Origin of the sequence: Staphylococcus agnetis (genome assembly GCF_002901865.1) — a bacterium.
In the GTDB taxonomy this organism is placed as follows: Bacteria; Bacillota; Bacilli; order Staphylococcales; family Staphylococcaceae; genus Staphylococcus; species Staphylococcus agnetis.
The window spans coordinates 1-57671 of record NZ_PPQF01000024.1 but is presented as its reverse complement, the minus strand read 5'-3'; the positions used below and the strand labels follow the sequence as shown (position 1 = coordinate 57671).

The following is a 57671-nucleotide window of genomic DNA, read 5'->3' as shown; positions in this document are numbered from 1 at the left end:
TCAACGCATCTATTCTTCCTTACCCGAAGAAGTACTGGATGATGCACTGAATGATCCTAATCGAAAGGCAAACGTTGTCTTGAACAACGATGGGGATGTTGTTGGTTTTTTTGTCCTACATCAACATTATCAACATGAAGGTTATGATACCCCTGAAGAAGTTGTTTATATTCGTTCGTTATCTATTAATGAACAGTTTCAAGGTCATGGCTATGGTACTAAAATCATGATGAATCTTCCAGAATATGTTCAAAGTGTTTTTCCTGATTTCGGACATTTATACCTTGTCGTTGATGCAGAAAACGAAGCAGCATGGAATGTCTATGAGCGTGCAGGTTTTATGCACACGGCAACAAAAGAGGAGGGACCGATTGGAAAAGAACGACTTTATTATTTAGATTTAAGTTCTAAATATGTATCCTCATTAAAATTAAGTCGCAGTGACCAATCTGATTTATGGCCAGTAGACATTATTGATTTAAATCTTAATCAAGAAAAAGTAGGCTTTTTAGCTATTGAACAATTTCAATCTCGATTGATTATTAGAGCTGTCCTCGTAGAAGATGAGCATCGTGAATCAGGTATTGCTCAAAACGCATTACGACAATTGTCTACGTATGTACGCCAAAAATATGACAATATTGATGTCATTGAAGTGATGTTATTTGGTGCAAGTAACAAACTCAAACCATTGTTTCAAAAAAGTAATTTTGTAGAAGCAATCGTCACTGAAAATTATACAATGTTTGAAAAATATATTAACTACTAAATAAATTGGTTGCATTTCAAAAAAAAACTATTGCTAAACATTGCGTTATATTCAAGACTCATTTATAATCAATGTTTGTTATAGTATGTTATATAAGAAGACGAGATGTCTTTAAAATGTAGGAGTAACGTGAATCTTTGAAAGGAAGATGTGCCAATGAAATTACAAGATTACACACAAGAAATGGTTGATGAAAAAGCGTTTATTGATATGGCATATACGCTTTTAACTGAAAAAAATGAAACAATGAATCTTTATGATATTATTGATGAATTTAAGCAAATTGGTCATTATGAAGACGATCAAATTGAAAATCGCGTCGTTCAATTTTATACAGACTTAAACACTGATGGTCGATTTTTAAGTGTCGGTGACAACGTTTGGGGATTACGCGATTGGTATTCCGTTGATGATATAGAAGAAAAAATTGCACCAACGATTCAAAAGTTTGAAATTCTTGATGAAGATGATGAAGAAGATAAGAACTTGAAATTGCTTGGTGAAGATGACAATGACGGTGATGACAATATCCCTAGTGTGACAGATGACCAAGAAGAACTTAACGACCCTGAAGATGAGCGTGTAGAAGATGAAATCGAAGAATCTGATTTAGTCGTTGAAGACGATGAAGAAGATTTAGATGATGCATACGATGATGAAGAAGATCTTTTAGAAGAAGAAGAGTAATTCATTTTAAAAATATGTTCGTTAATGAAACGGCCATTGTTCCACTTTATTCGTATCAATGGATAATGTAAATTTAACATAAAGTTTATTGACTTTTTATGACAACATGATAGAATTTTATTCGGGCTCCTTTAAATAGGACAATGAAAAAACGCATACGTCAATAGAGATAAATACGTACGTAATTACGTAATGATATAAATGACGTTCATTCGTTCCCCCCTTACATGAAATGATTGTGAGAGGGGACTTTTTTATTTTATAAATCAATGTAATAACATGTTTACTGTTTGAAATGGATTTACCCCTTAGTAAATGCATCTGATATGAAATGAGGAGGAAATACACATGACAAAATTTATTTTTGTGACTGGTGGCGTTGTATCATCATTAGGTAAAGGAATCACTGCCGCTTCACTTGGGCGTCTTTTGAAAGATCGTGGATTATCTGTAACGATTCAAAAATTTGATCCATATTTAAATGTAGATCCAGGGACAATGAGTCCGTATCAACATGGAGAAGTTTTTGTAACTGATGATGGTGCAGAAACGGATTTAGATCTAGGTCATTATGAGCGTTTTATCGATATTAATTTAAACAAGTATTCAAACGTGACAGCAGGAAAAGTGTATTCACATGTTTTAAAGAAAGAGCGTCGTGGAGATTATCTTGGTGGAACTGTTCAAGTCATTCCACACATTACAAATGAAATTAAATCTAGATTACTTCTAGCAGGCGAAAGTACGAATGCTGACGTTGTCATCACCGAAATTGGTGGAACTACGGGTGACATCGAATCTTTACCGTTTATTGAAGCAATCCGTCAAATTCGAAGTGATTTAGGTCGTGAAAATGTAATGTACGTACATTGTACGTTACTACCTTATATTAAAGCTGCTGGTGAAATGAAAACGAAACCAACACAACATAGTGTTAAAGAGCTACGTGGTTTAGGTATTCAACCAGATTTAATTGTCGTACGTAGTGAATATGAAATGAGTCAAGAATTAAAAGATAAAATTGCCTTATTCTGTGATATTGATAAGAAAAGTGTCATTGAATGCCGTGATGCGGAATCATTATATGAAATTCCTTTACAATTAAGCCGTCAAGATATGGATGACATTGTAATTAATCGTTTAGGATTAAAAGCGCAATACGAAACACAATTAGATGAATGGAATCATTTAATCAATGTTGTGAATAATTTAGAAGGTAAAGTCACGATTGCATTGGTTGGTAAATACGTGGCACTACAAGACGCTTATTTATCAGTTGCAGAAGCTTTAAAACATGCAGGATACCCATTTATGAAAGATATCGAGATTAGATGGATTGATTCAAGTGAAGTGACAGATGAAAATGCTGAAAGTTACTTCCACGATGTTGATGGTATTTTAGTGCCAGGTGGGTTTGGTTTCCGTGCGAGTGAAGGTAAAATTTCTGCAATTAAATACGCGCGTGAACATCACATCCCATTCTTTGGTATTTGTTTAGGCATGCAATTAGCAACTGTTGAATATGCACGTCACGTTGTAGGCTTAACGGATGCGCATTCAGCTGAATTAGATCCTAATACTCCATATCCTGTGATTGACTTATTACCTGAACAAAAAGATATAGAAGATTTAGGTGGAACGTTACGTTTAGGTTTATATCCATGTACAATTAAAGAGGGAACACTAGCTGAACGTATTTATGGAGAAAAGGAGATTCAAGAACGCCATCGTCATCGTTATGAATTTAATAATGAATACCGTGAAAAATTAGAAGCAGCGGGTATGATTTTCTCGGGAACAAGCCCAGATGGTCGCCTAGTAGAAATGGTTGAAATAGAGAACCACCCATTTTTCTTAGCGTGTCAATTCCACCCAGAATTTTTATCACGTCCAAATCGTCCGCAACCGATTTTTAAATCATTTATCGAAGCTGCGATTCAATATCAATCAAAATAATATGTCGACACAATACGTATGCTATTTTGACTAATACTTTGTGTAGAAAACGATAATAAAAACACTTTCGTTAAAATTCCTCTTAATGTGAATGGAACGAAAGTGTTTTATTCTTTTATCGCTAACTTATATGACTCATCTTGAGCTTCTTTAATAAAGTTACCTTTTGCTTATAGGGTGGTTATAAATTATAAATCTAAGTCACGTATCATCTCGATCATTTGAATGTAGATTTCATAATAGACAAAGTTAATCGCAATGTTGTGCGGCGTCACCACTTTATCATAATCTTCTGTCATAACAATGGCACGTGGCGTTGATAGATTAATAAAATGTATCAAATGTTCAGGTATGTCATATGACTTAGAAGGGTTTGTAACCAATACGACTTCATGTTGGTATTCCAGTAAGTGTTCTAAATCATTTATGAGTGCATCAGTGACATAAGGGCTAAATAAAAAAACTCGGTCGGTAGTGTCTAAGTCTGAAAACGATGGTACGTCATCTAACGCTATACTTGATGCTAACTTTTCTTCGCTTGATAATACATAATGCTCAAACCATTTGAGATCATCATAACCTTTAACGTACACATGACCTTCACCACCTATAGCTTGAATGAGACATTGCGCGGCCATTTGAATGTCTAACTCCTGTTCATTCAATCGATTAAAAATGCCTGTTAATTGTGTAGCTAACATTTTTGACATTTAAACGCCTCCATTTTCTTAAATCATTGGGTTTAATTTTAATTAAGAATTTAAAGAATATCAACAAAATATTTTAGGTTTTAAATGGTGGCGCTTTCATTGACGAAATGGTGAAATAATCCCATTTTATCACGATTATTTATGCATTTTGTGCACAATTTTGCTATAATATGAATATAAATTTATGTGCGTTACGCACTCAAGGAGGAACTTTCATGCCTTTAGTTTCAATGAAAGAAATGTTAATCGACGCAAAAGAAAATGGTTATGCGGTAGGTCAATACAACCTCAATAACTTAGAATTCACACAAGCAATCTTACAAGCTTCTCAAGAAGAGAATGCACCTGTAATTTTAGGTGTATCAGAAGGTGCCGCACGCTATATGGGTGGTTTTTATACTGTAGTTAAAATGGTAGAAGGGTTAATGCATGACTACAATATTACAATTCCTGTAGCGATTCACTTAGACCATGGTTCAAGTTTCGATAAATGTAAAGAGGCGATTGATGCTGGATTCACATCTGTAATGATCGATGCATCACACGAACCATACGAAGATAACGTTAAAGTGACTTCAAAAGTTGTTGAATACGCACATGCTCGTGGCGTATCAGTAGAAGCTGAATTAGGTACAGTTGGTGGTCAAGAAGATGACGTTGTAGCTGACGGCGTAATCTATGCTGACCCAATCGAATGTCAAAATTTAGTAAAAGATACAGGTATTGATACGTTGGCGCCTGCACTTGGTTCTGTTCATGGTCCTTACAAAGGTTTACCAAACTTAGGATTTAAAGAAATGGAAGAAATTGGTGCATCAACAGGCCTTCCACTTGTATTACATGGTGGAACTGGTATTCCTACAGATGATATCAAAAAAGCAATTTCATTCGGTACTGCAAAAATCAACGTTAATACTGAAAACCAAATTGCTTCAGCGAAACGTGTGCGTGAAGTTTTAGATGCGGATAAAGAAGTTTACGATCCACGTAAATATTTAGGACCAGCTCGTGAAGCAATCAAAGAAACTGTAATTGGTAAAATTAGAGAATTTGGTACTTCTAACAAAGCTGATAACATTAAAGGTTAATGATTAAATAGATATAAATTAAAAAAGCTGAGACGCATAAGGTGTCTCAGCTTTTTTATAGGGTATAAAGTTAAAAATGGTCTTTTTTATAATGTTGCTAAATCGTATGTATATCACTATTTTTTAAAGTTGCTACTTTTTCAATAAACGTATGTAATCATTTGTCATTCAGTGGTAAAATTAGAATTAATACCAATATTTTTAAGACGAATTAAAGTGTTTACAACGATGAGACCTATTTTGCATTTTGAAAAATTTTACATTATAATGCCTATATTATGATATTTTATGGAGAAATTGAGCAATGGAAAAGGAGTTCAATCACATGGCGCAAGAAGTTATTAAAATTAAAGGTGGCCAAACGCTTAAAGGGAAGGTAGAAATAAGCGGTGCTAAAAATAGCTCTGTGGCAATCATTCCTGCTACGATATTAGCTGAAGAACCTGTCACATTAGATGGTTTGCCTAAAATTTCAGATGTGGAAACATTAGTGAGTTTACTTGAGGATCTTAACATTAAAGCAGAGTTGGATGATACTACGTTACATGTAGATCCTACTGAAATACAAAACGCTGCTCTACCTAATAATAAAGTAGAGTCTTTACGTGCATCATATTATATGATGGGTGCATTACTTGGCCGCTTCAAAAAATGTGTTATTGGGCTTCCTGGGGGATGTCCATTAGGGCCTAGACCGATTGATCAACATATTAAAGGCTTTAAAGCTCTAGGTGCTAAAATTGATGAATCAAGTGCGACCTCAATGAAAATCGAAGCAGATCGTCTTGTTGGTGCTAATATTTATTTAGACATTGTCAGTGTAGGTGCGACGATAAATATCATGCTTGCAGCCTCTCGTGCTGAAGGTCAAACAATCATTGAAAATGCTGCCAAAGAACCAGAAGTTGTTGATGTTGCAAACTTTTTAAATAGTATGGGAGCAAGAGTCACAGGGGCAGGGACGAGTTCAATTAAAATTGTAGGTGTACCGCATTTACATGGAAGTCGTCATAGCATAATCCCTGACCGCATTGAAGCTGGAACATATATGTGTATTGCTGCAGCGAGTGGTGAACAGGTTGTCATTGATAACATTATTCCAAAACACGTGGAACCACTCACAGTAAAGTTAAAAGAACTAGGGGTTAACATTGATGTCGGCGATGACTTCATGGTAGTACAACGTGCGCACCCATATCATAGTGTTGATATTAAAACATTAGTTTACCCAGGGTTTGCCACAGATTTACAACAGCCCATTACGCCATTACTTTTCTTAGCTGAAGGGCCAAGCTTCGTAAAAGAAACCATTTATCCTGAACGCTTTAAACACGTGCCAGAATTGCAAAAAATGAATGGAGCGATTGACGCTGACCTTGGTACAGCAACTATTAAACCGTCACACCTTACAGGGGCAGAAGTCTATGCCAGTGATTTACGTGCAGGCGCTTGTTTAATTGTCGCAGGATTAATTGCTGAAGGCGAAACGACAATTTATAATGTCAAACATATTTATAGAGGGTATACAGATATCGTCAATACATTAAAAAAACTTGGTGCTGATATTTGGACAGAATCCGTTGATGCTTAATCTATAAAATATTGGACTTGCAAGTAATGTTAAGAGGTGAGAGCCATGGAAGTTTGTCCATATTTACAAGAAACATTTAAAATTTTAGGGCGCAGTTGGAATGGACTTATTTTACATTATTTATCCACTTGTCCGGAACATAAAGCACACTTTTCTCAATTGAAAAAAGATTTACAACCCATCACGAATCGTGCGTTATCGATAAAACTTACAGAACTAGCAGATCGTGGATTGATTACAAAGCATGTTATTTCAGAAACCCCTCCATCAGTGTGTTATCATTTGACGCAAAAAGGGATTGATTTAGCGCAAGCATTAAAACCTTTAGAAGACTGGGCGCATCATCATGTGACATTAGAAGATCAAGGTTAAGCTTACTTGTTTCATTTATAAATGTTTAACAGCCAAATAGGACGAGCACTTGCTTGTCTATTTGGCTTTTTATGTTTAAGCAAAATTCATGCAAGAGAAGTACGCAAGGCGTATAGTTTAACTAAGTCCTTTTTTGGAAATACTTGATATAGGACGAAACGTTCGGAAAAGGAGTGTCATAGTATGAGAAACCAAACGAAACAATATATAAACGGTGAATGGGTAGACAGTCACAGTGGTGAGACGATTGATGTGATAAATCCTGCAACTGAAGAAGTTTTTGGCCGTATTGCCAAAGGGGATGAAACAGATGTCAAACAAGCGGTACAAGCAGCATATGATGTATATATAAAGTTTAGACAGACCCCAGTAAAAGAACGTCAAGCATTATTAGGGCGTATTGTAGATGAATATAAAAAACGTAAAGACGATTTAATTGAAGCAATGACACTTGAATTAGGTGCACCGGTGACAAAATCTGAAAAGGTACATTACCAAATGGGATTGAATCATTTTCAAGCTGCATATGATGCTTTAGATGATTTTCAATTTGAAGAACAACGTGGCGATCATTTAGTGGTTAAAGAAGCGATTGGTGTTGCTGGTTTAATTACACCATGGAATTTCCCGACAAACCAAACGTCATTAAAATTAGCAGCCGCCTTTGCTGCTGGTGCACCAGTTGTTTTAAAACCTTCTGAAGAAACACCTTTTGCTGCTATTATTTTAGCTGAAATTTTCGAAGCTGCAGGTGTACCTAAAGGTGTCTTCAATCTCGTCAATGGAGATGGTGAAGGTGTAGGTAATCCGTTGAGCGAACACCCTGATGTGCGCATGATGTCCTTTACAGGTTCTGGCGGCACAGGCTCAAAAATTATGGAAAAGGCTAGTAAAGACTTCAAAAAAGTGTCATTAGAATTAGGTGGTAAATCACCATATATCATTTTAGATGATGCTGATGTTGATGGTGCTGCACAGGCCGCTGTTAATAAAGTGGTTAATAATACAGGACAAGTGTGTACGGCTGGTACACGAACGCTTATCCCTGAATCCATGAAAGCAGATTTCTTAGAAAAAGCTAAAATGCACATGGCGAATGTTAAGGTTGGAGATCCCCAAAATAAAGACACGGATATGGGACCAATTATTAACAAAAAACAATATGATCAAGTTCAAGATTATATCCAAAAAGGTATAGATGAAGGGGCACAACTTTACTTCGGCGGCACAGGTCATCCTGATGGCTTAGACCAAGGTTATTTTGCGAAACCCACAATTTTCTCTGACGTAGATAATAAGATGACCATTGCTCAGGAAGAAATTTTTGGACCAGTTATGTCGGTCATCACGTACACAGATATTGATGATGCTATTCGCATTGCCAATGATACAAAGTATGGCTTGGCAGGTTACGTATACGGTCAAGATAAAGATACATTGAAAAAAGTAGCGCGCGCGATTGAAGCGGGTACAGTTGAGATTAATGAAGCTGGTCGCACACCAGACTTACCATTTGGAGGTTACAAACAATCTGGTATTGGACGTGAATGGGGCGACTATGGTATTGAAGAATTTTTAGAAGTAAAATCCATTGCAGGTTATTTTAAATAATTGAACACAACCACGTGTTAAATAACGCTTATTGTTAAAAAAGCGATATTTAATCACGTGGTTCATTTATGTTTCAATTTATATCATGTTTTGTATTTACCTTTAAAATTTGCTATAGTATTGATGTTATCGTATCAAAAATGCGATTAAAGAATTTATTATGAAATGAGTGTTAAATATGGCGACTAGGGAAAGAACCTCACCTCAATATGAGTCTTTTCATGAATTGTACAAAAACTACACGACTAAAGCTTTGACCGAAAAAGCCAAATCTTTAAAACTATCGAACTATAGTAAGTTAAACAAAAAAGAACTTGTTCTTGCCATAATGGAAGCACAAATGGAAAAAGACGGTAACTATTATATGGAAGGCATTCTAGACGATATTCAACCAGATGGTTACGGTTTTCTACGTACAGTTAATTATTCTAAAGGTGAAAAAGATATATATATTTCTGCATCACAAATCAGACGATTTGAAATCAAATTAGGTGATAAAGTTACTGGTAAAGTCAGACAACCTAAAGAAAACGAGAAGTATTACGGCTTGCTACAAGTTGATTTTGTAAATGACCATAATGCAGAAGAAGTCAAAAAACGACCACATTTCCAAGCGTTAACACCTCTTTATCCTGAAGAACGTATCAAATTAGAAACAGACCCCGACAAATACTCCACACGTGTTATGGATTTAGTAACACCAATCGGATTAGGACAACGTGGTTTAATCGTTGCACCACCTAAAGCAGGTAAAACCTCTTTATTAAAAGAAATCGCAAATGCTATTGTAAAAAACAAACCTAATGCTAAATTATTTATTTTACTTGTGGGTGAAAGACCTGAGGAAGTTACTGATATTGAGCGTTCAGTTGAAGAAGCTGAAGTTGTACATTCCACATTTGATGAACATCCGAAACATCATGTTAAAGTTGCAGAGTTATTACTTGAAAGAGCAAAACGTCTCGTTGAAATCGGTGAAGATGTAATTGTGCTTATGGATTCAATCACGCGATTAGCACGTGCGTATAATTTAGTGGTACCCCCAAGCGGTCGTACATTATCAGGCGGTTTAGACCCTGCTTCATTACATGGACCTAAAACGTTTTTCGGTGCTGCACGTAATATTGAAGCTGGTGGGAGCCTTACAATATTAGCTACAGCACTCGTTGATACTGGCTCTCGTATGGATGATATGATTTATGAGGAGTTCAAAGGGACAGGGAATATGGAATTACATTTAGATCGTCGTTTGTCTGAACGTAGAATCTTCCCAGCTATTGATATTTCTAGAAGTTCAACGCGTAAAGAAGAACTACTGATTCCTAAAAATGAACTTGAAAGTTTATGGCAATTACGCAACATGTTCTCCAATTCGCCAGACTTTGCAGAACGTTTTATCCGACGATTAAAGAAAACTAAAACTAATGCAGACTTTTTTGAAGAGTTGAAAAAAAGTGCAGTTGAAAGTACTAAAACAGGGAAACCTATTATTTAATTTAAAGAAATGTTTTCGTGGGGTTGCTTTTTAAAAAGGCAACCTTTATAATGTACAAGTATTGGGTAAAACTCACAAATAACTCTGTTCCAGATGGTTCAGGGCAAAGGAGCTGAAAATAATGAAACAAGGCATTCATCCAGAATACCGTAAAGTAATCTTCTTAGATACAACTACTAACTTTAAGTTTTTAAGTGGTTCTACGAAGTATTCAAGCGAAACAATGGAATGGGAAGATGGTAACGAGTATCCAGTTATCCGTTTAGATATTTCTTCTGACTCTCACCCATTCTACACAGGACGTCAAAAATTTGCTGCTGCAGATGGTCGTGTGGAACGTTTCAACAAGAAATTCGGTCTCAAATCAAACAACTAATCTTCGTTATAACGAGTTATTGGAAAACAGTAAAGAAAACAATCTTTATATGCTTTCTTTCTATTTTAAGCATCCTCATTTAAGAGGATGCTTTTTTTAATGAAATCATCAAAAACGTTATTAAAATATGATATAATGAAGCGATTATGTTTTGGAAAAGGTGGCATAAAAAATGTACGAAGCGTATCATTCAGGATGGATTGAATGCATCACAGGAAGTATGTTTAGCGGTAAATCTGAAGAACTTATTCGCCGTTTACGACGTGGTGTTTATGCGAAACAAAAGGTAATAGTTTTCAAACCAACGATTGATGACCGTTATCATAAAGAAAAAATCGTTTCACATAATGGTAATGCGATAGAAGCGATTAACATCACTGAAGCAAGCGAGATTTGGCAACATGATTTAACAGGGGTTGATATCATAGGTATTGATGAAATTCAATTTTTTGATCGCACTGTTGTAGATATTGCTCAAACACTTGCACAAAGAGGATATCGTGTCATTACAGCAGGTCTAGACATGGATTTTAAAGGAGAGCCATTTCATCCCGTTCCAGAGATGTTAGCCGTAAGTGAACATATTACAAAACTTCAAGCTGTATGTGCAGTTTGTGGCGCTTCTTCAAGTCGTACACAAAGACTCATCAATGGAAAACCAGCGAAAGTTGATGATCCAATCATATTAGTGGGTGCTAATGAAAGTTATGAACCACGTTGTCGTGCGCATCATGTAATTCTACCGAGCGAGTCAAAAGAGGAGGAAAATGAGTAATGTTTGATCAATTAGATATTGTTGAAGAAAGATATGAACAACTAAATGAGTTGCTAAGTGATCCAGAGGTTGTAAGTGATTCTGATAAATTAAGAAAATATTCTAAAGAGCAATCTGAACTTCAAAAAACCGTAGAAGTCTACCGTAATTATAAGCAAGTTAAAGAAGAATTAAATGATATTGAAATCATGTTAAATGAAACGTCAGATGCGGATGAAATAGAAATGTTAAAAGAAGAAGCGACAACGCTTAAACCACAAATTCCGCAGTTTGAAGATGAACTGAAATTATTACTAATTCCGAAAGACCCTAATGATGACAAAGATGTTATTGTAGAGGTTAGAGCTGCAGCAGGTGGTGACGAAGCAGCAATTTTTGCTGGAGACCTGTTTAGAATGTATACAAAATATGCGGAAGCCAATCGCTTTAAAACTGAAATAGTCGAAGCAACTGAAAGTGACCACGGTGGATATAAAGAAATTAGTTTTTCTGTTTCGGGTGAAGGTGCATACAGTAAATTAAAATTTGAAAATGGTGCACATCGTGTGCAACGTGTTCCTGAAACTGAATCTGGTGGACGTATTCATACATCAACGGCAACAGTAGCAGTATTGCCTGAGGTTGAAGATGTTGAGATTGAAATTCGTAATGAAGACTTGAAGATAGATACGTACCGTTCAAGTGGTGCAGGGGGTCAGCACGTGAATACAACAGATTCAGCTGTTCGTATTACTCACTTGCCAACAGGTGTGATTGCTACATCATCAGAAAAATCTCAAATTCAAAACCGTGAAAAAGCGATGAAAGTGTTAAAAGCACGTTTGTATGATATGAAAGTTCAAGAAGAACAGCAAAAATATGCTGCACAACGTAAGTCAGCTGTAGGTACAGGTGACCGTTCGGAACGCATTAGAACGTATAATTATCCTCAAAGTCGTGTTACCGATCATCGAATTGGCTTAACGTTACAAAAGTTAGACCAAATTATGGAAGGTAAACTCGATGAAGTCATTGATGCTTTAACAACGCATGAACAAACTGAAAAATTAAAAGAGCTTAATAACGGTGAAATTTAATACATGGGTTCGAGATGCGCGCAACCAATTAGTGGCACATGAATATGAAGCTGCACAAGTAGATTGGCTCGTTATGGATATGATGGATTGGTCGCGTACAGATTATGTGATGCATCAACATGACGATATGACTGACCAAGTGCATCAGATATTAAAGCAAGGTTTGTTGCGACTTTTAAAAGGAGAACCGGTTCAATATATTGTTGAGAAAGCATCCTTTTTTAATCGAGATTTCAAAGTAACACAAGATGTGCTCATACCGCGACCTGAAACTGAAGAGGTTGTCATGAAGCTAATGGAAATGATGTCAAGTGGGCAAGTTGCAGACATCGGTACGGGTAGTGGTATCATTGCAATCACATTAAAAAAAGAAATGCCTCAGTTGAATGTTTGGGCCACGGATATTTCTGAAAATGCATTAGATATAGCGAAGTATAATGCAGAAAAAAATCAAGCTGACATTCAATTTGTTTTAGGTGATACATTGGTACCTTTAATTGAAAAAGGACTATTATTAGATGGATTAATCTCTAATCCACCTTATATATGTCGATCAGAACAAGATGTCATGAGTGAAAGTACACTGAACTTTGAACCCCATATCGCACTATTTGCAGAAGATAATGGTTTAGGTATATACCGCATGATTTTAAAACAACTCCCATGCGTAATGAAAGATGGCGCACCAATTGTATTTGAAATAGGGTACCAACAAGGACCAGCAATTAAAAAATTAGTAACATCGATGTACCCACATCTTAAAGTCGATGTCATTGCTGATATAAACGGTCATGATCGTATAATCAGTTTTAGATGGCGTGTTTCAAAATAAATGTATAAAAAGTTATGTATTTGATAAGAGTGCATAACTTTTTATTATGGAGTAAAATAAAAGTAAGAAAGAGGTGTTTTTACGTGTTAGACACTAAAATATGGGACGTTCGAGAGTATACGTATAATCTTAATGCGTATCCACAATTCGATGAGATTATTCGTATGTATCGTGAAGGGCAACGGATAGTTTTACCGACAGAAACCGTTTATGGTCTTGGAGGTAATGCCTTAAATGAAGAAACGGTGAAGGGTATTTATGAAGCGAAAGGCCGTCCCTCAGACAACCCACTCATTATTCATATTTACGATACTGAACAATTAGATGATTTCGTGACATCGATATCCGAAACAACATTAAAATTAATGGAAGCATTTTGGCCTGGACCGATAACATTTATATTACCACTCAAAAAAGGATTTTTATGTGAACGTGTTACAGGTGGTTTGAATTCTGTAGCGGTGAGAATGCCTAGCCATCCCGTAGCAAGGTATATTTTAAAGAAAGCCAATATACCTATTGCTGCACCAAGTGCCAACATTAGTGGGAGACCTTCTCCGACAACGTTTGAACATGCGTATGAGGATTTAAATGGTAGAGTTGAAGGGATTATTCAGTCAACACCTAGCGATGCAGGTTTGGAAAGTACGGTGATTGATTGTACATCTTTTCCTTACCGCATCGCGCGTCCAGGTACGATTACACGCCAAATGTTAAACGAAATATTACCTAATTCTATCGATGATACAGTGATTGATATGACTGAGAAACCGATAGCACCTGGTATGAAATATAAGCACTATGCTCCAGATACGCCCCTTAAATTAATTGAGCATATAGGAAATGATATTCCTCTAGACGCCTATAATAAATGGGATGAAGTGGCATTTATTGTTCCAGAGAGCTTATCACAATATATTCCGAAAGACGCGAAAGTGATTATATTGAGTCAAGATGAGTTTGATATTAAGACAGCAAATCGAAATTTATATGCAGCGCTGCACAAATTAGATGAACTTAAAGAAGTCTCAAATGCATATATATATGGCTATCCCGTGAATGAAGAAACAGAAGCGTTGCGCAATAGAATGATGAAAGCTGTTAACCATCAAGTGGTAAAGGATGAATTTCTATGAGAATCATATTTGTGTGTACTGGTAACACTTGTAGAAGTCCGATGGCAGAAAGTATTGCCTCAAAGTTGTTACCGCAATATCACATCGAATCTCGTGGTTTAATGGCAGTAGAAGGGCAACCAGTAGCATCACATACACGTACAGTTTTACTTACTCAAAACTATCCAATGCCGTCAAATGCCCAGCAATTCCAACGTGAAGATTTGCAAGCGGATTTAATTTTAACGATGACACAAGAACATCAAAGACATATCGAACAATTATACGGCCCACAACAACATGTTTACACATTAAAAGCATATATCAATCAAACTGCGGATATTGCAGATCCCTTTGGAGGTCCGCTTGAAATGTATCAAATGCTTTTTGAGCAACTTGAAAGGGATATTTTTAAACTTAAAGAACAATTTGATTGAAAATCAGTTATATAATCAGTATAAGTTCATTCGAAAATACGTTATAATATATGGCATATAGCACGTTTCTATGTTCTTTGGATAATTCGTTTTGTGTTCATACATAAGTCCTAGGAGGTTTTGTTCATGAAAGGTTTGAAACAGTTATTAGAAGAACTCAAGTCTCAATCATTTTTTGTTGACGGAGAAATCTGTGTTATTGGTTGTTCAACTTCAGAGGTATTAGGTGACAAAATAGGTACTACAGGATCCATAGACATCGCTAAAGATATATATGAAGCACTCGTCGATATTTCAGAAGAAACGGGTGTTTCATTTGCATATCAAGGGTGTGAACACATTAACCGTGCACTTACGATAGAACGTAAAAACTTTGATCCGTATACTATGGAAGAAGTAAGCGTAGTGCCTGATGTGCATGCAGGGGGTTCACTTGCTACATATGCCTACCGTCACATGAATGAACCAATGGTTGTTGAATATATCACAGCAAACAAAGGGATTGATATTGGCCAAACTTTAATCGGCATGCATCTCAAACATGTTGCGGTACCTGTGCGTACTTCAATTAGTCAAATAGGTGAGGCGATTGTAACTGTGGCAACGACACGACCGAAGAAAATTGGTGGTGAACGTGCGAAATATCAACTTTAATAGGGAAAGAGGGAAAACGTTTATGTCATTTATTTTTAAACAAGACAAAGCCGTCGCTGATGCCATTAGGAAAGAATTTAACCGTCAAAACAACAACATCGAATTAATTGCGTCTGAAAACTTTGTTTCTGAAGCTGTCATGGAAGCACAAGGTTCAGTTATGACGAACAAATATGCAGAAGGTTATCCTAATCGTCGTTATTATGGCGGTTGTGAGTTCGTCGATGAGACTGAGCAACTTGCTATCGATAGAGCGAAACAATTATTTAATGCTGAACATGTCAATGTTCAACCACATTCTGGTTCACAAGCGAATATGGCGGTTTACCTTGTTGCTTTAGAACACGGTGATACTGTTTTAGGTATGAACTTAAGTCACGGTGGTCATTTGACGCACGGTTCACCTGTTAACTTTAGTGGTAAATTTTATAACTTTGTTGAATACCAAGTGACAAAAGAGGAAGAGCGTATCGATTACGAAGAAATTCGTCGCCTTGCTAAAGAAAATAAACCTAAATTAATCGTTGCTGGCGCATCAGCATATTCGCGTGAAATTGATTTTAAAAAGTTCAAAGAAATTGCAGATGAAGTCAATGCAAAATTAATGGTAGATATGGCGCATATTGCTGGGTTAGTTGCGGCAGGTTTACATCAAAATCCAGTAGAATTTGCTGATTTTGTGACAACGACTACGCACAAAACATTACGAGGTCCTCGTGGTGGTATGATTTTATGTAAAGCCCAATACAAAAAAGACATAGACAAAACTATTTTCCCTGGCATTCAAGGGGGGCCACTTGAGCATGTAATCGCAGCCAAAGCCGTTGCATTTGGTGAAGCATTGCAACCTGAATTTAAAACATACCAAGCCCAAGTGATAAAGAATGCGAAAACATTAGCATCTACGTTACAAGAAAATGGCTTCAGAATTGTTTCAGGTGGTACGGACAATCACCTTATTTCAGTCGATGTGAAAGGATCTGTAGGGATTACAGGTAAAGATGCTGAAGAAGCACTTGATAGTGTAGGTATTACATGTAATAAAAATACAATTCCTTTTGATCAAGAAAAGCCATTTGTAACGAGCGGTATCCGATTAGGAACGCCTGCTGCTACAACACGTGGTTTTGATGAGGCTGCATTTGAAGAAGTCGCTCACATTATTAGCGATGTGCTAAAAAATCACAAAGACAGTCAAGTATTAGAAAACGCTAAGAAACGCGTTAGTGCATTGACTGAAAAATTCCCATTATACAATAAATAAAAATATTGGAGGCAAAAAACCAATGGGTAAAGTACATGTATTTGATCATCCTTTAATTCAACACAAACTGAGTTTTATTCGCGATGTTAACACAGGCACAAAAGCATTTCGTGAACTTGTAGACGAAGTCGGAATGCTGATGGCGTATGAAGTTACACGTAATTTAGAATTACAAGAAGTTGAAATTGAAACACCAGTGACTAAAGCGAAAGCCAAACGTTTATCTGGTAAAAAATTAGCGTTTGTACCGATTCTTCGTGCTGGGTTAGGTATGACACAAGGGATTTTAAACCTTGTTCCTGCAGCTAGAATTGGACATGTAGGTTTATACCGAGATCCAGAAACATTAGAAGCGGTTGAGTATTTTGTGAAGTTACCACAAGATATCGAAGAACGTGAAATTATTGTTGTGGATCCGATGCTTGCCACTGGCGCATCAGCGATAGAAGCAATTAATTCGTTGAAAAAACGTGGTGCGAAACACATTCGTTTTATGTGTCTAATCGCAGCACCTGAGGGTGTACAAAAACTTCAAGAAGCGCATGAAGATGTTGATATTTTCATAGCTGCACTTGATGAAAAGTTAGATGAAAATGCTTATATCATTCCTGGTTTAGGGGATGCTGGTGATCGATTATTCGGTACAAAATAATGTTTTAATTAAGGAGCGCTTATTCAATGAAAAGGATTATGACGATTTTTGGAACGCGTCCAGAAGCAATAAAAATGGCACCGCTAGTACTACAACTTAAACAAGAGCCTCATTTAGAACCTATTGTAGTTGTAACGGCACAGCACCGTGAAATGTTAGATTCTGTTTTAGAAACATTTAATATTGAACCTGATTACGATTTAAATGTGATGAAACCTGGACAAACCTTGTCTGAAGTAACTTCACGCGTTTTAACGGGGCTTGAAGGCGTTATTAAAGAAGTGAAGCCTGATATGATTTTAGTACACGGTGATACGACAACGACGTTTGCAGGTAGTTTAGCTGCCTTTTATAACGAAATCAGTATAGGTCATGTCGAAGCGGGATTAAGAACTTGGCAAAAATATTCGCCATTTCCTGAAGAAATGAACCGACAAATGACAGGTATCATGGCAGATCTACATTTTGCTCCGACGCATCAAGCGGAGATGAATTTATTAAACGAAAATAAAGATCCGAAATCTGTAGTCGTTACAGGTAATACAGCGATTGATGCAATGCATACCACAATTAACGAACAGTATGAATCAGACATAATCCAACGTCATCAAGATAAACGCATTATATTATTAACATCTCATCGTCGAGAAAATATTGGAGAGCCGATGGAAAATATATTCAAAGCGGCAAGACGAATCGTTGAAGATATTGAAGATGCGGTTATCGTCTATCCTATGCATAAAAACCCTAAAGTGAGAGATATTGCATACAAGCATCTTAGCAATCATGATCGTATTGAACTGATTGAGCCGCTTGAGGTTGTTGATTTTCATAATTTTGCACATCAATCTCACTTGATTTTAACGGATTCTGGTGGTGTTCAAGAAGAAGCTCCTTCGTTAGGTAAGCCTGTATTAGTCTTAAGGGATACGACAGAACGTCCTGAAGGTGTTGAAGCTGGCACATTAAAATTAGCTGGGACTCATGAGGAAGATGTTTATCAATATACGAAAGCACTATTAACTGATGAAGCGCTCTATAAAAAAATGAGCATTGCTCAAAACCCTTATGGTGACGGTCGCGCATCTAAAAGAATTTGTGACCATATTCAATACTATTTTGGTTTATCGGATTCTAAGCCGGAACCATTCCAACCTGAAGCATAGAGGTAAAATCAAATGTGTCAATTTTGTGACAACTCGATTCATAGATGTCAGTCCTGTTAAATGCATAATTGACACGCTTTTGCCCCTATATTATTATGAAAGTTGTATGCATGGAACGGCTTTCATATATGTTCCTAAAAGTGGAAAAGAGGTTCATTATGGTACGTTTTTATAATTGTACACAGCCGTTTTTGACATATTACATTTGCCTCTGGGTAGGCCTCATTATGCTTTATTTTTGGGTACACCACGCTTTTGTTCTTGGATTAATGGTGGGCTTACTTGCTTCAACGTTTAATACAATCATCTTTGAATATTACTTGCATCGTGCGAAACAAACACGAGTAGGGTCCATTTCAACAGGTGGAAATTGGCGTTATTTCATAGCAATTCTCGCTTGTGCAACTTGGGTTGCGTTTCAAGAACAGATACATATCATCGGTGTGCTTGTAGGGCTAATGGTTTCATATGTTTTTATGATTTTTCGTCCTTTGATTAAGAAGGACACACGTAACTCTAATTGAAAAGAGGTGAAATTTTAGATGGGTCATAAAAGTCCAATAGTAACTTGGCATTTTCTAGGATTAGATATTAACTTTAACTTATCGACGGTAATGATGTTAATCATCACAGCATTTATCGTGTTTACGATTGCAGTCTTATGTACACGAAATCTTCAGAAAAGACCTAAAGGTGCACAAAACTTTATCGAATGGGTATTCGATTTTGTTCGAGGCATCATTGAAAGTAACATGGCATGGTCTAAGGGAGGACACTTTCACTTCTTAGCAGTTACATTAATTTTATTTATTTTTGTAGCGAATATGCTAGGTCTACCATTTCAATTGTTGGCAAACCACTATTTATGGTGGAAATCACCAACAGCAGACCCTCATGTTACTTTAACACTTGCTACGATGATGGTCATTCTTACACATTACTACGGTGTTAAAATGCGAGGTACAAAAGCTTACCTTCATAACTATGTCCAACCATATCCAGCATTAGTTATTATTAATGTATTTGAAGAATTTGCTTCTACATTAACATTAGGACTTCGTCTTTACGGTAACATTTTTGCAGGTGAGATTTTATTAGGATTACTTGCAGGAGTGACGTTTAGCGCATTTGGTTGGATTATCGGTATTCCAGGCTTAATTGTATGGCAAGGTTTTTCAATCTTCGTAGGTGCAATCCAGGCTTATATCTTTATCATGTTAACAATGGTATATATGTCACACAAAGTGGCAGATAACCATTAAAATAAAACTATAACTTAACAAATTAGGAGGATTTATATAATGAGTTTAATCGCAGCAGCAATCGCAATTGGTTTATCAGCACTTGGTGCAGGTATTGGTAACGGTTTAATCGTTTCAAGAACAGTAGAAGGTGTAGCACGTCAACCAGAGGCACGTACACAATTAATGTCAATCATGTTCATCGGTATCGGTTTAGTTGAGGCACTTCCAATCATTGGTGTAGTTATTACATTCATCGTATTATTTAGCTAATCTATTGAATGGATTTCATTTTCATAATCATTAAGGTTTCCTGAGCGGGGTTAAATCATATTATTATTCCCCGCCCTAAATTTTATGGTTTATAAATCTCATTTGTTATTTAAATGGTGGTAAACCTTATTCGATAAAGCAATATAGTGATACGTAAGTGCAAGGTGAGGCTTGCATATTATTGAATTACAAATTGTTTAACATTCATCTTTATACGATGGATAGAACACATTTACAATCGTGATGTGGTAGTTTTGTAATTTATGGATGAAATGATTGAAAGGAGTGTACAGCAAATTGACAACCAACATGTTAACCTTTGCAGCTAGTGCCGGTGGTGTAAATATTGGTGACATTCTTGTAACGATTTTTACGTTCGTCATCTTACTTTTCCTACTTAAAAAGTTTGCATGGGGCCCACTTAAAAAGGTTATGGACGATCGTGAGCATTCAATCAATCAAGATATTGATGATGCAGAACGTGCAAAAATGAATGCGCAACGTCTAGAAGAAGAAAATAGAAAAACGTTAAAAGAAACACAAGATCAAGTACATAAAATGCTTGAAGAAGCTAAAGTACAAGCGCAACGCCAACAAGAAGAAATTCTTCATGAAGCGAACCAACGTGCGAATGGTATGATCGAAACGGCTCAAAGTGAAATCAAGAGTGAAAAAGAGCGTGCATTAGCTGAAATTAATAGTCAAGTCTCTGAACTTTCTGTGTTAATTGCTTCTAAAGTGTTACGTAAAGAAATTTCTGAGCAAGATCAAAAAGACCTTATTGACAAGTACATTAAAGAGGTAGGGGATAAATAATGGCGCAAGTTGCTCAAAAATATGCCCAAGCCCTTTTTGACGTTGCTATTAAGGCTGAAGTGCTTTCAGAGATTTATAAAGATTTCACTGAGATTAATACAAGTATTCAAAGTGAAGGTTCAAGATTACATTTCATTGATTTAGAACCTAAATTCACTTTAGATGAAAGACAAACATTAGTTTCAAATGTATTTAATGGCGTACATCCATACTTAATGAACACATTAAAGGTTATGGCAAGCCATCGTAACTTATCATTATTAGGTGATGTGTTTAAGGCATTTGAAAATCATTATAATGAATTTCATGGGTTAGATGATGCATATCTCGTTTCTGCACGCCCATTATCTGATGCAGAAGTAGAACATATAAAAGAAGCGTTAGTAAAACGTACAGGTTTAAAAGATCTAAAAGTGCATACTTCAGTAGACACATCACTCATCGGCGGTGTTAAAGTTAAAATCGGTACAAAAGTATACGATGGAAGTGTACAAAATGATCTCGAACAATTAGCTAGAAGATTCAGTAGCGCACATTAAATACGAAATGAAAGAGGAGTGACATAGATGGCCATAAAAGCTGAGGAAATTAGTGCATTACTTCGCTCTCAAATTGAGAATTATGAGTCTGAAATGTCTGTAACTGATGTAGGGACAGTTATCCAAATTGGTGACGGTATCGCATTGGTTCATGGACTTAACGATGTTATGGCTGGCGAATTATTAGAATTCCATAACGGCGTTCTTGGATTAGCACAAAACTTAGAAGAAACAAACGTAGGTGTTGTTATTTTAGGACCTTACGATGATATTACTGAAGGTGCTGAAGTTAAACGTACAGGGCGTATTATGGAAGTGCCTGTAGGTGAAGAATTAATCGGTCGTGTTGTTAACCCACTCGGCCAACCTATCGATGGACAAGGTCCATTAAATACGACTAAAACACGCCCTATCGAGAAAAAAGCGACAGGCGTTATGGCTCGTAAATCAGTTGATGAGCCATTACAAACTGGAATTAAAGCCATCGACGCATTAGTTCCAATCGGTCGTGGTCAACGTGAGTTAATTATCGGAGACCGTCAAACGGGTAAAACAACTGTAGCAATTGATACAATTCTAAACCAAAAAGATCAAGATATGATTTGCGTTTATGTCGCAATTGGTCAAAAAGAGTCTACAGTACGTGCTTCAGTTGAGAAGTTACGTCAAGCAGGCGCATTAGATTATACAATTGTTGTTTCAGCTTCTGCAGCTCAACCATCACCAATGTTATATATCGCGCCATACGCGGGTGTTTCTATGGCAGAAGAGTTTATGTTTAATGGCAAACACGTATTAGTAGTATATGATGATTTAACGAAACAAGCCGCTGCTTACCGTGAATTATCATTATTATTACGTCGTCCGCCAGGTCGTGAAGCTTACCCAGGTGATGTATTCTACCTACATAGCCGTTTATTAGAGCGTGCTGCTAAATTAAATGACGATTTAGGTGGCGGTTCTATTACTGCTTTACCATTCGTTGAAACACAAGCAGGTGACATTTCTGCATACGTACCAACAAACGTTATCTCAATTACTGATGGACAAATCTTCTTACAATCAGACTTGTTCTTCTCAGGTGTGCGTCCAGCGATTAATGCGGGTCTTTCAGTATCACGTGTTGGGGGCTCAGCACAAATCAAAGCAATGAAAAAAGTAGCAGGTACATTACGTCTAGACTTAGCATCTTATCGTGAGCTTGAGTCATTCGCACAGTTTGGTTCTGATCTAGATGAAGCAACTGCTAAAAAACTTGAAAGAGGTAAGCGTACGGTTGAAGTATTAAAACAAGACCAAAACAAACCGCTTCCTGTTGAACACCAAGTTTTAATCATTTACGCATTAACTCGAGGTTACTTAGATGATATTCCAGTAGAAGACATTACACGTTTTGAAGCTGAAATTATCGAATGGACAAAAGGTAATGCGAATGACATTTTCACAGAAATTCGTGAAACAGGTGGCTTACCTGCAGATGAGAAATTTGAAAAAGCAATTAATGCTTTTAAACAAAGCTTTAAAAAATCCGAATAATGTCAAATATATGATGAGATAAGGTGGTGAGATAGTGGCTTCTTTAAAAGAAATAGATTCACGAATAAAATCAACTAAAAAGATGAAACAAATCACAAGTGCGATGAACATGGTTTCTAACTCTAAGCTTCGTAAGGCAGAACGTAACACGAAACAATTCCGACCGTACATGGAAAAAATGGAAGATGCAATCACAGCTATAGCTGGTTCAAATGCAACAACCAACCATCCTATGTTAAATCAGCGTGAAGTTAAGCGTGTAGGATATATGGTCATTACAAGTGATAGTGGATTAGCAGGTGCATATAGTGCTAATGTACTGAAGAAAATGATTCGTGATATCGAGAAACGTCATAACAGTAAAGACGAATATCGTTTAATTGTACTTGGTAAAATTGGTATTTCATTTTTAGAGAATCGCGGTTATACGGTTGAGAATGGACTCACTGATATTCCAGATCAACCTTCTTTCAAAGCAATTCAATCCATTGCGACACGTGCCGTTGATTTATACAGTGAAGAGGAAATTGATGAATTAAACGTCTATTATAGCCATTATGTCAGTGTGATTGAAAACACACCAAAAAGTAAAAAACTGTTGCCATTATCACCAGAAGATTCTTCTTTAGGACATGGTGCAATGTCATCTTACGAATTTGAGCCAGATAAAGAATCAATATTAAAAGTGCTGTTACCGCAATATATTGAAAGTTTAATTTATGGAACGATTTTAGATGCCAAAGCAAGTGAACATGCGTCTCGTATGAATGCGATGAAGAATGCTACAGACAACGCAACAGATTTAATTGACGATTTATCATTACAATACAACCGTGCGCGACAAGCAGCGATTACGCAACAAATCACTGAGATTGTTGGTGGCGCAGCAGCATTAGAATAAGTTTAATAATAAGGAGGAACTAACATGGGATTAGGCCGTGTAACTCAGGTCATGGGGCCAGTCATTGACGTGCGTTTTGACCATAATGAAATTCCAAACATTAACAACGCACTAGTTATTGATGTGACGAGAGATGGTAAGACAGAACAACTTACTTTAGAAGTAGCGTTACATTTAGGTGACGATGTTGTCCGTTCTATTGCGATGGACTCAACAGATGGAGTTCAACGTGGTGCTGAAGTTAAAGACACTGGTGCACCGATTAGTGTTCCAGTTGGTGATGCGACTTTAGGACGTGTATTCAACGTATTAGGAGATAAAATTGACCTTGATCCAGAAATCGATGCCTCTGTGCGTCGTGATCCAATTCACCGTCAAGCGCCTCAATTTGACGAATTATCAACTGAAGTTGAAATTTTAGAAACAGGTATTAAAGTAGTAGATTTACTTGCACCTTATATTAAAGGTGGTAAAATCGGATTATTCGGTGGTGCCGGTGTAGGTAAAACAGTATTAATTCAAGAATTAATCAATAACATCGCGCAAGAACACGGTGGTATTTCTGTATTTGCCGGTGTAGGTGAACGTACACGTGAAGGTAACGATTTATATTATGAAATGAAAGATAGTGGCGTAATTGCGAAAACAGCGATGGTATTCGGTCAAATGAATGAACCACCTGGTGCACGTATGCGTGTTGCACTTTCTGGATTGACAATGGCTGAATATTTCCGTGATGAGCAAGGTCAAGACGTATTACTTTTCATTGACAACATTTTCCGTTTTACACAAGCAGGTTCTGAGGTATCAGCACTTCTTGGACGTATGCCATCTGCCGTTGGTTACCAACCAACATTAGCTACAGAAATGGGTCAATTACAAGAACGTATCACGTCAACGAATAAAGGTTCAGTTACATCAATTCAAGCGGTATTCGTACCAGCCGATGACTATACTGACCCAGCTCCAGCAACAGCGTTTGCGCACTTAGATGCAACAACGAACTTAGAGCGTAAATTAAGTGAAATGGGTATCTATCCAGCGGTTGACCCATTAGCTTCTACATCACGCGCATTAGAGCCAACAATTGTCGGTCAAGAGCACTATGAAGTAGCACGTCAAGTTCAATCTACATTACAAAAATACCGTGAATTACAAGATATTATCGCAATTCTAGGTATGGATGAACTTTCTGATGAAGATAAGAAAACGGTTGAACGCGCGCGTCGAATTCAATTCTTCTTATCTCAAAACTTCCACGTAGCGGAACAATTTACAGGTCAAAAAGGATCTTATGTACCAGTTAAAAATACGGTTCAAGACTTTAAAGCAATTTTAGATGGTAAATATGACCACATTCCTGAAGATGCATTCCGTCTTGTTGGTGGTATTGATGATGTGCTTGCAAAAGCAAAAGACATGGGTGTTGAAGTTTAATACGATTAGGAGGCTTGGATAATGAATACATTAACCTTAGATATCGTCACTCCTAATGGTTCTGTTTATAAACAAGACAATGTGGAAATTGTTGTCTTACAAACAACAGCAGGCGAAATGGGTGTGATGCATGGTCACATTCCGACGGTTGCGCCATTACGCATTGGACATATTAAAGTTAAGTGCAATGGTCAATCCGACTATATAGCTGTAACTGAAGGTTTTGCAGAAATACGTCAAGAAAAAGTTAATATCCTTGTACAATCAGCTGAATCAGCTGAAGATATAGACTTAGAGCGTGCGAAATCAGCAAAACAACGTGCAACGTTTTATCTTGATGGAGATAAAGAAGATACAGACCTAAAACGTGCAGAACGTGCGTTAAAACGTGCAGAAAATCGTATCGAAGTTGCTAAATTTAAATAATTTATTATAAAACCCACTGGTATGTACTAGTGGGTTTTAACATATTTACATACTGTTCATCTATAAACAAATATCATGCTATTTTGATTAATTGTATATACAAATCTTTGGAAAAGTCGTATGATATTATCTATGCGAGTCTTAAATAAGAGGGAAGTTGAAACCATATATTGGAAGGATTACATTGGGAATTCATACGTAAATCATGTAAAATTGAATAAGATTAACTTTAAAGGGGTAGCATCTTAAAATGGAATATTTAGGACAATTTGCAATTGTACATCTCATACTACATGTCATCTGTATATGTATTGCGTATTGGAGCATCAATGCGCTACGGTTAGACCAATTGTTTAAAAAAGGTTACCCAAAACAAGTTCAAGTTGCCCTCATATTTATCGCAATTTTACTAGGGACGAGTATGAGTAACTTTATAATTGATTTATTACAATTTTCAACTCAAATTCAATATTTAATCAAATAAATGAATGAGATAAGTTTAAGCGTATTGCAAGAAGTTTATAATTAATTAAGTAAGTGTGTAAATAGTGGAGGATGTAAATAACATGGATAAAATTATTGTAAAAGGCGGCAATACCCTAAAAGGGGAAGTTCAAGTTGAAGGAGCTAAAAATGCAGTTTTACCTATCATTACAGCATCGTTATTAGCAAGTAAAGGTAAAAGTGAGCTTATCAATGTGCCTGCTTTAAGTGATGTTGAAACGATTAACAATGTCATAAATGTGCTCAATGCGAAAGTAAAATATAATGAAAAGAAACAATCAGTTACAGTCGATGCTTCGAAAGAATTAAAAGAAGAAGCACCATATGAATATGTAAGCAAAATGCGAGCAAGCATTTTAGTGATGGGACCATTATTAGCACGCCTTGGTAAAGCTAAAGTAGCATTGCCTGGTGGTTGTGCTATTGGTTCTAGACCGATTGAACAACACCTCAAAGGTTTTGAAGCATTAGGTGCTGAAATTCATCAAGAGGCTGGTTATATTTATGCTGAATGTCCACATGGATTAATCGGAAGTGATATTCACCTAGATTTTCCAAGTGTTGGAGCAACGCAAAACATTGTGATGGCTGCATCATTAGCTCAAGGTCGTACGGTTATTGAGAATGTCGCTAGAGAGCCTGAAATTGTAGATTTAGCCAACTACATAAATGAAATGGGTGGCGATGTTAAAGGTGCTGGTACGGACACCATTATTATTAATGGTGTAGATGCACTAACCGGGGTTCAACATGCTATTATTCCTGACCGAATTGAAGCAGGTACGTTTATGATAGCTGCGGCAATTACGCGTGGAGACATATTTGTTAAGGGTGCCATACAAGAGCATATGACAAGCTTAGTTTATAAGCTAGAAGAAATGGGTGTCAATCTTGAATATCAAGAGGATGGTATTCGTGTGACAGCGCCTGAACAGCTTAATCCAGTAGACATTAAAACATTACCACATCCAGGATTTCCAACTGATATGCAATCACAAATGATGGCTTTATTATTGACTGCTGAAGGGCATAAAGTGATCACAGAAACAGTATTCGAAAACCGTTTTATGCACGTGGGTGAATTTAAACGTATGAACGCTCAAATTTCAGTAGAAGGTCGCAGTGCAAAAATTGAAGGGAAAAGTGAACTTCAAGGGGCACAAGTAAAAGCAACAGATTTAAGAGCTGCTGCTGCGTTAATATTAGCTGGATTAGTTGCGGAAGGTGAAACAACTGTAACAGAACTCAAACATTTAGATCGTGGCTATGTTAATTTCCATGGTAAATTAAAAGCTTTGGGCGCAGATATTCAACGTATCAATGCGAAAAAATAACTTGTCATCAGTTTGGATCAATATCCAAAAATCTGTAAGTATTCAGCTTACCTTATTTATTTTAATTGCAGTTGTTTTATTTTTTATTGGATTAATGATAGGATTTTTAATAAATCAAGATAATATATTGAATGCGCTTAATCCTCATTTTTGGGAAAATTTTCGAGCGTTAATTGGAGGCAATTCATAATGGAAACTATTTTCGACTACAATGAAATCAAACAAATTATTCCACATCGTCAGCCATTTTTGCTTATTGATAAAGTGGTTGAGTATGAGCCAGGTCAACGTTGTGTAGGAATTAAGCAGGTTTCCGGTAATGAACCTTTTTTCCAAGGTCATTTTCCGAATTATGCTGTGATGCCAGGCGTATTGATTACAGAGGCACTTGCACAAACTGGTGCTGTAGCTATGTTAAATAGTGAAGAGAATAAAGGTAAATTAGCTTTATTTGCAGGTATCGATAAATGTCGCTTTAAAAAACAAGTGGTGCCAGGAGATACTCTAAAATTAGAAGTAGAAATTACGAAAATTAAAGGGCCAATCGGTAAAGGGACAGCTAAGGCTACCGTAAATGGGCAAGTGGCTTGTCAATGCGAATTAACGTTTGCATTACAAGACCCTCAATAATTTGTAAAGCGGAGACTGTGTGGACTACAGTTCCGCTTTTTTATAGTTTTTTCTAAAATTAAGATAATAATGATGTTAAATCGTAAAAGTCATTAATATTAAAAATTTAATAAGAGTAAAAAACAACAAGTCTAGAATATCATGTACATCAAATGAGCATTAATTAAAAGCCACACATGAAATTCAATCATGTGTGGCTATATAGGATATTGCAAATGGATAATGTCTTCTTTAGTCTTCTTGGCGTTCATCTTTAAGTCTTGGTTTGGATTGCATCATTCGGTTAAACGTTTTAATGAGCGCTTCACCTTCAAGGCCTTCACCAACGAGTTGTTCTAATAAATTTTCAGCATAAACTTGACGTAATGTGTAAATATGACATTCAAATACAATTGAAATGGTATCTTTAAGTGGGGTAATATGTTTAATCGTTGCATCGAATAAGGCTGGATCATTTGATGGTCTCGTAATGACAACTCTAATATCTAATAATGTTTCTGATGCCATATAAGCTTCCATTTCTTCAAGGTGAATATCAGAGATAACCACTTCTAATAACCATCCCGTACCACTGTTTTCTTTATTTATTATCACGCCGTCTTTTAATTCGTATTCTGTCACTGTGCCATTTTCCGTAACAATTTGAAAGCGTACTGCTTTAAATGTCTTCATTGATGCAACCCCCTCAAAACTTTTTTCAACTTTACGAAATATGTTCATTTATAGTTTATTATAACTTAATTCTTTATGGAAATTCCAAAATCTTTATAAAAATTGAGGGTGTAACAGGTATAAATTTAATATTATTAGGCTTGCCTTAGATTCGGTGCAACGCGTATGCTATATACATCAAGAGAGGAGGTGACAACGATCAACCAGTTTCAAGCAATCGGTATCATTATAAAATCTCCTAATTATTATGATACGCATGATACTCCATTTGTTACTTTTACAATTAAAATTGAACGTGACTACAAAAGTAAGCAAGATAAGCCAATTTATGATTTTCTAAATTGTAAAGCTTTTGGTGCTATCGCTCAATCGATTCATGATTTTTACCAACATGACGATCTCATCGCTCTCAACGGACATATCCAATCAAGGAGATACGAAAAAGAAGGCGAATGGCGGTACACTACAGAATTGGTGATTGCACACATTCAGAACCTTTCATCTCATCCGTTATTAAAACCATCCCTAAATTCAAATTTGTCCAATGATTAATATTCAATTTGTCTGAAATCCAATCACACACTCCATATTTATTTTATCTAACTTATAATAACTCCAATTAAATTTAGTTTTTATCTTCCACCCAATGTATCCAATAAGATATTTTCTCAACACAGCTACATCCTTACAATCACTGTTATATCAAGTTGACGTATATGAATTATTCGTATATAAGTCACAGATGATAACCCCTCGTTTATGTTATTTCATATATTTACTTTTTCAAAACAACGTATATTTATTACTCAATATTTTAAATGTGTTGCCACTGTGAACTAACCCTATCAAGTCTCCAATATTTATGATTATAAGTATTGGAGGCTTTTAGGATACAAATACGATGTTGATCTTGATTTTATTTCTATATCATTACATCTTAAGTAACTGTTTGCCATTTAAGTGATTAAACGGATTTATTTAATGAGAATTTTATTTTTTGTAATCATTTATGAGTTGAATCGTTACATGCAACAACCTAATTGTAATGGTTTTGTAATATAAATGGGCGTTAATTTAATATTTTTGTCATGTGATTGAAAAAGACTGGTGCTATATTATTTGTGAACATAACAAATTTTTATACCAATTACTGGAGGATTACTAAATGAAAAAATTACTTTTAGCAACATCAACAGTAGGTTTATTAGCGGCAGCACAATTTGCTACTAATGCTGAAGCAGCAAATCAAGATCAATTACAAATTCAAGAAGGTGTCCATGTGATTCAATGGGGTGACACTTTAAATAAAATTGCAAAAAAATATGATGTTACTGTAGAACAATTAAAAACATGGAATAACTTAGAGTCTGATTTAATTATTGCAGGAGAGAAATTATACGTGACTGAAGCTGCGGCTGCAGCACATGGTAACCATGCGACACAAGATTTTATTTTACCAACTGCATATCATACGACTACATATAACACGTCATCATACAATGCAGCTGCTTACTATACAGCTCCTACTCAATACACATCAACACAATCTTATGAAACGTACGCTGCACCTGTAGCACAATATTCAGCGTCTTCATATTCAAATGTTCAAACACAAACAACTTCTAGCTATCAAGCACCAAGAACTACAGCCGGTTCAGGATCTGTATATCAACAATTTATTAATGCTGGTGGTACAGCAGCGATGTGGAATTCTATCGTTATGCCAGAATCAGGTGGTAACCCTAACATTGTAAGCCCTTATGGTTACAGAGGATTAGGTCAAACGAAAGAAGCTTGGGGTACAGGTAGTGTAGCTACTCAAACGCAAGGTATGATTAATTATGCAAATTCACGCTATGGTTCTGTAGACCGTGCAATTCAATTCCGTTTAGCTAACGGATGGTGGTAAACAACATCAAACGCATCGACATATGTCGGTGCTTTTTTTATTGCTATTTGTAAAGTGTTTTGTTACGTTGTTATTAAATAATACAAAGACTACTAGGGGAGCCATATGGCTGAGATGAATTACATTCGGACCCTTTGAACCTGATATAGTTAACACTAACGTAGGGAAGTAGCGTAGGCATTAAATCCTTTTAATAATGACTAGGCTACTATTTTTAGTAGTCTTTTTTATTGAGAAAGGAGATTATTATGTCATTTTCTGAAAATCTAAAGCAAGAGGCACAACCTATCATTGATGCGATTTACCATGATGGCTTTATTCAAGGTATGTTAAAGGGGGATATCTCTAAAAATGCAATTCAACATTATCTAAAGGCAGACGCACGCTATTTATTTGAGTTTGCTAAAATTTATGCTTTGTTAATACCTAAGGTAGATTCAAAAGAAGAGATTCAATTTCTTACAGAACAAATTATTTTTGCATCGTCAGGTGAAGTTGACGCACATCGTATTCTCGCAGATTATGTAAATTTATCATATAATGAAATTATTCAAGAAGGCGAATGGTATCCAACAGCAGATCATTATATTAAACATATGTATTTTAATGCGTATCATTTTGATGATGTCGCATATACAATTGCTGCAATGGCACCATGCCCATATGTTTACCAACAAATTGGTCAACGCGCGATGCGTGAACATCATTTTTCCTCTAACCATCCACTTAAAGCGTGGTTTGAATTTTATGCAAAAGGTATGGATGATTTAATGAATCATATTGATCATTGGTTAAATCATTGTGCAGAGAATACATCAAATAACGCACAACAACAATTAAAGAGAAATTTTTTAGAAAGTACTGTCCATGAACGTAATTTCTTTAATATGGCATATACACAAGAACATTGGGCATTTGGAGGAGAGACATATGAATAAGCTGAATATTGCGTTAACCATCGCTGGCACGGATCCATCAGGGGGCGCAGGCGTCATGGCTGATTTAAAATCATTTCATGCATGTGGGGTTTATGGCATGGCAGCAATCACGAGTATTGTTGCTCAAAATTCCTTAGGTGTACAACATATACACAACTTAGATACGTCGTGGCTTGAAGAACAACTCGAGAGTATTTTTATGGACGCGCCACCACATGCGATGAAAACAGGTATGATTCCAACACCTGAAATGATGGCGTTAATAGCATCGTATGTTAAAAAAAGTACGATACCATACGTCATAGATCCTGTGATGGTGGCAAAAAGTGGCGATGCCTTAATGTCTGAACAGGTCCGTCGAGATTTAAAATCAACACTTTTACCATTAGCAGATGTTGCCACACCCAACATACCCGAAGCCGAAGAAATAACGCAAATGACGTTAGATACGGAAACGGCTTTGTTTAAAGCTGGCCAGTTTTTTATTAAAGATATTGGTGCTAAAGGTGTCGTTTTAAAAGGGGGGCATTTAAAGGGTAATGCTACAGATTATCTCGTGACTAAAGATGGGGTAACACAATTTACAAGTGAACGTTTCCCTACACGACACACGCATGGAACTGGGTGTACATTTTCAGCTGTGATAACGGCAGAATTAGCTAAAGGTAAATCCATAATTGATGCAGTAGCTAAAGCGAAAAATTTTATTTCTAAAGCCATTCAATATACACCAGAAATAGGTAAAGGAAGAGGCCCTGTAAATCATTTTGCTTATCAACGGGAGAAAGGTTGGGATTAAATTGAGTTATTTATCCAAAGTGAGAGAGACAAACCCACTCATCGTCTGTTATACGAATGATGTTGTTAAAAATTTTACGGCTAACGGCTTACTATCTATAGGTGCAAGTCCTGCAATGAGTGAGGCACCTGAAGAAGCAAAAGATTTTTTTAAAGTCACAGAAGGATTATTAATCAACATTGGAACGCTGACACGTCAAACTGGGGCTGATATGTTAGAAATAGCAAAACAAGCGAATGATTTAGGGGTTCCTATAGTGTTTGATCCTGTTGCTGTGGGTGCCTCACAATTTCGTAAAGACTACTGCCAACAATTTTTAAATCAAGTTGATGTCGATGTGATTAAAGGTAATGCCTCAGAAATACTTACATTAGTTGATGCGGAAACGACGATGAAGGGGACGGATAGCGCTGCAAATATAGATCATGTTCAGATTGCTTTAAAAGCGTATGAAAAATACAATGCAGCCATTATCGTTACTGGAAAAAATGATGTCATTGTGCAAGACCATCAAATCATTGAACTCACTAACGGTTCACCTTTATTAACTAAAATCACTGGCGCAGGGTGTTTATTAGGTGCCGTAGTTGCATCATTTTTATTACGACAAAAACATCCTAATATTGAAGCTTTAATTGAAGCAGTCTCAATATATAACATAGCGGCTGAACATGCAGAGCTAAGTTTAGGGGCAGATTTACCAGGAACATTCTTAGTGTCATTTATTAATGCTTTAAATCAAGTAGATGATGCATCCTATCACCAGGAAATTAAAAAGAGAGAAGTGAAAGAAACATGAAGTTTGAAAGGGAACAATTACGTGTTTATTTTATAGCTGGTACGCAAGATGTAAAAAAAGGGACTTTACAAGAGATACTAAAGGTAGCGCTTGAAGCGGGGATTACAATGTTTCAATTTCGAGAAAAAGGACCTTCATCTTTAAAAGGGGAGGATAAGGAACAAGAAGCAATTGCTTTAATGAAACTTTGTAATGCGTATCATGTACCGTTTATAGTTAACGATGATGTAGAACTAGCTTTAAAAATTGGTGCTGATGGTATTCATGTAGGCCAAGATGATGCCAAAATTGAATCCTTTATTAGTAGAAGTCATAATAAAATTATTGGATTAAGTATCAGTAATTTTCAAGAGTATGATCAATCTGATTTAACGCACGTTGATTATATAGGTGTCGGCCCCGTATATCAAACGTCAACCAAGAGAGATGCCAAACAACCTGGAGGCGTAGAAATGATTCGTCGTATGCGTAATTATGATGAATCGATACCAATCGTCGCCATTGGTGGCATAACCGAAGAAAACGTTGCATCATTGAAAAAGAATGGTGCAGATGGCATTGCTACGATTTCGTCCATCACACATAGCGCAAATATTGAAAATACTGTGTCACGATATTTACAGTATTTCAACTAAAATCATTTTTATTTTTGTTTATGTTTCCACACAACTCAGATGTGTGATAAAATATCATTTATGTGAATATATCTTTAGAGGTGGAAAAATGAAGAACAAAGCGCTATTGGCGACACTATTAGGGGTCGTTCTGTTATTAGCTGGATGTGATTATAGCAAGCCTGAAAATCGTACTGGCTTCTTTTACAACACGTTTGTTTCCCCAATGGATCAACTTATCCATTGGCTAGGTGATCATTTAAATAATAACTATGGTTTAGCCATCGTTATTATCGTTCTTGTAGTACGTATCGTATTACTCCCATTCATGTTGTCAAACTATAAAAACATGCACATGATGCGTGAAAAAATGAAAATAGCAAAACCAGAGATGACTGCTGCGCAAGAAAAAATGAAACGTGCACGCACAGCAGAAGATAGAATTGCTGCTCAACAAGAAGTATCGAAAGTATATAAAAAATATGACATGAACCCAGTTGCAAGTATGTTAGGATGTCTTCCACTTATTTTGCAAATGCCGATTGTCATGGCTTTATTCTTTGTTTTAAAATATCCTTCAGGTGGCGGTATTACTAAATTCTCTGACTTCTTATGGTTCCAATTGGATAAACCTGATATTTGGATTACGATTATTGCCGGTGTGTTATACTTCATTCAAGCCTATGTTTCAAGTATGCATATGCCACCAGAGCAACGTCAAATGGCAATCATGATGATGATTATCTCACCAATAATGATTGTTTGGATCTCATTTAGTTCTGCAGCAGCATTGGGCTTATATTGGTCTGTTTCTGCGGCATTCCTAGTGGTACAAACATACGTTGCAAACAAGATTTACGGTAAAAAAGCGCTAGAAGAAGTTGCACCGATGATTCGCAAATTCGAAGAAGAAAAAAAAGCGAATAAGAAAACAGGTAAAAATACGCAAGTCGTATCTAAAAAGAAGAAAAAATAATTACAAAAAATAACCATCTTACCTTTTACGGTGAGATGGTTATTTTTTTAGACCCATTCATCAAAGAATTGTTTTAAAAACAATTCTAAAAATTTATGTCGTTCAAGTGCTATTTCTTTACCTTTAGGCGTATTCATTAAATCTTTAAGTTTCAATAATTTTTCATAGAAATGTTTGATTGCAGAAGGTTGAATGGTAGTTAAATCAATGCGTGATAAATCTGAATGCGGGATTTCATCGGTCCACATCGGTTCATTGAAATGCCCAGCAAATTGAAACGTACGGGCTATCCCAATAGCACCAATGGCATCTAGACGATCGGCATCTTGAACAATCTGAGCTTCTAACGTTTTTAAGGAATGACCTTCTCTGGATTTGCGAAAACTCATGTGATTGATAATATACATAATATGTTGTTGTTCTTCAGGTGAAACACCTATTTGTTTTAAAAATGACGAAAGTGTCGAACACGCTTCAGAATGTGGTAATTTATCATCAACTGTGTCATGAAGTAGTGCTGCCATTTCAATAACAAAATGATTGATATTGTCATAATCATGAGCTATACATTTTGCAAGTGAAACGACACGTCGTACATGCGCAATATCATGACCAGTCGTATCTTGACCGTGTATGTGAACCATATAATGATAGGCTTGTTCACATTGCTTTGCCGTCATAGGTAATCCTCCTTATAAAATTGGTGAAAGTAATTGACTGATTGACTCTTTAAATTTTATAACAAGACTACGTTGTGCATACCGCTCTGGGGTAAGTACAGAACATTTTTTTAAATCTTGCTCAAAACTCTCCCGTAATTGTGTTGCGACACTTTCGTTATATACAAATGCATTCACTTCAAAATTTAAGACGAAACTGCGATTATCCATATTGGTCGTACCCACACTTGTGATTTCATCATCGATGGTTAATGTTTTTGCATGTAAGAAACCATCTTCATACAGATAAACTTTCGCACCGACCTCTAATAATGAAGCAGCATTCTTATAAGTCGCCCAATATACAAACGGATGATCGGGTTTGTTCGGTATCATTAAATGTACGTTCACGCCACCTAAAGCGGCGATTTGTAACGCATCTATAAACGATTGGTCAGGGACGAAATAGGGTGTTTGAATGTATATATCTTTTTTTGCCATATTTATCATTTTTAAGTATCCATATTTAATCTGCTCCCAAAATTCATCCGGTCCACTAGATGCAATTTGAACACCTATGTTGTCATTATTTTGGAGGTGTACTTTTGGAAAGTATTTTTCATGATGTTCAATATCATGACGCGATGATTGAGAATTCCAATCTAAAATAAAACGCAATTGTAAGGCGTGTACAGCTTCACCTTCAATTTTTAAATGGGTATCTCTCCAATTACCAAATTTTTTTGATAAACCCAAATACTCATTCCCAACATTAAATCCACCAACATAACCTATTTTGCCATCTATAACAACGATTTTTCGATGATTTCGATTGTTCATACGAAAATTAATAACTGGTAATTTAGAAGGGAAGAAAGCTTCAACTAGACCACCTTTTTTCTTAAATGACTTCAAATCTCTTAAAGATAAGCCTTTCGAGCCAATATCATCATATAGCATTTTGACTTCTAAACCTTCTTCCAACTTCTCTTCAAGTAAATCAATAATGCTCTTACCTAAAGCATCTTTACGAAAGATGTAATATTGTATATGTATATACGATTTTGCATTGCGTATATCTTCTTTAAGTTGGTTGAATTTTTGTTCTCCATCGAGCAGCACATCAATTTTATTTTGATTCGTGTAAAAGGCAGCATTGTTATAAAGCAACCCACGTATCATTGATTTGTATTTTTTTACATGTGGGTTTTCAGGATCAAAATGATCATTTTTTTAAGCTTTGAGTTGTTGATTGACAAGCTGAGTTAATCCTTTTTGGTCTTTTTCTGACACTTTAAAAATGGATTTACGCTGAATTTGACGTCCAAATAGTAAATAGAGTATGAACCCTAAAATAGGAAATAAAGATAAGACTAAAATCCAAGCCCATATTGAGCCTGCGCTTCGACGTTCCATAAAAATAATTGTGAAAACAAAAGAAATATTTAATAGGAATAAAGCGATAAATATATAGGTAAATACCATACTGCCATCTATGACGTATGCATTGTTTAAATCCTCCATTTTTAACCCTCCTTTGGATGTATGATTTTAAATAATTATATCATTTATTCATGAAATCACGGAAAATTTACGCATTTGACATATACCGCATAGGGGTATATAATGGTTCTGAAAGTAAGCATGGAGGTGCTGCCTATGAATGAACACGCACATCATTCTGATGAGATTAAAAAGAACTTAACTTCACGATTGAATCGTATTGAAGGACAAGTTCGTGCAATTAATCGCATGATTGATGAAGATGTTTATTGTGATGATGTCTTGACTCAAATTAGAGCGACACGTTCAGCTTTGAATAGCGTTGCGACGAGGTTGCTTGACTATCACATGAAAGGCTGTATTACAAAGAAAATTGAGGATGGCCATGAAGCAGAAGCAATGGAAGAGTTGCTTGTCACATTTCAAAAATTAATGAAAGACTAGTTGGAGGATACTATGCAAGTCGATCGTGTGTATGTAGAAGATTTAAGAAATGAGCAATATCAAACACATCTTGTACAACGTTTGAATGAAATGATTGGGGTTAAAGAAGTAAGTATCGATAGTGATTTAAAGTGCATCACACTTCGATATGAAACGCCTATTAATTTGAATACGTTAGAAAAAGAGATTTATGACTCAGGTTTTAAAGTATTACGAACGAAAAAAGGAGAGAGAGAACATGGGTAAACACACTATTAATGTTGAAGGTATGACATGTAATCATTGTAAGGCGGCTGTTGAGGATGCAGTTAAAGGTAACAAAGAAGTATTGTCTGTCATTGCATCACCAGACGAGAATCAAGTGGAAGTGGAACTTACTGATGATGGTGCGCTTCATGATGTGAAACAACGTATTTATGATGCAGGTTATGAAGTGAAATAAAATTTATGTTGAATGTACTGAAATGAATTCAGTTCCTATTTAGAAGGGGGTAGGCAAATGATTGGTCTGCCCTCTATCATTTTAAGGATTCATATACCCTATATAGGTATAGGAGGTTGTCATAATGAAAGAAGAAACATATCAAATTTCAGGGATGCATTGTGCTGCGTGTGCGACACGCATAGAACGTGTACTGAATCGAGAAGCGGCTATTGAAGAAGCAACAGTTAACCTTGTTATGGAGAAAGCGACAGTTAAATATAACCCTAAACAAATTGATAGAGCAGCAATCTTTGAAAAAATTTCAAATATAGGATTTGAAGCACATGAAATTGAAAAAGATAATCACATTTCAAAACGGGAACATCAAGAATTAAAAAAACAACGAAATAAATTTCTGTTGTCAGCGTTGTTAGCTTTACCTCTGTTATACACAATGTTTGCACATTTTACATTCCTAGACTTTATACCTGTGCCAGAATTGTTGATGCATCCTTTATTTCAACTTGCATTGGCTACGCCCATTCAATTTATATTAGGTGGTCAATTTTATTTCGGTGCATGGCGAGCTTTAAAAAATAAAAGCGCAAATATGGATGTTTTGGTGGCAATGGGTACATCAGCAGCTTATTTTTATAGTTTTTACATGATGATTTTACACCAAGGTCATCCAGGGCATGTACCGCTTTACTTTGAGACGAGTGCGGTCCTCATTACACTCATTCTCCTTGGAAAATATTTTGAAAAGAGAGCCAAAGGACATGCAAGTGATGCCATAAAAAAACTAGCTGCATTGCAAGTGAAAGATGCATTGGTTGAAAAACATGGGGAAGTTGTCAATTTATCTATTGACCAAATACAAGTCGGAGATATTATTCATATTAAAAGTGGTACCTATATACCGCTAGATGCAGAAATCATTGAAGGCTCCACGTCAATTAATGAATCTATGATTACTGGTGAAAGCATACCTGTAGATAAAACGATAGGTGATTCTATTATTGGAAGTACATTAAATCAGGCCAACTTTATCAAAGCGAGAGTGACACATGTTGGAGATGATTTAGTACTCAATCAAATTATTAAAGTTGTTGAAGAGGCACAAACGAAAAAACCTCAAATCCAACGTTTAGCAGATAAAATATCTAACATTTTTGTTCCAACAGTAGTGGGCATCGCGCTATTTGCGTTTCTGTTATGGTTTTTCATTTTAACTTCATTTGATTTTACGCGATCACTTGAAATTTTTATCGCGGTGATTGTCATTGCTTGTCCTTGTGCATTAGGTTTAGCGACACCTACATCCATTATGGTTGGATCTGGGCGTGCTGCTGAATCAGGTATTTTATTTAAATCAGCAGAAAGTTTAGAACAAACACGTCAAATTGATACAATTGTTTTCGATAAAACCGGAACCCTTACAAAGGGCGCTCCTGAAGTTGTAGACACTATTGAATTTGAACGTGTGCCACATATCGATGATTATATTAAAAGTTTAGAATCTCAATCTGAACATCCTCTGTCTCATGCACTTGTTTCGCACTTTAAAGATGCCAAAAATGTAGCAATAAAAAATTATGAAACGCATATTGGAAATGGTATTTCTGGAATGATAGATGGCAGTTCAATTCGTATAGGATCACTATCTTTTATTGCATCAGAAATAACATTGACAGAGGACATGAAGCAACAACAACATCAGTTAGAAAGTAAAGGTGCAACGGTCATAGGTGTACAAATTAAACAAAAATTGACAATGATGATTGCTTTAAGAGATGAACCTAAACCAAAAGTAAAAGAGACGATACGCCAATTACGTCAACATTATGAAGTGGTTATGCTAAGCGGCGATAGTCAAATGACAGTTGAGGCCATTGCAAGAGAATTAGGTATTCAACGTACTTTTGCAAATGTAAAACCTAACGAAAAAGCAAAAATCATCGAAACATTGCAAGAAGACAATCATAAAGTGATGATGGTTGGAGATGGAATTAATGATGCCCCATCATTAATTCAAAGTGATATTGGTATTGCGATGGGATCAGGAACAGACATCGCGATTGAATCATCAGATGTTGCGTTAGTATACAACCACATTTCACAAATACCTGAAGTATTAAAATTAAGTGAATTAACTATTAAGAATATTAAACAAAATTTATTTTTTGCTTTTTGTTATAATATCATTGGCATTCCTATTGCAGCCGGAGGATTTCTAGCGCCTTGGGTTGCAGGAACTGCGATGGCTTTTAGTTCTGTCTCAGTCGTATTAAACGCATTACGTTTAAAACGTATTCAAAAATAAATTAAAAAATTTCAATTTATTGTAGTCATATGTAATAAAGTAGGGTATGATGTAAGAGAAGTTAGACATATGCGGGGTGATAATATGGAAAAACAGAATGAAAGAATTCAAAATGTGGTCCATATGTTATCATCAATTGGGGTTAAAGTTAAAAAAACAAAATCACGATTGGATATTATGCGATCACTTACCAATGCAAAACCTGCAACTGAGAAACTAAAGTAGTCAAAGCACGACATTAAATCATTGTGATTATCTTGGTGTAGATCACGGATATAGCGAGAATCATATCACAATTTTGTTTAAAAGCGTTAAAAAAACAGACTAGGATGTACTATCCTAGTCTGTTTTTATGTTCTGATTAAAATGTTAAAGGTGATTATAAAGGTGTTTTGTCAGTAGGCGCATTGTATTTTTTCGGTGCGTGATAACGCATGCTGAGAAGTACACCTACACCCGCCATTAAACTCCATAAAGCACTTCCTCCATAACTGATGAATGGTAATGGAATACCTGTAATCGGCAAGAGTTGTATCGTCATTCCGATATTTTGAACGATATGAAAAAGTAATAAACTCACATACCCCACGATGAATGATTTATTAAATAAGTCTGTAGTTTGAGATGCGCTTTTTAAAAGATGCATTAATAACAATAAATAAATCACAAGTAATACGACAGCACCTATGAAACCAAACTCTTCACCAATAACAGAGAATATAAAATCTGTATGGTTCTCTGGAATATATACTTCACCTTGGTTGAATCCTTTACCTATTAATTGTCCGGATCCAATTGCTTTCATAGATTCTGTGAGGTGAAAACCATCTCCAGAACTATATGTGTATGGATCTAGCCAAGAGTTAATGCGTCCTAACTGATAGGTTTTAATACCAGCAATATTTTCGATTAAACTCGGTTTATATAATATAGAAAGAATAAGGCTTCCACCAAATACAATGACGACACCGAATAAGGGCGCAAGTATTTTCCAAGAGATACCACTCACTACTACGATACCAGCGATTATCGCCATGACTACAAGTGTTGTACCTAAATCGTTTTGTAGCAATATTAAAAGTAGTGGAATAAACGTGACACCCATAATTTTCAGTATAAGAATCATGTCTGTTTCAAGGGACCTGTTAAACGTATAACGATTATGTTGAGCGACGACTTTGGAAATTGCAAGAATCAATACAATTTTCATGAACTCAGATGGTTGAATACTGATAGGGCCAAAGCGATACCAACTTTTGGCACCGTTGATAATAGGTGTTATCGATGTTTCAGGTAAAAGAATTAATCCTATCAATAAAAAGATAAATATAGAATAGATAATGAAGGTATATTTTCGGATTTTTTTAGGGGAGACAATCATTATCAAAAATGCAAGTATACCCCCTAATATGTAATAAAAAATTTGTCTGATGCCAAAATCCATACTATATTGTCCGCCACCCATAGCAGATTGAATAGTCATAACACTAATCAAACACAGCACTAAAATGAGTGTGATAAGTTTCCAATCTAAGCGATGTCGTAAAGATTTTTGAGTTTGTTGACGTGAGGAAGCCATAGTTATCTCCTTTACGAAAAGAATATCATGTAATAATTATATAACGATTGTACAGAACTTCGCATTAATTTGCTAACAAGAGTTATGATTCATTTGAAAATACATGCATTTCTGATCTTTCTCATGGTAATATTGAGTTTAGAATACGATTTGGAGGCGGACTTATGTCAAAAGAAGCTTTATGTATTATATACGGCGGAAAAAGTGCCGAACATGATGTGTCTATTTTAACAGCACAAAATGTTTTAAATGCAATTGATAAAGAGCAGTATCAAATTGACATTATTTACATTACAAATGAAGGTATTTGGAGAAAGAAAGAGAATATTACTAATGAAATTACTGACATTAACGGACTACATTTAGATGCTTCACTTGAGGGTGAAATTTCTTCAATGTTAACATGTAGTAGTCTAGGTGGACGCTATGATGTTGTTTTTCCGTTATTACATGGCCCGAATGGAGAAGATGGTACGATTCAGGGATTATTTGAAGTGCTCGACTTGCCATATGTTGGTAATGGGGTGCTTGCAGCTTCAAGTTCAATGGATAAACTTGTAATGAAACAATTATTTGCACAACGTGGTTTACCACAGCTGCCATATGTGAGTTTTTTACGTAGCGAATATGAAAAATACCAACATAACATTTTGAAACTGGTACAGGATAAATTAGAATTTCCAGTATTTGTAAAACCTGCGAATTTAGGATCAAGTGTAGGGATTAGTAAATGTTCAAATGAAGCAGAGTTAATCCAAGGGATTGAAGAAGCATTTCTTTTTGACCGTAAACTTGTTATTGAACAAGGCGTTAATGCAAGAGAAATTGAAGTTGCTGTACTTGGTAATGATTACCCCGAAACGACATGGCCAGGAGAAGTCATAAAAGATGTCGCGTTCTATGATTACAAGTCGAAATATAAAGATGGTAAAGTACAACTGTCTATTCCTGCTGATTTAGATGAGGATGTACAAATGACATTACGTAATATGGCAGTTGAAGCGTTTAAAGCAACAGATTGTTCAGGTATCCTCCGCGCAGATTTCTTCGTTACAGAGGATGATCAAATTTATATTAATGAAACCAATGCAATGCCTGGATTCACTGCGTATAGTATGTATCCGAAATTATGGGAAAATATGGGCGTTTCTTATCCAGAATTAATTACAAAACTGATTACATTAGCGAAAGAACGTCACCAAGATAAACAAAAAAATAAGCACAAAATTGATTAGAAGGTGACACGATGATTGACATAAGCTTACAACAACTCAAAACGTGGATTGATTGTGAAATCGATGAACAATATTTAACGCATACGATTAAAGGTGTGACTATTGATTCGCGTAACGTCCAACCAGGCCAACTTTTCATACCATTCAAGGGCGAAAATGTAGATGGTCACCAATATTGTGAACAAGCATTGAATAAAGGGGCAGGTGCAACATTCTTCCAATCAGACAGTGAGATTGAGGTGCCTCAAAATGGGCCCGTTATTTTTGTTAAAGATGCTTTAGACGCACTACAGCAATTGGCAAAAGCCTATATCCTAGCCGTAAACCCTACAGTTATTGCTGTAACAGGGTCAAATGGTAAAACAACAACGAAAGATATGATTGAGCATACATTGAAAGCAAATTATCGTGTAAAAAAAACGATAGGTAATTATAATAATGAAATTGGCTTACCTTTAACCATTTTAGAGTTAGATAACGATACAGAAGTGTCTATTTTAGAAATGGGTATGTCAGGCTTTCATGAAATAGAGTTATTGTCTCATATCGCTCAACCTGATTTTGCTGTTATCACAAACATCGGTGAATCTCATATGCAAGATTTAGGCTCTAGAGAAGGTATTGCCAAAGCTAAATTTGAAATCGTTTCTGGAATGAAACCTCATGGTAAATTAATTTATGATGGCGATGAGCCTTTACTAAAGCCACATATTGAGACTTTAAATGAGGCACAATGCATGAGTGTCGGGTTAAATCAGGATAATCAAATGCGTTGTAAAATTTTATCTCATGACGAGCATGGCATTTCGTTTTCAATCAATAATGAGGTCGACTATCAATTACCAATTATTGGAGCGCATAATATGCGTAATGCAGCCATCGCAATCACGATTGCGTCATTACTCGGCGTAGATCATCAAACAATTCAAACTCAATTGAATGATTTAAAACTCACAGGTATGCGCATGCAAAAATTTGAAGCGCCTAATGGTGCTACCGTTATTAACGATGCTTATAATGCAAGTCCTACAAGTATGAAAGCTGCAATTGATACGTTAAGTCAAATGAACGGACGTAAAGTTTTAATTTTTGGCGATGTACTTGAACTAGGTGAACAATCAAAAGCACTCCACATGAGTGTTGGACATTACTTAGAAGACAAAAATATCGACATGCTCTATACGTATGGAGAAGCGGCGCGCGATATTCACGAAAAAGGGAAGCGTCACGTACAAGAAGCCATACATTTTAGTGATAAATCGCAAATGATTAAATACGTTAAATCGATATTAAATTCACAGGATAAAGTATTGGTTAAAGGATCGCGTGGTATGAAATTGGAAGAAGTCGTCGATGGTTTAATCACTATTGATGCAAAATAAAAATTAAACAAAACATGACATCATAACGTCTTAAATGACTATAGATGTCATGTTTTTTATATCGTACTTTGAATATGTCTATAAGCGTGTGCAAAAAGGCAATTGATAGAAAACATCAACGACAGTAATGAAGAAATGATGAGGCTTGCAGTTAGTATTTTTAAAGTGAAATAAATACGCATCTAAGCGATATGAGTTAAGATTGGTTTATTGCGCATTTGGTTTACAGGTGTTAATATGGAGAAGTTGGAAAAATCATTATTGAGATAAATTATGAGAATAAACATTCCAAAAAAGGAGAATGACTTTGCAAAATTTTACAAGCTTAGGTGTTTCAGAACGTACAGCTGAAACATTAGAGTCGATGGGATTTACGGAACCTACACCGATACAAAAGGATAGCATTCCATCTGCTCTTAAAAATTTAGATATTTTGGGCCAAGCACAAACAGGAACAGGTAAAACAGGTGCATTTGGTATCCCATTAATAGAGAAAGTAGTGGGCCAAGAAGGTGTGCGCGCTCTGATTTTAGCACCGACACGTGAACTTGCAATGCAAGTAGCAGAACAATTACGTGAATTTAGCCGTGGGCAAAATGTACAAGTTGTAACGGTATTTGGTGGCATGCCAATCGATCGACAAATTAAATCATTAAAGCGTGGGCCTCAAATTGTCGTAGGTACACCTGGACGTGTGATTGATCATTTAAATCGTCGTACGCTTAAAACACAAGATGTAGAAACGTTAATTTTAGATGAAGCAGACGAAATGATGAACATGGGCTTTATTGATGATATGCGCTACATAATGGATAAATTACCAGCCGAGAATCGTCAAACAATGTTGTTCTCAGCAACAATGCCTAGAGCAATTCAAGAACTTGTTCAGAAGTTCATGAAATCACCGCAAATCATTAAAACCATGAACAATGAATTATCTGATCCTCAAATTGATGAGTTTTATACAATTGTGAAAGAACTAGAAAAATTTGACACTTTCACAAACTTCTTAGATGTGCATCAACCAGAACTTGCTATCGTTTTTGGCCGTACAAAGCGTCGCGTTGATGAATTAACAAGTGCGCTTTTATCGAAGGGATATAAAGCAGAAGGTTTACATGGGGATATTACGCAAGCAAAACGATTAGAAGTTTTGAAAAAATTTAAAAATGATCAAATCGATATCCTTGTGGCAACAGATGTTGCAGCACGTGGACTAGATATTTCTGGTGTGAGCCATGTCTATAACTTTGATATTCCTCAAGATACTGAAAGTTACACACACCGTATTGGTCGTACAGGACGTGCAGGAAAACAAGGTATGGCGGTAACATTTGTAAATCCAATCGAAATGGATTACATTCGTCAAATCGAACAAGCGAACCGTCGTCAAATGCGTGCATTACGTCCGCCACACCGTAAAGAAGTGTTACGTGCACGTGAAGAAGAAATTAAATCAAAAGTTGAGAATTGGATGGCTGCAACGAAAGAACCACGTGTTGAAAGTATCGCACAGCAATTACTTGAAGTGTACGATCACTCTGATTTAGTGACAGCACTATTACAAGAACTAGTGGAGTCAAATGATGAAGTTGAAGTACAACTTACATTTGAAAAGCCTCTTGCACGTAAAAACCGTCAACCAAAAGGTAATCGTAAAGGCGGTAGTGGCAAACGTCATGCGAAGTCAAGACGTGGCAACAAATCAGGTTTCAATAAAAAAGGTAACAATCACAAAGAAAAACGTGAATCTAAAGTGAAAAAGGGACGCACATTCGCAGATCATCAAAAATAGTGTGTGAGATTGTTTCTTTGCTAGAACCATCTCAATGGATAAAAGAGCATGATTTAACATAAAGAAGGGCTGAGACAAAGCAGACCTGTTAATTAAAATAAGCCAGCAAAATTCATTTTGTACATGAACTTTGCTGGCTATTATTTATCTATATAAATTAATTTAGTCTTAGTGATGGACACTATGATGAATTGTGATTGATCCCTTAGCCGAGACTTCTGAGGCATTTAGCCGCAACCGAAAATCCATTTTGAGAGCAAAATCTAAGAGATTTTTGCTCCCTAGTTGAAGTAAGGCGTCTAGAAAAGCGAGGCGTTAGGGACAATCATAGGTTTAATGATTTATGTCTCAGCCGTTTTTGTTTAAGTTTAATGATATCGCGATGATAATGACGATGTGAGATTGATATTAAATTCTATGATATATTCGATACAATTTAAATATTAACGTATGCTATAATCATAATAATATTTGGTAAAGGAGATATGTATGTTGAAAGGATCGATGTTAAAACCATCCAAAGCTACACTTTCTTATAGTATCACAAGCAATGTCCTTCAATTGCTAGTTGAGATTTGTGTTTTATCCGTTCTGTTGTATTGCGCTCACCTATTTGCTTGGCATATCGTATGGACGTATGTACTCGTGATATGTCTCGTATTAAATATCATCATGCGTACTGTTTATCCGATTGTTTCCTATCATTTTTATACATACCGCATTCACACTAAGGTCGTTGAAATTCGTAAAAATGTTTGGTTTCAACACTACCAAGCAATTAAAATTGAACGGATTCAATATATAGAAAATGTGACCAATCCATTAGCTACATATTATAAATTAAAAAAATTAAAAATAACGACTGCAGGACATGAAATCGCTTTACCTTATTTATTAGAGACTCAAGCGAATGATATCGCAATACACTGTATGACTGTTTTAGAAAGGGGTGAGGATGATGTATAATCCACAAAAATTACATCCCATTTCATATATCACAGGGTTAATTGAGGCTATCAAACAAAATATTTTCGTGTTTATTATTTTCATCTTTTTTCAACTTGATAGCTTTAAGTGGTATGATATTTGGAGCTATGTTGTCCCAGGTATCTTTTTTATTGTCTTCTTAATTAGTTTTTGTATCAACATCGTACGTGTATATAAAACGCGCTATTGGATAGAGGATGATTACTTTATTGTTACAACGGGTGTGTTTAACCTCGAACGTAAAGAATTACATATCAAACGCATTCAATCCATCGATGCGAATCAATCTATCATTAACCGCATTTTTGGTGGTGTCAATTTACAACTTAAAACGCCTAGTGACAGTATTGAATTGGATACCATTACTCAGTTACAAAGTGAGCGTATTCGTGAAGAAGTTGAAAAAGTAAAAGGTCATTTACATCAAACCTCACAACAAGAGTATCTGGAGAATACAGTATCAAACGCGCATTATGAAGCCGAGGTACTCTTTACATTATCAACTAAAAATTTGTTGTTTATGGCTATGACAAGTGGTGCAATTTTAGTGACGCTAGCTACGGTAGGACCGATTATTGGTACATTCCAAAACAATATTGATTGGAATTGGCTATTTGGAAGTGTAAATCATGTATTTAACCATCAAGTGTATGCTACTATAATTATTTTAAGCATTATATTGGTCGTCAGTTATATCATTGGTGTCATCATCACGATGATAAAATATTATGGATTTACGCTACATCGACATGGTGACTACTTGCATATGAAATTTGGATTACTCAATATACGCCGAATGACAATACCTATTACTAGAATTCAGGCCGTTGTTGAAGACCGTTCTTTCATGAGAACGTTGTTTGGCTATACGTCTTATGCGTATATTATTACGAGCGATCACGCAGTTAAAGAAGATGAACATTCAAATGGTAAAGTGATGATTTTACCATTTATTGAACGTCGTTTAGCACAACATATCATTGCAGACATCACACCACACCTTCAATTTAATCCAATTACAACCGGCTTGCCGTGGCGTGGGTTTCATCGTCGCTTTTGGATTATAAGTGTCATGCTCATTGGATGTGCCACATTAGGGCATTTTTACTATAGCCCATGGATTTGGCTACCAACGCTGTTGATTATTGGCTACACAATCTTTCATAGTTATGTGGCTATCCAACAGTCGGGCGTTGCTATAAATGAGTCCCAAATGTCATTAAAACAAGTAACGTTATTTGGTTATCGCACCTCATATTTTAAACGCGACAAAGTCATTGGTTATCGTCAAAGTGCGCATCCATTGATGCAAAAAGCAAACCTAAGTCATTTTGCATTTTTAGTAGCAAAAGGAAATACGAATGAGAAGATTGGATTACGTTTTCATGATTTCAACACAGTTGCACGTTATCGAAAGTGGTATACCAATGGAGGTGGTCGTGATGAAAACAATGCATAAGCAAGGCTTACGTGTATTAAAGATTAGAGGCATACTGTATACGTGCATCTGTCTCAGTTTTGCTACGGGTTACATGTTGAGCGCATACTTTTTAAAGTGGCAATCATTTAAAACCATGATGATTGTTAGTATTGTCCTCGTCATATTATTAGCATTGTACTTTATCTTCGTGGCGCCACGTTATCGATATGCAATTTTTAAATATCAATATGATGAACATAGAATATTTATACAAAAAGGCTTATTTTTTATTAAACAAACCCATGTCCCTTTATATCGCATTCAAAATGTAGAAATTGAAGAAGGATGGATTATGAGACGTTATCATCTTGCTAATATATTAATGCATACTGCAGGAGGTTTAGTTTCAGTAAAATTAATTCATAAAGATGAAGCGCAAAAATTAAATGCTTTCATTAGACAACATGGTATGATTGATGAGAGTGGTGCATTGCATCAAGGATTAGAGGCTAACACGTCAGATGAATAATGATTGAATGTCGTAGTCATTCTTAAGTCCAATGAAAATAAAAAAGATATTTGAGAAAATGAGGGAAACTAATGATTTATGGTATCGGTATCGATTTAGTGGAAATCAACCGTTTAAAAGAAGTGTTGAAACGACAAGCACGTTTTCCAGAGCGCATTTTATCAGCTAAAGAATTAGAGCGATTTAATAGTTTTAAACTTGAAAAACGCCAGCTTGAATTTCTTGCTGGACGATTTGCATGTAAAGAAGCAATGAGTAAAGCCTTAGGAACAGGTCTTGGCGAAAACATAGCATTTAAAGATATTCACTGTGAAAATGATCAAAATGGTAAACCCACAATCGCATATAAAGATTTCACCGTTCATGTGTCTATTTCACATACAGAACATTATGCAGTGAGCCAAGTCATTATAGAACAATAAGTGCTTTAGAGCAGAGTAAAAGATTAAAATCATCTAATATAGATGTGTTTTAGATGTCTCTGCTCATATTTGTTAAGAGAGATTGATTTTAGGAAGGTGACAATTGTGTCAGATAAATATTTTCGTTCAACGGAATTAACCATTGATTTAGATGCGATAACAGATAATTACCATGCATTAGTAAAATTGCAACCAAATAAATTGATAATGCCAGTTGTAAAAGCAAATGCATACGGCTTGGGTAGTATCCAAATCGCGACACATTTACGTGATTTAGGTGCGGAGTTTTTCTGTGTTGCCACTTTAGATGAAGCAATTGAATTAAGAATGCATGGTATCAAAGAGAAGATTTTAATTTTATCAAGTGTACCGCCACATGCTATTAATAAAGCAATTCAACATCGTGTAGCCATAGGCGTTCCATCGAAAGAATGGCTTGAACGAGCGATTGCACATATAGACGAAGAGGCTAAAAAAAATGTATGGATGCATATTAAACTTGATACAGGTATGAATCGTTTAGGCATTAAAGATGCAGAGACATATCATGAGGTAATACAACTCATTGAACAACACCCTAATTTAAAATTCGAAGGTGTGTTCTCACATTTTTCATCTGCCGACGATGATAATGATACATCTAAATTACAATATGAACGATTTAAAACACTTGTCGAAAGTACACAACAACCCCCTTATGTACACATTCAAAATTCAGCTGGCGCTTTAAGATTTGATCCATCAATTTGTAACGCATTTCGTCCAGGCATTGCACTATATGGCTATTATCCTTCATCATTTATTGAGGAAAAAGTGACTGCTAAATTAAGGCCATCTTTGCAATGGACCTCGGCGATAACGCAAGTGAAAACGTTAGAACCTGGTGAAAGCATTGGATATGGTGAAACGTATACAGCTGAAAAAGCGATGACAATTGCCTTGTTACCTGTAGGGTATGCAGATGGCTATTTACGAAGTATGCAAGGCAGTGATGTAAAGGTCAATGGACATCAATGTAAAGTAGTAGGGCGTGTAAGTATGGATCAAACGGCGATTCATGTACCCGAAACGACACAACCAGGAGATATTGTAACGTTAATAGAGCCTATAGCACATTCTCCTCAATCAGTCGAAGCATTAGCGACACAACAAAATACTATAAATTATGAAGTTTTATGCAATTTGAGTAGACGCGTTGCAAGAATATACAAAACACAACAATTGTGTGAAATATCCAACGAATTATTAAAATAGTATGGTTATTATATAGGATTTTTGATATCATAAAATGGAATCAAGGAAAATTATATCTGTTTTATTGATATGGAGGTCCTACTTATGTCAGCATTCTATCAAATAAGAGGTAAAAGCTTAGAACAATCATTAAAAGAAGGGTATGTTCAGATGGCGGATTTAAATCTCTCCCTAGCAACTGAAGCATACTCAGTCGAGTGTGAAGCTTGTGACTGTAACGAAACACACTTATTATCTAACAATAAGGATGACTAAATGAAACGTGGCGACGTTTATTTAGCAGATTTATCGCCAGTTCAAGGGTCGGAACAAGGGGGAGTCAGACCTGTCGTTATCATTCAAAATGATACTGGCAATAAGTATAGTCCAACGGTTATAGTAGCTGCAATTACTGGACGCATTAATAAAGCAAAAATTCCAACACATGTTGAAATTGAAAAACATAAATATAAGCTCGATAAAGATTCAGTTATCTTATTAGAACAAATAAGAACTGTCGATAAAAAGAGACTTAAAGAAAAGTTGACATATCTTTCAGATAAAAAGATGAAAGAAGTGAACGCTGCACTTGGAATTAGTCTAGGATTGCACATGAACCAACATAAATAGGCTTTAGGATTTGTATTTCCTAAAGCCTTTTACCATGTTACAAAAGGGGGGAAGTCCATTTGACGCATCAAAATGAAGTGCGCTACTTTGATTTAGTAGATGCATTTATAAAAGATAAAAATAAAAGCCAGACACTTCAAACGGCGCGGAGTTATGCGGACCATATTACTGGAAAAGGTGTCACACCAGAAGATATCGTTCGAATGCATAAGAAATATGCAGAAGAACATCAACTTTCCCATGGCCAACTTGTAGATAGTATGGATGTACTAGAAAAAGTAATATCTAGTTTTGGTTTTAATTACACAGATTATAAAGATTTAATTGACCGAATGGAAATTCATGATAAAGAGTTAGACGTTGCATCTCGACTTCAACAAACAATGTTAAAAACAGAAATTCCTCAATTTGATAGCATTCAAATCGGTGTTATATCTGTTGCTGCACAACGTGTAAGTGGTGACTATTTCAATTTAATAGATCATAAAGATGGCACGATGAGTTTTGCTGTAGCAGACGTCATTGGTAAAGGTATTCCTGCTGCATTAGCCATGAGTATGATTAAGTTTGGTATGGATTCTTATGGGCATTCGCAATTACCTAATGATGGTTTGAAGCGGTTGAACCGAGTTGTCGAGAAAAACGTTAACCAAAATATGTTCATTACGATGTTTTATGGCTTATATGAAGAAATGAATCATATTTTATATTGCAGTTCAGCTGGACACGAGCCAGGGTACATTTTCCGAGCAGAAGAAAATGAATTTGAAGAAATTGATGTGAGGGGCCGGATTTTAGGTGTGAGCCCTCACATAAGATACGATCAAAAAGAAATTAAAATCAATATTAACGATCTCATTATCATTTTTACTGATGGTGTTACCGAAATACGTCATGAAGATGGAGATTTTATAAATAAAAATAAACTGCTTGAATTCATAAAAGGCTATAAAGAATTACATCCTCAAGACATTGTTCAATTATTATACGAAAAGTTGTTACGTCTACATAAAGAAGGTAAACGCGACGACCTAACAATATTAATTATTAAAAGAGTCAATTAATTTCTATAAATTTAGATTAAAGCAACATAGAAGTGGGTAAAATCCCGTAGTAGAGTATATTTGTAGGAGTGTAAATAATAATGAACCTTAATATAGAATCGCAAAAACATGAACACTATTATGACATCGCAGTCAGTGGAGAATTGGATGTTGCTACTGTACCTGAACTAGAAAAAGTTTTAGTACCAATTAGACAAGCAGGTACGCATGACATTCATGTAAATTTAGAAAACCTATCTTATATGGATTCAACAGGTTTAGGTCTCTTTGTAGGCACATTAAAGTCTTTAAATCAAAATAACAAGGAATTATATATACTAGGTGTAAATGACCGAATTAAAAGATTATTTGAAATAACAGGGTTAAATGATTTAATGCATGTGAATGAAGGGACGGAGGTCGAATAACTATGTCACAAAAAAATGATTTTATTGAAATGAGACTTCCAGCATCAGCAGAATATGTAAGTTTAATACGATTGACATTGTCTGGCGTATTTACTCAAGCGGGTGCATCATACGATGATATTGAAGATGCTAAAATCGCTGTAAGTGAAGCCGTTACGAATGCTGTAAAACATGCATATAAAGATAAAAAAGAAAAAGGTTATATTAACATCGGTTTTGAAAAATGTGATACCCATATTAAAATTATCGTTTCGGATCAAGGAGAAAGTTTCAATTATCAAGAGACGAAACAACAACTAGGCCCATACAAAGAGAATGAGAATATTGATTTCTTACGTGAAGGTGGCTTAGGGTTGTTCTTAATTGAGTCGTTAATGGATGAAGTTACAGTAGATAAAGAAACTGGTGTAACAATTAGTATGATCAAGTATATAAAAAAAGAGCAGGTGCGAAACAATGACGAAAGAGTCGAAATCAGCTAATTTTGTTTCACCTGAACAAATCAACGACTGGATTAAGCAACACCAAGAGCATCAAGATGAAGTTGCACAAGAAAAGCTTGTCATGCATTATGAAAAACTCATCGAATCTTTAGCATATAAATATTCTAAAGGACAATCACATCATGAAGATCTAGTACAAGTTGGTATGGTGGGACTGATAGGTGCTATCAATCGATTTGATCTTTCTTTTGATCGTAAATTTGAAGCATTTTTAGTTCCAACAGTGATTGGTGAAATTAAAAGATATTTACGTGACAAAACATGGAGTGTGCACGTTCCACGTCGCATTAAAGAAATTGGTCCTAGAATTAAAAAAGTCAGCGATGAACTTACGAATGAGCTTGAACGCTCACCTTCCATTTCAGAAATCGCAGCACGCTTAGAAGTGACAGAAGAAGAGGTGCTTGAGGCTATGGAAATGGGACAAAGTTACAATGCGTTAAGTGTCGACCATTCTATAGAAGCTGATAAAGATGGATCAACGGTTACATTATTAGATATCATGGGAAGTCAAGATGATAACTATGATTTAACTGAAAAACGAATGATACTAGAGCGTATCATTCCGATACTTTCAGACCGAGAACGTGAAATTATTCAATGTACGTTTATTGACGGTTTAAGTCAAAAAGAAACGGGTGAGCGTATTGGATTAAGCCAAATGCATGTCTCTCGTTTACAACGCACAGCGATAAAAAAATTACAAGAAGCAGCAAGAAAGTAAAAGTGATGCGGTTAAGAACGTTTAATAGAAATATGTCATTATATATATCAATATCCGTGGGTCACACCATGAAACACATTAAAAGTGTTACCGCGGTTTTTTTATAAGTTCATACTAAAATAGCTGAGACTTTATAGGTCTCAGCTATTTTATGTGATAACGACATCATTATCAAACTTTAAATATCAATGTTAAAATAAGAATGTAATTATAAAGAAAGTGGTGAACTCCTTGGCAAATGCATTAGTCCAAGCAATACATAATGAGTATCAATTCTCTATCAAACAAATCGAAGCAGTTTTAAAACTTTTAGAAGATAAAAACACTGTACCATTTATCGCACGTTATCGAAAAGAAATGACTGATGGCTTAGATGAAGTTGAAATTAAAAAAATTGCAGATGAATTTAACTATCTGCAAAACCTTCAAAAACGTAAAGATGAAGTTATACATAGTATTGAGCAACAAGGCTTATTAACAGAAACTTTGAAACAAGACATTTTGAAGCAAACGAAGCTTCAACGTGTTGAAGATTTATACCGACCATATAAACAAAAAAAGAAAACAAGAGCAACAGAAGCGAAAAGAAAAGGATTGGCGCCTTTAGCAAAATGGATTGATGCGCAAAATGAAACGGAAAGCATTGATATACGAGCAAAACAATTTATCAATGAGGAAGTGCCTACAATTGAAGCGGCAATTTTAGGCGCACAAGATATCATTGCAGAACGTATTGCAGACCATCCACAATATCGACAGCGTATACTTAATGAAACACAGCGACATGGTGTAATAACAGCTACAAAAAAGAAAAATGCTGTAGATGAAAATGAAATTTTTGCAATGTATTATAATTATTCTGAGCCTTTAAAACGTTTAGCCAATCACCGAATTTTAGCTATGAATCGCGGTGAAAAAGAGAAAATATTAGCTATTAAAATTGATGTGGATCAATCACTGATTATTGATCACATTAAGCATTCTGAAATTATGGGGGATAACCCATTATCACATATCGTTAAAAATGCAATAGAAGATGCGATGAAACGCTTGATTTTTCCATCTATAGAACGTGAAATACGTACGGACCTTACAAAACGAGCAGAAGATAGTGCGATAGAAGTGTTTAGTAAAAATCTCAAACAATTGTTATTACAACCACCATTAAAACAAAAACAAATTTTAGGTATTGATCCTGCCTATAGGACAGGTTGTAAACTGGCAGTTATTAATTCTATGGGCTCATTTGTAGCAAAATCTGTCATGTATCCACACCCACCAGTTTCCAAAATGAAAGATGCAGAACGCATATTTTTAAATATCATTAACACGTACGATATTGATTTGATTGCAATAGGTAATGGCACAGCGAGTCGAGAAACAGAACAATTCGTAGCAAATATGATACAAACGCACGGTTTGAAAGTTCAATATATTATCGTGAATGAAGCGGGTGCATCAGTCTATTCTGCGTCTGATATAGCGAGACAAGAGTTCCCAGATTTCCAAGTAGAAGAACGTAGTGCAGCGTCAATTGGTCGCCGTGTACAAGATCCATTAAGTGAGCTTGTTAAAATAGACCCTAAATCAATAGGAGTGGGGCAATATCAACATGATGTAAACCAAAAACAATTAGGTGAAGCGCTCGATTTTGTTGTTGAAACGGCTGTAAACCAAGTAGGTGTCAATGTTAATACTGCGTCAAGTACTTTATTGCAACATGTTGCGGGATTGTCAAAACCAATAGCAAATAACATTATTCAATATAGAGAAGAAAACGGTAAGATTACACATCATAAAGAAATCAATAAAGTGAAACGATTAGGTCAAAAAACCTTTGAGCAAAGTATCGGGTTTTTAAGAATTGTAGATGGAGAAGAGCCATTAGATAACACACCCATCCATCCAGAAAGTTACGCTGTAACATATCAATTGTTAGATGAACTCAATATTGATGTTGCAGAATTAGGTAGTAAGCAACATCAACAAACCTTTGAAAACTTAAATATAGAAGCTTGTGCAGAAAAGTTAAATATTGGTGTGCCAACTCTGGAGGATATAGTTCAAGCGCTTATGGCACCGAACCGAGATCCACGTGATGAATATGAAACGCCTCAACTTAAATCAGATGTATTATCCATTGAAGATTTAACAAAAGGTATGAAATTAAATGGTACTGTAAGAAACGTCGTAGATTTTGGTGCTTTTGTAGATATTGGTGTGAAACAAGATGGTTTGGTGCATATTTCTAAATTGGCGAAACGTTTTGTGAAACATCCTATGGATATTGTCAGTGTAGGCGATATTGTTGAAGTATGGGTAGAGCGCATTGATGTTGATAAAGGAAAAGTCGCACTCACAATGATTGATCCTAATGGACAATGAGACTTTACAATCACGAGCTGAATCTATCGCGCTAACCTATTTTGGACGTCCATTTATACATCGGATTTATTTTAATCACCGCCTACGAACAACTGGAGGACGATATTTATTAAAGTCACACGATATAGAGATAAACCCGAAACAGTACGAACATTTTGGAGAGGCAGCGATTGATGCGATTATAAAACATGAATTGTGTCATTATTTTCTTCATCTAGATGGAAAAGGATATCAACATAGAGATTCAGATTTTAAAAAATTAAGTCAAATGGTTCATGCCCCTCGATTCTGTACACCTACAGAAACGTACCGTGAACGTGCGAATTATGAATACATGTGTACAAAGTGTCATCAAAAATTTTTGAGAATCCGAAAAGTAAACACCAGAAAGATGAGATGTGGACGTTGTGGCGGTGGGTTGAAAATAACGTCGTATTTATCATAATTTGATTAGTAAGTATCTTATCTTTCATAGAAAAGGGTAAAGATTCCGTTTGAAAGGAATTTTTATCCTTTTTTTAAGAAATAAAGGTTATTGACTTTGCATATTTTGATACGTATAATAATAAAAGTCGTCACATTAATTATGACGCACTTATGTGAAAATGATTGTTGACTTCATGAGGTAAATAAGTTATGATTTAATATGTTGCCAAATTAAAGTTAAAGACGTTTTACAAATATTAATCTTTTGTTAAAAAAGTGTTGACTTTAGTTAATGAGGATAGTACAATAAATCTTGTCGAAAAAATCAATGATTTTTACCGAGCGGTCGTGGCGGAACGGCAGACGCGCTAGGTTGAGGGCCTAGTGGGAGTATTCCCGTGGAGGTTCAAATCCTCTCGGCCGCATCAACATCGAATATAACACTTGCGGGTGTAGTTTAATGGCAAAACCTCAGCCTTCCAAGCTGATGTTGTGGGTTCGATTCCCATCACCCGCTCCATTAATTATTATGAACATTGAAAACTGAATGACAATATGTCAACGTTAATTCCAATAATTTTGAGTACGTAATGTACTTTCAAGAGTGATTGGCTTAAGCAATCAACG

62 protein-coding genes, 2 tRNA genes, 1 pseudogene and 1 riboswitch (1 of these 66 running past the window's edge) are annotated in these 57671 nt (G+C 35.8%); of the genes and pseudogenes, 60 read left to right on the top strand and 5 right to left on the bottom strand.

Translation table 11 applies throughout. The features are described 5' to 3' along the window. The 3 genes from CD172_RS04265 to CD172_RS04255 all read left to right on the top strand — a co-directional run. On the top strand, window positions 1–769 hold the 3' portion of the coding sequence (locus tag CD172_RS04265) for a GNAT family N-acetyltransferase (RefSeq protein WP_103345574.1). It extends 92 nt beyond the left edge of the window; the window shows 769 of its 861 coding nt (coding positions 93–861); the start codon falls outside the window, past its left edge; it ends in the stop codon at window positions 767–769. A 156-nt stretch (window positions 770–925) separates the two neighbouring features. After that, window positions 926–1456, top strand: a complete 531-nt coding sequence (gene rpoE, locus CD172_RS04260; RefSeq protein ID WP_060551552.1) for a DNA-directed RNA polymerase subunit delta — start codon at window positions 926–928, stop codon at window positions 1454–1456. A 348-nt stretch (window positions 1457–1804) separates the two neighbouring features. Further along, window positions 1805–3412: a CTP synthase gene (locus tag CD172_RS04255; protein WP_060551551.1), complete on the top strand. Its 1608-nt coding sequence runs from the start codon at window positions 1805–1807 to the stop codon at window positions 3410–3412. A 188-nt stretch (window positions 3413–3600) separates the two neighbouring features. Here the strand turns inward: CD172_RS04255 and CD172_RS04250 are convergent, their stop codons facing one another. Continuing rightward, the gene (locus CD172_RS04250; RefSeq protein ID WP_103345573.1) at window positions 3601–4122 is read right to left on the bottom strand and encodes a DUF2529 family protein; all 522 of its coding nucleotides are present in this window, start codon (window positions 4120–4122) and stop codon (window positions 3601–3603) included. A 215-nt stretch (window positions 4123–4337) separates the two neighbouring features. On the opposite strand from CD172_RS04250, the gene fdaB reads away from it, so the two are divergent. The 27 genes from fdaB (at window position 4338) to fabZ (ending at window position 28263) form a co-directional block, all read left to right on the top strand. Continuing rightward, window positions 4338–5210 carry a class IIb fructose-bisphosphate aldolase FdaB gene (gene fdaB, locus CD172_RS04245; RefSeq protein WP_037567452.1) on the top strand — a complete coding sequence of 291 codons (873 nt, stop codon included), beginning with the start codon at window positions 4338–4340 and terminating at the stop codon, window positions 5208–5210. Between the two features lie 325 nt (window positions 5211–5535). Next, window positions 5536–6801 (top strand): UDP-N-acetylglucosamine 1-carboxyvinyltransferase, encoded by a 1266-nt coding sequence (locus CD172_RS04240; RefSeq protein WP_060551549.1) that lies wholly within the window; start codon window positions 5536–5538, stop codon window positions 6799–6801. 45 nt (window positions 6802–6846) lie between these two features. Further along, entirely contained in the window at window positions 6847–7173 is a 327-nt protein-coding gene (locus CD172_RS04235; RefSeq protein ID WP_037567454.1) for a winged helix-turn-helix transcriptional regulator, read from the top strand. 183 nt (window positions 7174–7356) lie between these two features. Next, a complete protein-coding gene (locus CD172_RS04230; RefSeq protein WP_103345572.1) occupies window positions 7357–8784 on the top strand; it encodes an aldehyde dehydrogenase family protein in 1428 nt (475 codons plus the stop codon). A gap of 178 nt (window positions 8785–8962) precedes the next feature. Continuing rightward, on the top strand, window positions 8963–10279 hold the full coding sequence (gene rho / locus CD172_RS04225; RefSeq protein WP_037567457.1) for a transcription termination factor Rho: 1317 nt from the start codon (window positions 8963–8965) through the stop codon (window positions 10277–10279). Window positions 10280–10400: 121 nt separating this feature from the next. Continuing rightward, window positions 10401–10655, top strand: a complete 255-nt coding sequence (locus CD172_RS04220; RefSeq protein ID WP_037567459.1) for a type B 50S ribosomal protein L31 — start codon at window positions 10401–10403, stop codon at window positions 10653–10655. Between the two features lie 172 nt (window positions 10656–10827). After that, window positions 10828–11430, top strand: coding sequence for a thymidine kinase (locus tag CD172_RS04215; RefSeq protein ID WP_037567460.1), 603 nt, complete (start codon window positions 10828–10830; stop codon window positions 11428–11430). Further along, entirely contained in the window at window positions 11430–12506 is a 1077-nt protein-coding gene (prfA, locus tag CD172_RS04210; protein ID WP_103345571.1) for a peptide chain release factor 1, read from the top strand. Before CD172_RS04215 ends, prfA begins: the two co-directional genes overlap by 1 nt. Continuing rightward, a complete protein-coding gene (gene prmC, locus CD172_RS04205) occupies window positions 12496–13338 on the top strand; it encodes a peptide chain release factor N(5)-glutamine methyltransferase (RefSeq protein WP_103345570.1) in 843 nt (280 codons plus the stop codon). Before prfA ends, prmC begins: the two co-directional genes overlap by 11 nt. An 83-nt stretch (window positions 13339–13421) precedes the next feature. Then, window positions 13422–14474: an L-threonylcarbamoyladenylate synthase gene (locus CD172_RS04200; protein WP_060551546.1), complete on the top strand. Its 1053-nt coding sequence runs from the start codon at window positions 13422–13424 to the stop codon at window positions 14472–14474. Next, window positions 14471–14890, top strand: a complete 420-nt coding sequence (locus CD172_RS04195) for a low molecular weight protein arginine phosphatase (RefSeq protein ID WP_060551545.1) — start codon at window positions 14471–14473, stop codon at window positions 14888–14890. The genes CD172_RS04200 and CD172_RS04195 overlap by 4 nt, the downstream gene beginning before the upstream one ends. 126 nt (window positions 14891–15016) lie before the next feature. Next, complete coding sequence (locus CD172_RS04190; protein WP_060551544.1) at window positions 15017–15544, top strand: TIGR01440 family protein; 528 nt, start codon at window positions 15017–15019, stop codon at window positions 15542–15544. 22 nt (window positions 15545–15566) lie between these two features. Next, on the top strand, window positions 15567–16808 hold the full coding sequence (gene glyA / locus CD172_RS04185) for a serine hydroxymethyltransferase (protein WP_103345569.1): 1242 nt from the start codon (window positions 15567–15569) through the stop codon (window positions 16806–16808). Between the two features lie 22 nt (window positions 16809–16830). Further along, entirely contained in the window at window positions 16831–17460 is a 630-nt protein-coding gene (upp, locus tag CD172_RS04180; protein ID WP_037567472.1) for a uracil phosphoribosyltransferase, read from the top strand. A gap of 26 nt (window positions 17461–17486) precedes the next feature. Next, window positions 17487–18626, top strand: coding sequence for a non-hydrolyzing UDP-N-acetylglucosamine 2-epimerase (gene wecB, locus CD172_RS04175; protein WP_037567474.1), 1140 nt, complete (start codon window positions 17487–17489; stop codon window positions 18624–18626). A gap of 110 nt (window positions 18627–18736) precedes the next feature. Further along, window positions 18737–19150: an ATP synthase subunit I gene (locus tag CD172_RS04170; protein ID WP_306418269.1), complete on the top strand. Its 414-nt coding sequence runs from the start codon at window positions 18737–18739 to the stop codon at window positions 19148–19150. Window positions 19151–19168: 18 nt separating this feature from the next. Next, window positions 19169–19888 carry a F0F1 ATP synthase subunit A gene (gene atpB, locus CD172_RS04165; protein WP_103345568.1) on the top strand — a complete coding sequence of 240 codons (720 nt, stop codon included), beginning with the start codon at window positions 19169–19171 and terminating at the stop codon, window positions 19886–19888. A 39-nt stretch (window positions 19889–19927) separates the two neighbouring features. Continuing rightward, window positions 19928–20140 carry a F0F1 ATP synthase subunit C gene (gene atpE / locus CD172_RS04160; RefSeq protein ID WP_037567480.1) on the top strand — a complete coding sequence of 71 codons (213 nt, stop codon included), beginning with the start codon at window positions 19928–19930 and terminating at the stop codon, window positions 20138–20140. Between the two features lie 309 nt (window positions 20141–20449). Further along, window positions 20450–20956 (top strand): F0F1 ATP synthase subunit B, encoded by a 507-nt coding sequence (locus CD172_RS04155; RefSeq protein WP_037567555.1) that lies wholly within the window; start codon window positions 20450–20452, stop codon window positions 20954–20956. Then, entirely contained in the window at window positions 20956–21495 is a 540-nt protein-coding gene (locus tag CD172_RS04150) for a F0F1 ATP synthase subunit delta (RefSeq protein WP_037567481.1), read from the top strand. The genes CD172_RS04155 and CD172_RS04150 overlap by 1 nt, the downstream gene beginning before the upstream one ends. A 27-nt stretch (window positions 21496–21522) precedes the next feature. Next, window positions 21523–23031: a F0F1 ATP synthase subunit alpha gene (gene atpA, locus CD172_RS04145; protein WP_060551540.1), complete on the top strand. Its 1509-nt coding sequence runs from the start codon at window positions 21523–21525 to the stop codon at window positions 23029–23031. 34 nt (window positions 23032–23065) lie between these two features. Next, the gene (gene atpG / locus CD172_RS04140; protein ID WP_037567483.1) at window positions 23066–23932 is read left to right on the top strand and encodes an ATP synthase F1 subunit gamma; all 867 of its coding nucleotides are present in this window, start codon (window positions 23066–23068) and stop codon (window positions 23930–23932) included. 24 nt (window positions 23933–23956) lie between these two features. Continuing rightward, the gene (gene atpD, locus CD172_RS04135; protein WP_037567485.1) at window positions 23957–25369 is read left to right on the top strand and encodes a F0F1 ATP synthase subunit beta; all 1413 of its coding nucleotides are present in this window, start codon (window positions 23957–23959) and stop codon (window positions 25367–25369) included. A gap of 21 nt (window positions 25370–25390) precedes the next feature. Then, a complete protein-coding gene (locus CD172_RS04130; protein ID WP_037567489.1) occupies window positions 25391–25795 on the top strand; it encodes a F0F1 ATP synthase subunit epsilon in 405 nt (134 codons plus the stop codon). Window positions 25796–26045: 250 nt separating this feature from the next. Continuing rightward, window positions 26046–26279, top strand: coding sequence for a DUF1146 family protein (locus tag CD172_RS04125; protein ID WP_037567490.1), 234 nt, complete (start codon window positions 26046–26048; stop codon window positions 26277–26279). Window positions 26280–26361: 82 nt separating this feature from the next. Beyond that, window positions 26362–27633: a UDP-N-acetylglucosamine 1-carboxyvinyltransferase gene (gene murA, locus CD172_RS04120; RefSeq protein WP_060551539.1), complete on the top strand. Its 1272-nt coding sequence runs from the start codon at window positions 26362–26364 to the stop codon at window positions 27631–27633. Window positions 27634–27822: 189 nt separating this feature from the next. Continuing rightward, window positions 27823–28263, top strand: coding sequence for a 3-hydroxyacyl-ACP dehydratase FabZ (gene fabZ / locus CD172_RS04110; protein ID WP_060551537.1), 441 nt, complete (start codon window positions 27823–27825; stop codon window positions 28261–28263). Window positions 28264–28494: 231 nt separating this feature from the next. On the opposite strand, the gene CD172_RS04105 is transcribed toward fabZ, so the two are convergent. Then, window positions 28495–28935 (bottom strand): YwpF-like family protein, encoded by a 441-nt coding sequence (locus CD172_RS04105; protein WP_060551536.1) that lies wholly within the window; start codon window positions 28933–28935, stop codon window positions 28495–28497. A 165-nt stretch (window positions 28936–29100) separates the two neighbouring features. Between CD172_RS04105 and CD172_RS04100 the strand changes: the two genes are divergently transcribed. From CD172_RS04100 to yidC, 7 genes are all read left to right on the top strand, one after another. After that, window positions 29101–29487, top strand: a complete 387-nt coding sequence (locus CD172_RS04100) for a single-stranded DNA-binding protein (RefSeq protein ID WP_209050218.1) — start codon at window positions 29101–29103, stop codon at window positions 29485–29487. A 613-nt stretch (window positions 29488–30100) separates the two neighbouring features. Further along, window positions 30101–30844, top strand: a complete 744-nt coding sequence (locus tag CD172_RS04095; protein WP_103345567.1) for a LysM peptidoglycan-binding domain-containing protein — start codon at window positions 30101–30103, stop codon at window positions 30842–30844. 84 nt (window positions 30845–30928) lie between these two features. Continuing rightward, window positions 30929–31028: riboswitch (TPP riboswitch) on the top strand. A 64-nt stretch (window positions 31029–31092) separates the two neighbouring features. Next, a complete protein-coding gene (gene tenA / locus CD172_RS04090; RefSeq protein WP_103345566.1) occupies window positions 31093–31782 on the top strand; it encodes a thiaminase II in 690 nt (229 codons plus the stop codon). Further along, the gene (gene thiD / locus CD172_RS04085; RefSeq protein ID WP_103345565.1) at window positions 31775–32581 is read left to right on the top strand and encodes a bifunctional hydroxymethylpyrimidine kinase/phosphomethylpyrimidine kinase; all 807 of its coding nucleotides are present in this window, start codon (window positions 31775–31777) and stop codon (window positions 32579–32581) included. The genes tenA and thiD overlap by 8 nt, the downstream gene beginning before the upstream one ends. A 1-nt stretch (window position 32582) precedes the next feature. Continuing rightward, complete coding sequence (gene thiM, locus CD172_RS04080; protein WP_103345564.1) at window positions 32583–33380, top strand: hydroxyethylthiazole kinase; 798 nt, start codon at window positions 32583–32585, stop codon at window positions 33378–33380. Then, complete coding sequence (thiE, locus tag CD172_RS04075; RefSeq protein WP_103345563.1) at window positions 33377–34015, top strand: thiamine phosphate synthase; 639 nt, start codon at window positions 33377–33379, stop codon at window positions 34013–34015. Before thiM ends, thiE begins: the two co-directional genes overlap by 4 nt. 88 nt (window positions 34016–34103) lie before the next feature. Next, window positions 34104–34970: a membrane protein insertase YidC gene (yidC, locus tag CD172_RS04070; RefSeq protein WP_060551529.1), complete on the top strand. Its 867-nt coding sequence runs from the start codon at window positions 34104–34106 to the stop codon at window positions 34968–34970. A 47-nt stretch (window positions 34971–35017) separates the two neighbouring features. On the opposite strand, the gene CD172_RS04065 is transcribed toward yidC, so the two are convergent. Both CD172_RS04065 and cls read right to left on the bottom strand, forming a co-directional pair. Next, window positions 35018–35650, bottom strand: coding sequence for an HD domain-containing protein (locus CD172_RS04065; RefSeq protein ID WP_103345562.1), 633 nt, complete (start codon window positions 35648–35650; stop codon window positions 35018–35020). A gap of 12 nt (window positions 35651–35662) precedes the next feature. After that, window positions 35663–37153, bottom strand: a pseudogene (gene cls / locus CD172_RS04060) (cardiolipin synthase). Between the two features lie 135 nt (window positions 37154–37288). Between cls and csoR the strand changes: the two are divergent. The 5 genes from csoR (at window position 37289) to CD172_RS12930 (ending at window position 40548) form a co-directional block, all read left to right on the top strand. Continuing rightward, window positions 37289–37576 carry a copper-sensing transcriptional repressor CsoR gene (csoR, locus tag CD172_RS04055; RefSeq protein WP_037567516.1) on the top strand — a complete coding sequence of 96 codons (288 nt, stop codon included), beginning with the start codon at window positions 37289–37291 and terminating at the stop codon, window positions 37574–37576. 12 nt (window positions 37577–37588) lie between these two features. Beyond that, window positions 37589–37822 carry a putative copper chaperone CsoZ gene (gene csoZ, locus CD172_RS04050; RefSeq protein WP_060551526.1) on the top strand — a complete coding sequence of 78 codons (234 nt, stop codon included), beginning with the start codon at window positions 37589–37591 and terminating at the stop codon, window positions 37820–37822. Continuing rightward, window positions 37815–38018, top strand: a complete 204-nt coding sequence (locus tag CD172_RS04045) for a heavy-metal-associated domain-containing protein (protein ID WP_060551525.1) — start codon at window positions 37815–37817, stop codon at window positions 38016–38018. Before csoZ ends, CD172_RS04045 begins: the two co-directional genes overlap by 8 nt. Before the next feature lie 124 nt (window positions 38019–38142). Next, entirely contained in the window at window positions 38143–40323 is a 2181-nt protein-coding gene (locus tag CD172_RS04040) for a heavy metal translocating P-type ATPase (RefSeq protein WP_209050216.1), read from the top strand. Window positions 40324–40407: 84 nt separating this feature from the next. Then, window positions 40408–40548, top strand: coding sequence for an Lmo0850 family protein (locus tag CD172_RS12930; RefSeq protein WP_234022049.1), 141 nt, complete (start codon window positions 40408–40410; stop codon window positions 40546–40548). 154 nt (window positions 40549–40702) lie between these two features. Here the strand turns inward: CD172_RS12930 and CD172_RS04035 are convergent, their stop codons facing one another. Beyond that, window positions 40703–41902 (bottom strand): FtsW/RodA/SpoVE family cell cycle protein, encoded by a 1200-nt coding sequence (locus tag CD172_RS04035; protein WP_103345560.1) that lies wholly within the window; start codon window positions 41900–41902, stop codon window positions 40703–40705. A gap of 164 nt (window positions 41903–42066) precedes the next feature. Here CD172_RS04035 and CD172_RS04030 point away from each other — a divergent pair, with 164 nt between their 5' ends. The 18 genes from CD172_RS04030 (at window position 42067) to CD172_RS03945 (ending at window position 57564) form a co-directional block, all read left to right on the top strand. Next, on the top strand, window positions 42067–43137 hold the full coding sequence (locus CD172_RS04030) for a D-alanine--D-alanine ligase (RefSeq protein ID WP_103345559.1): 1071 nt from the start codon (window positions 42067–42069) through the stop codon (window positions 43135–43137). 11 nt (window positions 43138–43148) lie between these two features. Then, window positions 43149–44519 (top strand): UDP-N-acetylmuramoyl-tripeptide--D-alanyl-D-alanine ligase, encoded by a 1371-nt coding sequence (locus tag CD172_RS04025; RefSeq protein WP_103345558.1) that lies wholly within the window; start codon window positions 43149–43151, stop codon window positions 44517–44519. A 307-nt stretch (window positions 44520–44826) separates the two neighbouring features. Beyond that, complete coding sequence (gene cshA, locus CD172_RS04020; RefSeq protein WP_103345557.1) at window positions 44827–46314, top strand: degradosome RNA helicase CshA; 1488 nt, start codon at window positions 44827–44829, stop codon at window positions 46312–46314. Window positions 46315–46803: 489 nt separating this feature from the next. Beyond that, entirely contained in the window at window positions 46804–47280 is a 477-nt protein-coding gene (locus tag CD172_RS04015; RefSeq protein ID WP_060551519.1) for a PH domain-containing protein, read from the top strand. Further along, window positions 47273–48760, top strand: coding sequence for a PH domain-containing protein (locus CD172_RS04010; protein WP_103345556.1), 1488 nt, complete (start codon window positions 47273–47275; stop codon window positions 48758–48760). Before CD172_RS04015 ends, CD172_RS04010 begins: the two co-directional genes overlap by 8 nt. Continuing rightward, complete coding sequence (locus tag CD172_RS04005; protein WP_157950536.1) at window positions 48744–49250, top strand: PH domain-containing protein; 507 nt, start codon at window positions 48744–48746, stop codon at window positions 49248–49250. The genes CD172_RS04010 and CD172_RS04005 overlap by 17 nt, the downstream gene beginning before the upstream one ends. 71 nt (window positions 49251–49321) lie before the next feature. Then, complete coding sequence (gene acpS / locus CD172_RS04000) at window positions 49322–49672, top strand: holo-ACP synthase (protein WP_060551516.1); 351 nt, start codon at window positions 49322–49324, stop codon at window positions 49670–49672. A 105-nt stretch (window positions 49673–49777) separates the two neighbouring features. After that, on the top strand, window positions 49778–50926 hold the full coding sequence (gene alr, locus CD172_RS03995; RefSeq protein WP_060551515.1) for an alanine racemase: 1149 nt from the start codon (window positions 49778–49780) through the stop codon (window positions 50924–50926). An 84-nt stretch (window positions 50927–51010) separates the two neighbouring features. Then, window positions 51011–51181, top strand: a complete 171-nt coding sequence (mazE, locus tag CD172_RS03990) for a type II toxin-antitoxin system antitoxin MazE (RefSeq protein ID WP_060551514.1) — start codon at window positions 51011–51013, stop codon at window positions 51179–51181. Next, complete coding sequence (locus CD172_RS03985; protein ID WP_037567539.1) at window positions 51182–51535, top strand: type II toxin-antitoxin system PemK/MazF family toxin; 354 nt, start codon at window positions 51182–51184, stop codon at window positions 51533–51535. 59 nt (window positions 51536–51594) lie between these two features. After that, window positions 51595–52599, top strand: a complete 1005-nt coding sequence (locus CD172_RS03980; protein ID WP_060551513.1) for a SpoIIE family protein phosphatase — start codon at window positions 51595–51597, stop codon at window positions 52597–52599. 80 nt (window positions 52600–52679) lie between these two features. Further along, a complete protein-coding gene (locus tag CD172_RS03975) occupies window positions 52680–53006 on the top strand; it encodes an anti-sigma factor antagonist (protein ID WP_037567545.1) in 327 nt (108 codons plus the stop codon). A gap of 2 nt (window positions 53007–53008) precedes the next feature. Beyond that, a complete protein-coding gene (gene rsbW, locus CD172_RS03970; protein WP_037567547.1) occupies window positions 53009–53488 on the top strand; it encodes an anti-sigma B factor RsbW in 480 nt (159 codons plus the stop codon). Continuing rightward, window positions 53463–54233, top strand: coding sequence for an RNA polymerase sigma factor SigB (sigB, locus tag CD172_RS03965; protein ID WP_060551512.1), 771 nt, complete (start codon window positions 53463–53465; stop codon window positions 54231–54233). The genes rsbW and sigB overlap by 26 nt, the downstream gene beginning before the upstream one ends. A gap of 231 nt (window positions 54234–54464) precedes the next feature. After that, the gene (locus CD172_RS03960; RefSeq protein WP_103345554.1) at window positions 54465–56618 is read left to right on the top strand and encodes a Tex family protein; all 2154 of its coding nucleotides are present in this window, start codon (window positions 54465–54467) and stop codon (window positions 56616–56618) included. Continuing rightward, on the top strand, window positions 56608–57063 hold the full coding sequence (locus CD172_RS03955; RefSeq protein ID WP_060551510.1) for a SprT family protein: 456 nt from the start codon (window positions 56608–56610) through the stop codon (window positions 57061–57063). Before CD172_RS03960 ends, CD172_RS03955 begins: the two co-directional genes overlap by 11 nt. 323 nt (window positions 57064–57386) lie before the next feature. Then, window positions 57387–57469 (top strand) — tRNA-Leu (locus CD172_RS03950). A 21-nt stretch (window positions 57470–57490) separates the two neighbouring features. Further along, window positions 57491–57564, top strand: a tRNA-Gly gene (locus tag CD172_RS03945). The last annotated feature ends 107 nt before the right edge of the window (window positions 57565–57671 follow it).

What these genes read in the sequence shown, in the direction of transcription:
- rpoE (WP_060551552.1), top strand. Translation starts at nt 926, where the DNA reads ATGAAATTACAAGATTACACACAAGAAATGGTTGATGAAAAAGCGTTT.
- CD172_RS04255 (WP_060551551.1), top strand. Translation starts at nt 1,805, where the DNA reads ATGACAAAATTTATTTTTGTGACTGGTGGCGTTGTATCATCATTAGGT.
- CD172_RS04250 (WP_103345573.1), bottom strand. Translation starts at nt 4,122, where the DNA reads ATGTCAAAAATGTTAGCTACACAATTAACAGGCATTTTTAATCGATTG.
- fdaB (WP_037567452.1), top strand. Translation starts at nt 4,338, where the DNA reads ATGCCTTTAGTTTCAATGAAAGAAATGTTAATCGACGCAAAAGAAAAT.
- CD172_RS04240 (WP_060551549.1), top strand. Translation starts at nt 5,536, where the DNA reads ATGGCGCAAGAAGTTATTAAAATTAAAGGTGGCCAAACGCTTAAAGGG.
- CD172_RS04235 (WP_037567454.1), top strand. Translation starts at nt 6,847, where the DNA reads ATGGAAGTTTGTCCATATTTACAAGAAACATTTAAAATTTTAGGGCGC.
- CD172_RS04230 (WP_103345572.1), top strand. Translation starts at nt 7,357, where the DNA reads ATGAGAAACCAAACGAAACAATATATAAACGGTGAATGGGTAGACAGT.
- rho (WP_037567457.1), top strand. Translation starts at nt 8,963, where the DNA reads ATGGCGACTAGGGAAAGAACCTCACCTCAATATGAGTCTTTTCATGAA.
- CD172_RS04220 (WP_037567459.1), top strand. Translation starts at nt 10,401, where the DNA reads ATGAAACAAGGCATTCATCCAGAATACCGTAAAGTAATCTTCTTAGAT.
- CD172_RS04215 (WP_037567460.1), top strand. Translation starts at nt 10,828, where the DNA reads ATGTACGAAGCGTATCATTCAGGATGGATTGAATGCATCACAGGAAGT.
- prfA (WP_103345571.1), top strand. Translation starts at nt 11,430, where the DNA reads ATGTTTGATCAATTAGATATTGTTGAAGAAAGATATGAACAACTAAAT.
- CD172_RS04195 (WP_060551545.1), top strand. Translation starts at nt 14,471, where the DNA reads ATGAGAATCATATTTGTGTGTACTGGTAACACTTGTAGAAGTCCGATG.
- CD172_RS04190 (WP_060551544.1), top strand. Translation starts at nt 15,017, where the DNA reads ATGAAAGGTTTGAAACAGTTATTAGAAGAACTCAAGTCTCAATCATTT.
- glyA (WP_103345569.1), top strand. Translation starts at nt 15,567, where the DNA reads ATGTCATTTATTTTTAAACAAGACAAAGCCGTCGCTGATGCCATTAGG.
- upp (WP_037567472.1), top strand. Translation starts at nt 16,831, where the DNA reads ATGGGTAAAGTACATGTATTTGATCATCCTTTAATTCAACACAAACTG.
- wecB (WP_037567474.1), top strand. Translation starts at nt 17,487, where the DNA reads ATGAAAAGGATTATGACGATTTTTGGAACGCGTCCAGAAGCAATAAAA.
- CD172_RS04170 (WP_306418269.1), top strand. Translation starts at nt 18,737, where the DNA reads ATGGAACGGCTTTCATATATGTTCCTAAAAGTGGAAAAGAGGTTCATT.
- atpB (WP_103345568.1), top strand. Translation starts at nt 19,169, where the DNA reads ATGGGTCATAAAAGTCCAATAGTAACTTGGCATTTTCTAGGATTAGAT.
- atpE (WP_037567480.1), top strand. Translation starts at nt 19,928, where the DNA reads ATGAGTTTAATCGCAGCAGCAATCGCAATTGGTTTATCAGCACTTGGT.
- CD172_RS04155 (WP_037567555.1), top strand. Translation starts at nt 20,450, where the DNA reads ATGTTAACCTTTGCAGCTAGTGCCGGTGGTGTAAATATTGGTGACATT.
- CD172_RS04150 (WP_037567481.1), top strand. Translation starts at nt 20,956, where the DNA reads ATGGCGCAAGTTGCTCAAAAATATGCCCAAGCCCTTTTTGACGTTGCT.
- atpA (WP_060551540.1), top strand. Translation starts at nt 21,523, where the DNA reads ATGGCCATAAAAGCTGAGGAAATTAGTGCATTACTTCGCTCTCAAATT.
- atpD (WP_037567485.1), top strand. Translation starts at nt 23,957, where the DNA reads ATGGGATTAGGCCGTGTAACTCAGGTCATGGGGCCAGTCATTGACGTG.
- CD172_RS04130 (WP_037567489.1), top strand. Translation starts at nt 25,391, where the DNA reads ATGAATACATTAACCTTAGATATCGTCACTCCTAATGGTTCTGTTTAT.
- CD172_RS04125 (WP_037567490.1), top strand. Translation starts at nt 26,046, where the DNA reads ATGGAATATTTAGGACAATTTGCAATTGTACATCTCATACTACATGTC.
- murA (WP_060551539.1), top strand. Translation starts at nt 26,362, where the DNA reads ATGGATAAAATTATTGTAAAAGGCGGCAATACCCTAAAAGGGGAAGTT.
- fabZ (WP_060551537.1), top strand. Translation starts at nt 27,823, where the DNA reads ATGGAAACTATTTTCGACTACAATGAAATCAAACAAATTATTCCACAT.
- CD172_RS04105 (WP_060551536.1), bottom strand. Translation starts at nt 28,935, where the DNA reads ATGAAGACATTTAAAGCAGTACGCTTTCAAATTGTTACGGAAAATGGC.
- CD172_RS04100 (WP_209050218.1), top strand. Translation starts at nt 29,101, where the DNA reads ATGCTATATACATCAAGAGAGGAGGTGACAACGATCAACCAGTTTCAA.
- CD172_RS04095 (WP_103345567.1), top strand. Translation starts at nt 30,101, where the DNA reads ATGAAAAAATTACTTTTAGCAACATCAACAGTAGGTTTATTAGCGGCA.
- tenA (WP_103345566.1), top strand. Translation starts at nt 31,093, where the DNA reads ATGTCATTTTCTGAAAATCTAAAGCAAGAGGCACAACCTATCATTGAT.
- thiD (WP_103345565.1), top strand. Translation starts at nt 31,775, where the DNA reads ATGAATAAGCTGAATATTGCGTTAACCATCGCTGGCACGGATCCATCA.
- thiE (WP_103345563.1), top strand. Translation starts at nt 33,377, where the DNA reads ATGAAGTTTGAAAGGGAACAATTACGTGTTTATTTTATAGCTGGTACG.
- yidC (WP_060551529.1), top strand. Translation starts at nt 34,104, where the DNA reads ATGAAGAACAAAGCGCTATTGGCGACACTATTAGGGGTCGTTCTGTTA.
- CD172_RS04065 (WP_103345562.1), bottom strand. Translation starts at nt 35,650, where the DNA reads ATGACGGCAAAGCAATGTGAACAAGCCTATCATTATATGGTTCACATA.
- csoR (WP_037567516.1), top strand. Translation starts at nt 37,289, where the DNA reads ATGAATGAACACGCACATCATTCTGATGAGATTAAAAAGAACTTAACT.
- csoZ (WP_060551526.1), top strand. Translation starts at nt 37,589, where the DNA reads ATGCAAGTCGATCGTGTGTATGTAGAAGATTTAAGAAATGAGCAATAT.
- CD172_RS04045 (WP_060551525.1), top strand. Translation starts at nt 37,815, where the DNA reads ATGGGTAAACACACTATTAATGTTGAAGGTATGACATGTAATCATTGT.
- CD172_RS04040 (WP_209050216.1), top strand. Translation starts at nt 38,143, where the DNA reads ATGAAAGAAGAAACATATCAAATTTCAGGGATGCATTGTGCTGCGTGT.
- CD172_RS12930 (WP_234022049.1), top strand. Translation starts at nt 40,408, where the DNA reads ATGGAAAAACAGAATGAAAGAATTCAAAATGTGGTCCATATGTTATCA.
- CD172_RS04035 (WP_103345560.1), bottom strand. Translation starts at nt 41,902, where the DNA reads ATGGCTTCCTCACGTCAACAAACTCAAAAATCTTTACGACATCGCTTA.
- CD172_RS04030 (WP_103345559.1), top strand. Translation starts at nt 42,067, where the DNA reads ATGTCAAAAGAAGCTTTATGTATTATATACGGCGGAAAAAGTGCCGAA.
- CD172_RS04025 (WP_103345558.1), top strand. Translation starts at nt 43,149, where the DNA reads ATGATTGACATAAGCTTACAACAACTCAAAACGTGGATTGATTGTGAA.
- CD172_RS04015 (WP_060551519.1), top strand. Translation starts at nt 46,804, where the DNA reads ATGTTGAAAGGATCGATGTTAAAACCATCCAAAGCTACACTTTCTTAT.
- CD172_RS04010 (WP_103345556.1), top strand. Translation starts at nt 47,273, where the DNA reads ATGTATAATCCACAAAAATTACATCCCATTTCATATATCACAGGGTTA.
- CD172_RS04005 (WP_157950536.1), top strand. Translation starts at nt 48,744, where the DNA reads ATGAAAACAATGCATAAGCAAGGCTTACGTGTATTAAAGATTAGAGGC.
- acpS (WP_060551516.1), top strand. Translation starts at nt 49,322, where the DNA reads ATGATTTATGGTATCGGTATCGATTTAGTGGAAATCAACCGTTTAAAA.
- mazE (WP_060551514.1), top strand. Translation starts at nt 51,011, where the DNA reads ATGTCAGCATTCTATCAAATAAGAGGTAAAAGCTTAGAACAATCATTA.
- CD172_RS03985 (WP_037567539.1), top strand. Translation starts at nt 51,182, where the DNA reads ATGAAACGTGGCGACGTTTATTTAGCAGATTTATCGCCAGTTCAAGGG.
- CD172_RS03975 (WP_037567545.1), top strand. Translation starts at nt 52,680, where the DNA reads ATGAACCTTAATATAGAATCGCAAAAACATGAACACTATTATGACATC.
- rsbW (WP_037567547.1), top strand. Translation starts at nt 53,009, where the DNA reads ATGTCACAAAAAAATGATTTTATTGAAATGAGACTTCCAGCATCAGCA.
- sigB (WP_060551512.1), top strand. Translation starts at nt 53,463, where the DNA reads ATGACGAAAGAGTCGAAATCAGCTAATTTTGTTTCACCTGAACAAATC.
- CD172_RS03955 (WP_060551510.1), top strand. Translation starts at nt 56,608, where the DNA reads ATGGACAATGAGACTTTACAATCACGAGCTGAATCTATCGCGCTAACC.